Annotated in this window: 48 protein-coding genes, 1 tRNA gene and 2 pseudogenes; 26 read left to right on the forward strand and 25 right to left on the reverse strand. The window is 68.0% G+C overall.

What is annotated here, in order from left to right; all coding sequences use genetic code 11:
- Positions 1-134: 134 nt before the first annotated feature.
- From ACZ54P_RS27215 to ACZ54P_RS27225, 3 genes are read left to right on the forward strand one after another with little or no spacing between them, the layout of a single operon-like run.
- A complete protein-coding gene (locus tag ACZ54P_RS27215) occupies positions 135-1,718 on the forward strand; it encodes a (2,3-dihydroxybenzoyl)adenylate synthase (protein ID WP_465464399.1) in 1,584 nt (527 codons plus the stop codon).
- Positions 1,715-2,884: a cytochrome P450 gene (locus ACZ54P_RS27220; RefSeq protein ID WP_465464400.1), complete on the forward strand. Its 1,170-nt coding sequence runs from the start codon at positions 1,715-1,717 to the stop codon at positions 2,882-2,884. Before ACZ54P_RS27215 ends, ACZ54P_RS27220 begins: the two co-directional genes overlap by 4 nt.
- A gap of 14 nt (positions 2,885-2,898) precedes the next feature.
- Positions 2,899-9,183, forward strand: a complete 6,285-nt coding sequence (locus ACZ54P_RS27225) for an amino acid adenylation domain-containing protein (protein WP_465464401.1) — start codon at positions 2,899-2,901, stop codon at positions 9,181-9,183.
- Between the two features lie 14 nt (positions 9,184-9,197).
- Here the strand turns inward: ACZ54P_RS27225 and ACZ54P_RS27230 are convergent, their stop codons facing one another.
- From ACZ54P_RS27230 to ACZ54P_RS27250, 5 genes are all read right to left on the reverse strand, one after another.
- Complete coding sequence (locus ACZ54P_RS27230) at positions 9,198-10,790, reverse strand: DHA2 family efflux MFS transporter permease subunit (RefSeq protein WP_465464402.1); 1,593 nt, start codon at positions 10,788-10,790, stop codon at positions 9,198-9,200.
- A 179-nt stretch (positions 10,791-10,969) separates the two neighbouring features.
- Positions 10,970-12,340 carry a UDP-glucose dehydrogenase family protein gene (locus ACZ54P_RS27235; protein WP_465464403.1) on the reverse strand — a complete coding sequence of 457 codons (1,371 nt, stop codon included), beginning with the start codon at positions 12,338-12,340 and terminating at the stop codon, positions 10,970-10,972.
- Positions 12,341-12,442: 102 nt separating this feature from the next.
- The gene (locus ACZ54P_RS27240; RefSeq protein WP_465464404.1) at positions 12,443-13,633 is read right to left on the reverse strand and encodes a hypothetical protein; all 1,191 of its coding nucleotides are present in this window, start codon (positions 13,631-13,633) and stop codon (positions 12,443-12,445) included.
- The gene (locus ACZ54P_RS27245) at positions 13,630-14,748 is read right to left on the reverse strand and encodes a Gfo/Idh/MocA family oxidoreductase (RefSeq protein ID WP_465464405.1); all 1,119 of its coding nucleotides are present in this window, start codon (positions 14,746-14,748) and stop codon (positions 13,630-13,632) included. Before ACZ54P_RS27245 ends, ACZ54P_RS27240 begins: the two co-directional genes overlap by 4 nt.
- Position 14,749: 1 nt before the next feature.
- Positions 14,750-16,189, reverse strand: coding sequence for an FAD-binding protein (locus ACZ54P_RS27250; RefSeq protein ID WP_465464406.1), 1,440 nt, complete (start codon positions 16,187-16,189; stop codon positions 14,750-14,752).
- A gap of 602 nt (positions 16,190-16,791) precedes the next feature.
- Between ACZ54P_RS27250 and ACZ54P_RS27255 the strand changes: the two genes are divergently transcribed.
- Both ACZ54P_RS27255 and ACZ54P_RS27260 read left to right on the forward strand, forming a co-directional pair.
- The gene (locus ACZ54P_RS27255; protein WP_465464407.1) at positions 16,792-17,787 is read left to right on the forward strand and encodes a helix-turn-helix domain-containing protein; all 996 of its coding nucleotides are present in this window, start codon (positions 16,792-16,794) and stop codon (positions 17,785-17,787) included.
- A 42-nt stretch (positions 17,788-17,829) separates the two neighbouring features.
- Positions 17,830-18,078: pseudogene (locus tag ACZ54P_RS27260) on the forward strand (phosphopantetheine-binding protein); the annotation flags it as partial.
- On the opposite strand, the gene ACZ54P_RS27265 reads toward ACZ54P_RS27260, so the two are convergent.
- Positions 18,018-18,455, reverse strand: coding sequence for a VOC family protein (locus ACZ54P_RS27265; protein ID WP_465464408.1), 438 nt, complete (start codon positions 18,453-18,455; stop codon positions 18,018-18,020). The pseudogene ACZ54P_RS27260 and the gene ACZ54P_RS27265 sit on opposite strands and share 61 nt — an antisense overlap.
- Before the next feature lie 594 nt (positions 18,456-19,049).
- On the opposite strand from ACZ54P_RS27265, the gene ACZ54P_RS27270 reads away from it, so the two are divergent.
- The 6 genes from ACZ54P_RS27270 to ACZ54P_RS27295 are packed head-to-tail and all read left to right on the forward strand — an operon-like array spanning position 19,050 to position 24,896.
- Positions 19,050-19,790, forward strand: coding sequence for a class I SAM-dependent methyltransferase (locus ACZ54P_RS27270; RefSeq protein ID WP_465464409.1), 741 nt, complete (start codon positions 19,050-19,052; stop codon positions 19,788-19,790).
- Complete coding sequence (locus ACZ54P_RS27275; protein WP_465464410.1) at positions 19,771-20,865, forward strand: FecCD family ABC transporter permease; 1,095 nt, start codon at positions 19,771-19,773, stop codon at positions 20,863-20,865. Before ACZ54P_RS27270 ends, ACZ54P_RS27275 begins: the two co-directional genes overlap by 20 nt.
- The gene (locus ACZ54P_RS27280) at positions 20,865-21,653 is read left to right on the forward strand and encodes an ABC transporter ATP-binding protein (protein ID WP_465464411.1); all 789 of its coding nucleotides are present in this window, start codon (positions 20,865-20,867) and stop codon (positions 21,651-21,653) included. The genes ACZ54P_RS27275 and ACZ54P_RS27280 overlap by 1 nt, the downstream gene beginning before the upstream one ends.
- Positions 21,650-22,633 carry an ABC transporter substrate-binding protein gene (locus ACZ54P_RS27285; RefSeq protein WP_465464412.1) on the forward strand — a complete coding sequence of 328 codons (984 nt, stop codon included), beginning with the start codon at positions 21,650-21,652 and terminating at the stop codon, positions 22,631-22,633. The genes ACZ54P_RS27280 and ACZ54P_RS27285 overlap by 4 nt, the downstream gene beginning before the upstream one ends.
- A gap of 5 nt (positions 22,634-22,638) precedes the next feature.
- Positions 22,639-23,697, forward strand: coding sequence for a cysteine synthase family protein (locus ACZ54P_RS27290; RefSeq protein WP_465464413.1), 1,059 nt, complete (start codon positions 22,639-22,641; stop codon positions 23,695-23,697).
- Positions 23,694-24,896 (forward strand): ATP-grasp domain-containing protein, encoded by a 1,203-nt coding sequence (locus tag ACZ54P_RS27295; protein WP_465464414.1) that lies wholly within the window; start codon positions 23,694-23,696, stop codon positions 24,894-24,896. Before ACZ54P_RS27290 ends, ACZ54P_RS27295 begins: the two co-directional genes overlap by 4 nt.
- 55 nt (positions 24,897-24,951) lie before the next feature.
- On the opposite strand, the gene ACZ54P_RS27300 is transcribed toward ACZ54P_RS27295, so the two are convergent.
- Together ACZ54P_RS27300 and ACZ54P_RS27305 are read right to left on the reverse strand one after the other, a co-directional pair.
- Complete coding sequence (locus ACZ54P_RS27300; RefSeq protein ID WP_465464415.1) at positions 24,952-25,545, reverse strand: hypothetical protein; 594 nt, start codon at positions 25,543-25,545, stop codon at positions 24,952-24,954.
- Between the two features lie 56 nt (positions 25,546-25,601).
- The gene (locus tag ACZ54P_RS27305) at positions 25,602-26,219 is read right to left on the reverse strand and encodes a TetR/AcrR family transcriptional regulator (RefSeq protein ID WP_465464416.1); all 618 of its coding nucleotides are present in this window, start codon (positions 26,217-26,219) and stop codon (positions 25,602-25,604) included.
- Positions 26,220-26,313: 94 nt separating this feature from the next.
- Here ACZ54P_RS27305 and ACZ54P_RS27310 point away from each other — a divergent pair, with 94 nt between their 5' ends.
- A complete protein-coding gene (locus tag ACZ54P_RS27310) occupies positions 26,314-27,021 on the forward strand; it encodes an SDR family NAD(P)-dependent oxidoreductase (protein WP_465464417.1) in 708 nt (235 codons plus the stop codon).
- A gap of 81 nt (positions 27,022-27,102) precedes the next feature.
- On the opposite strand, the gene ACZ54P_RS27315 is transcribed toward ACZ54P_RS27310, so the two are convergent.
- From ACZ54P_RS27315 to ACZ54P_RS27330, 4 genes are all read right to left on the reverse strand, one after another.
- Positions 27,103-27,480 (reverse strand): RidA family protein, encoded by a 378-nt coding sequence (locus ACZ54P_RS27315; protein ID WP_465464418.1) that lies wholly within the window; start codon positions 27,478-27,480, stop codon positions 27,103-27,105.
- Positions 27,481-27,579: 99 nt separating this feature from the next.
- Positions 27,580-28,824, reverse strand: a complete 1,245-nt coding sequence (locus tag ACZ54P_RS27320) for a hypothetical protein (RefSeq protein ID WP_465464419.1) — start codon at positions 28,822-28,824, stop codon at positions 27,580-27,582.
- The gene (locus ACZ54P_RS27325; protein ID WP_465464420.1) at positions 28,821-29,153 is read right to left on the reverse strand and encodes a type VII secretion target; all 333 of its coding nucleotides are present in this window, start codon (positions 29,151-29,153) and stop codon (positions 28,821-28,823) included. The genes ACZ54P_RS27320 and ACZ54P_RS27325 overlap by 4 nt, the downstream gene beginning before the upstream one ends.
- Positions 29,150-29,746: a YbaB/EbfC family nucleoid-associated protein gene (locus ACZ54P_RS27330; RefSeq protein WP_465464421.1), complete on the reverse strand. Its 597-nt coding sequence runs from the start codon at positions 29,744-29,746 to the stop codon at positions 29,150-29,152. Before ACZ54P_RS27330 ends, ACZ54P_RS27325 begins: the two co-directional genes overlap by 4 nt.
- 289 nt (positions 29,747-30,035) lie before the next feature.
- On the opposite strand from ACZ54P_RS27330, the gene ACZ54P_RS27335 reads away from it, so the two are divergent.
- Complete coding sequence (locus ACZ54P_RS27335; RefSeq protein ID WP_465464422.1) at positions 30,036-30,527, forward strand: GNAT family N-acetyltransferase; 492 nt, start codon at positions 30,036-30,038, stop codon at positions 30,525-30,527.
- On the opposite strand, the gene ACZ54P_RS27340 is transcribed toward ACZ54P_RS27335, so the two are convergent.
- The 3 genes from ACZ54P_RS27340 to ACZ54P_RS27350 form a co-directional block, all read right to left on the reverse strand.
- Positions 30,524-31,105, reverse strand: a complete 582-nt coding sequence (locus ACZ54P_RS27340; protein WP_465464423.1) for a P-loop NTPase family protein — start codon at positions 31,103-31,105, stop codon at positions 30,524-30,526. The two genes, ACZ54P_RS27335 and ACZ54P_RS27340, sit on opposite strands and share 4 nt — an antisense overlap.
- A gap of 88 nt (positions 31,106-31,193) precedes the next feature.
- Entirely contained in the window at positions 31,194-31,775 is a 582-nt protein-coding gene (locus ACZ54P_RS27345; protein WP_465464424.1) for a response regulator transcription factor, read from the reverse strand.
- A 69-nt stretch (positions 31,776-31,844) separates the two neighbouring features.
- Positions 31,845-32,264, reverse strand: a complete 420-nt coding sequence (locus tag ACZ54P_RS27350) for a hypothetical protein (RefSeq protein ID WP_465464425.1) — start codon at positions 32,262-32,264, stop codon at positions 31,845-31,847.
- Positions 32,265-32,681: 417 nt separating this feature from the next.
- Here ACZ54P_RS27350 and ACZ54P_RS27355 point away from each other — a divergent pair, with 417 nt between their 5' ends.
- Positions 32,682-33,023: a hypothetical protein gene (locus ACZ54P_RS27355; protein WP_465464426.1), complete on the forward strand. Its 342-nt coding sequence runs from the start codon at positions 32,682-32,684 to the stop codon at positions 33,021-33,023.
- Between the two features lie 416 nt (positions 33,024-33,439).
- Here the strand turns inward: ACZ54P_RS27355 and ACZ54P_RS27360 are convergent, their stop codons facing one another.
- Positions 33,440-34,168 (reverse strand): hypothetical protein, encoded by a 729-nt coding sequence (locus ACZ54P_RS27360; protein WP_465464427.1) that lies wholly within the window; start codon positions 34,166-34,168, stop codon positions 33,440-33,442.
- 889 nt (positions 34,169-35,057) lie between these two features.
- Here ACZ54P_RS27360 and ACZ54P_RS27365 point away from each other — a divergent pair.
- On the forward strand, positions 35,058-35,528 hold the full coding sequence (locus ACZ54P_RS27365) for a hypothetical protein (protein ID WP_465464428.1): 471 nt from the start codon (positions 35,058-35,060) through the stop codon (positions 35,526-35,528).
- 202 nt (positions 35,529-35,730) lie between these two features.
- Here the strand turns inward: ACZ54P_RS27365 and ACZ54P_RS27370 are convergent, their stop codons facing one another.
- The 4 genes from ACZ54P_RS27370 to ACZ54P_RS27385 form a co-directional block, all read right to left on the reverse strand.
- A complete protein-coding gene (locus tag ACZ54P_RS27370) occupies positions 35,731-36,081 on the reverse strand; it encodes a hypothetical protein (protein ID WP_465464429.1) in 351 nt (116 codons plus the stop codon).
- A 316-nt stretch (positions 36,082-36,397) separates the two neighbouring features.
- Positions 36,398-36,751 carry a hypothetical protein gene (locus tag ACZ54P_RS27375; RefSeq protein ID WP_465464430.1) on the reverse strand — a complete coding sequence of 118 codons (354 nt, stop codon included), beginning with the start codon at positions 36,749-36,751 and terminating at the stop codon, positions 36,398-36,400.
- A gap of 298 nt (positions 36,752-37,049) precedes the next feature.
- Positions 37,050-37,298, reverse strand: coding sequence for a hypothetical protein (locus tag ACZ54P_RS27380; RefSeq protein WP_465464431.1), 249 nt, complete (start codon positions 37,296-37,298; stop codon positions 37,050-37,052).
- Between the two features lie 138 nt (positions 37,299-37,436).
- The gene (locus ACZ54P_RS27385) at positions 37,437-38,360 is read right to left on the reverse strand and encodes a hypothetical protein (RefSeq protein ID WP_465464432.1); all 924 of its coding nucleotides are present in this window, start codon (positions 38,358-38,360) and stop codon (positions 37,437-37,439) included.
- Positions 38,361-38,607: 247 nt separating this feature from the next.
- Here ACZ54P_RS27385 and ACZ54P_RS27390 point away from each other — a divergent pair, with 247 nt between their 5' ends.
- On the forward strand, positions 38,608-39,603 hold the full coding sequence (locus ACZ54P_RS27390; protein WP_465464433.1) for a polysaccharide deacetylase family protein: 996 nt from the start codon (positions 38,608-38,610) through the stop codon (positions 39,601-39,603).
- 31 nt (positions 39,604-39,634) lie between these two features.
- Entirely contained in the window at positions 39,635-40,582 is a 948-nt protein-coding gene (locus ACZ54P_RS27395) for a DUF3152 domain-containing protein (protein ID WP_465464434.1), read from the forward strand.
- Positions 40,583-40,713: 131 nt separating this feature from the next.
- Here ACZ54P_RS27395 and ACZ54P_RS27400 read toward each other — a convergent pair whose 3' ends face one another.
- Positions 40,714-41,370, reverse strand: a complete 657-nt coding sequence (locus ACZ54P_RS27400) for an SRPBCC family protein (protein ID WP_465464435.1) — start codon at positions 41,368-41,370, stop codon at positions 40,714-40,716.
- 277 nt (positions 41,371-41,647) lie between these two features.
- Here ACZ54P_RS27400 and ACZ54P_RS27405 point away from each other — a divergent pair.
- Positions 41,648-42,342 (forward strand): annotated as a pseudogene (locus ACZ54P_RS27405) (SDR family oxidoreductase).
- On the opposite strand, the gene ACZ54P_RS27410 reads toward ACZ54P_RS27405, so the two are convergent.
- On the reverse strand, positions 42,336-42,710 hold the full coding sequence (locus ACZ54P_RS27410; protein WP_465464436.1) for a MaoC/PaaZ C-terminal domain-containing protein: 375 nt from the start codon (positions 42,708-42,710) through the stop codon (positions 42,336-42,338). The pseudogene ACZ54P_RS27405 and the gene ACZ54P_RS27410 overlap by 7 nt on opposite strands.
- A gap of 230 nt (positions 42,711-42,940) precedes the next feature.
- Positions 42,941-43,013 (reverse strand) — tRNA-Arg (locus ACZ54P_RS27415).
- 211 nt (positions 43,014-43,224) lie between these two features.
- On the opposite strand from ACZ54P_RS27415, the gene ACZ54P_RS27420 reads away from it, so the two are divergent.
- Positions 43,225-44,349: an epoxide hydrolase family protein gene (locus ACZ54P_RS27420; RefSeq protein ID WP_465464437.1), complete on the forward strand. Its 1,125-nt coding sequence runs from the start codon at positions 43,225-43,227 to the stop codon at positions 44,347-44,349.
- A 151-nt stretch (positions 44,350-44,500) separates the two neighbouring features.
- Positions 44,501-45,418, forward strand: a complete 918-nt coding sequence (locus tag ACZ54P_RS27425; RefSeq protein ID WP_465464438.1) for a cation diffusion facilitator family transporter — start codon at positions 44,501-44,503, stop codon at positions 45,416-45,418.
- Between the two features lie 90 nt (positions 45,419-45,508).
- On the opposite strand, the gene ACZ54P_RS27430 is transcribed toward ACZ54P_RS27425, so the two are convergent.
- Positions 45,509-46,222, reverse strand: coding sequence for a DUF305 domain-containing protein (locus ACZ54P_RS27430; protein ID WP_465464439.1), 714 nt, complete (start codon positions 46,220-46,222; stop codon positions 45,509-45,511).
- A gap of 9 nt (positions 46,223-46,231) precedes the next feature.
- Entirely contained in the window at positions 46,232-47,029 is a 798-nt protein-coding gene (locus tag ACZ54P_RS27435) for a DUF3105 domain-containing protein (RefSeq protein WP_465464455.1), read from the reverse strand.
- Positions 47,030-47,232: 203 nt separating this feature from the next.
- On the opposite strand from ACZ54P_RS27435, the gene argS reads away from it, so the two are divergent.
- From argS to rho, 6 genes are all read left to right on the forward strand, one after another.
- Complete coding sequence (argS, locus tag ACZ54P_RS27440) at positions 47,233-48,888, forward strand: arginine--tRNA ligase (RefSeq protein WP_465464440.1); 1,656 nt, start codon at positions 47,233-47,235, stop codon at positions 48,886-48,888.
- A gap of 5 nt (positions 48,889-48,893) precedes the next feature.
- Positions 48,894-50,327, forward strand: coding sequence for a diaminopimelate decarboxylase (lysA, locus tag ACZ54P_RS27445; RefSeq protein ID WP_465464441.1), 1,434 nt, complete (start codon positions 48,894-48,896; stop codon positions 50,325-50,327).
- 3 nt (positions 50,328-50,330) lie between these two features.
- Positions 50,331-51,641 (forward strand): homoserine dehydrogenase, encoded by a 1,311-nt coding sequence (locus ACZ54P_RS27450; RefSeq protein WP_465464442.1) that lies wholly within the window; start codon positions 50,331-50,333, stop codon positions 51,639-51,641.
- Complete coding sequence (gene thrC, locus ACZ54P_RS27455) at positions 51,638-52,699, forward strand: threonine synthase (RefSeq protein ID WP_465464443.1); 1,062 nt, start codon at positions 51,638-51,640, stop codon at positions 52,697-52,699. The genes ACZ54P_RS27450 and thrC overlap by 4 nt, the downstream gene beginning before the upstream one ends.
- On the forward strand, positions 52,696-53,577 hold the full coding sequence (thrB, locus tag ACZ54P_RS27460) for a homoserine kinase (RefSeq protein WP_465464444.1): 882 nt from the start codon (positions 52,696-52,698) through the stop codon (positions 53,575-53,577). The genes thrC and thrB overlap by 4 nt, the downstream gene beginning before the upstream one ends.
- Positions 53,578-53,995: 418 nt before the next feature.
- Entirely contained in the window at positions 53,996-56,047 is a 2,052-nt protein-coding gene (rho, locus tag ACZ54P_RS27465; protein ID WP_465464445.1) for a transcription termination factor Rho, read from the forward strand.
- The last annotated feature ends 172 nt before the right edge of the window (positions 56,048-56,219 follow it).

Raw genomic sequence — 56,219 nt, forward strand, 5'->3', positions numbered from 1 at the left:
CTGGGGCCCGGGGAGGTGGGGGGGGAGGTTGGGTGGTGGTGCCGGCTGGCCTCCCGCCCACGAATCGCCACTCACGACCACCCCGGCCCACCCGTCACCGCCACCTACCCACCTAACTCTCCGAAGGACCCCACATGGAAGGTTTCACCGGCTGGCCCGCCGAGTTCGCCGACCGCTACCGCGCCAAGGGGTACTGGCAGGGCCGTCCGCTCGGCTCGATCCTGCCCGACGGCGCCGCGAAGTGGCCGGACCGTGTCGCGCTCGTCGACGGCGACCGTAAGTGGACTTATCGACAATTGACCGACTGGTCCGCGCAAGTGGCGGGCGGGCTTTACACCAGGGGCATCGGCCGCGGTGACCGGGTCCTGGTCCACCTGCCGAACTTCGCCGAGTTCGTGGCGTTGGTCTTCGGCCTGTTCCGGGTCGGGGCCGTCCCCGTACTGGCCCTTCCGCCGCATCGGGAAACGGAGATCACCCACCTGGCCGCCCTCTCGGAAGCGGTCGCCTATGTCGCGCCGGACGTCCACGGCGGCTTCGACCATCGCCGGCTCGCGCGGAAACTGACCGGGGTAGAGCACGTGTTCATCGTCGGGGAGCCGCAGGAGTTCACGTCGTTTTCGGAGCTGGCCCATGAGGCCACCGTGGACATGCCCGAGCCGGACCCCGGCGAGGTGGCGGTCCTCCTGCTGTCGGGCGGGACCACCGGACTGCCCAAGCTGATCCCGCGCACCCACGACGACTACCACTACAACCTGCGTGCCAGCGCCGAAGCGGCCGGATTCGACGGTGAGACCCGGTATCTCGCCGCGTTGCCCGCCGCGCACAACTTCGCCTTCGCCTGCCCGGGCGTCCTCGGCACACTCTGGGCGGGCGGCACGGTGGTGCTGACCACGACGGCCGATCCCGAGACGACCTTCGGGTTGATCGAGCGCGCGCAGATCACCGCCACCGCGCTCGTACCGCCGCTGGTGCTGGTCTGGCTGGACGCGGCGGAAGAGAGCGGCGCGGGGCTGACCAGCCTGCGGCTGGTGCAGGCGGGCGGCGCCCGGCTCAAGGACGAGGCCGCTCGCCGGGTCCGCACTGGCCTGGGGTGTGTGCTCCAGCAGGTGTACGGGATGGCCGAGGGACTGCTCAACTACACCGGTCTCGACGATCCCCAAGAGCTGGTCACCGGCACCCAGGGGCGTCCGCTCAGCCCGGACGACGAGGTCCGCGTGGTCGATCGGGACGGGAACCCGGTCGCCGACGGCGAGCTCGGTGAGCTGCTGGTCCGCGGCCCGTACACGATCCGCGGCTACTACCGGGCCGCCGAGCACAACAAGAAGTCGTTCACCGAGGACGGTTTCTACCGGTCCGGTGACCTCGTCCGGCGGCTGCCCGGCGGCGAACTCGTCGTCGAGGGGCGCGTGAAGGACGTGATCAACCGGGGCGGCGACAAGGTCCCGGTCGAAGAGGTCGAGAACCTGCTGTCGACCCACCCCGGCGTGCACGACGTCGCGATCGTCGGCGTCCCCGACGACGTGATGGGCGAACGCACCTGCGCCTTCGTCATCCCCAAGGACACCCCGCCCACCAGGCGCGATCTCGTCGCGCATCTGACCGGACTCGGCGTGGCCGCGTTCAAGATCCCCGACAAGGTCCGCGTCGTCGAGTCCTTCCCGCGCACCGGCCTCGGCAAGGTCGACCGCGGCGCGCTCGGGCAGGAAGTCCACTCATGACGCCGTTCGACTATCCCTTCAACTCCTTCACCGGGCTCGAACTCGCGGACGGCTACACCGACGCGCGCGGACGACCGGGACTGACCAGGGTGAAACTGCCGCTGGGCGAACCTGCCTGGCTGGTGACCCGGTACGAGGAGGCCAAGCAGGTCCTCGCCGACCGTCGCTTCAGCCGGGCGGAAGCCCACCGGCGTGACGCGCCGCGCGCGCTTTCCCGTATCCCCGGCGGGATCGTGACCATGGACCCGCCGGAACTGACGAGGATTCGAGGGCTGGCGGTGAAGACGTTCACCCCGCGGCGCGCCGAACGGCTGCGGCCGCACGTCCGGCGGCTGGCGAACGAACTGATCGACCTGATGGTGGACGTCGGCGCGCCCGCGGATCTGGTCAAGGACTTCTCCCTGCCTATCCCGACTTCGGTGATCTGCGAACTGCTCGGGGTACCGGCGCGCGATCACGAAAGATTCCGGCTGTGGAACGACGCCCTGCTCGCCACCGACCTCCCACCAGAGGAGGTACAACGCAATCTCGACGAGCTGGCGGGTTACTTCACGCGGCTCGTCGTGCGGCGCCGGGAAGAACCGGCCGAGGACCTGATCTCGGCGCTGGTCGAGGCGTGCGACGCCGACGACGAACTGTCCGAAAAGGACCTCATACTGCTCTGTGTCGCGTTGCTCGTCGCCGGATACGAGGCGACGGCGTCGCAGATCCCGAACTTCCTCCACATCCTGCTCCGGAACCCGGAGCAGCTCGCGCGGCTGCGCGCCGATCCGCGGCTGATCCCGGACGCGGTGGAGGAACTGCTCAGGTTCGTCCCGCTGGCATCGAGCGCGATGTTCGCGCATTACCCGTCCGAGGACGTCGAAGTCGGGGAAACGCTGGTACGCCGGGGAGAGCCGGTGCTCGTGTCGATCGGCGCGGCCAATCGGGACGCCGCGCGTTTCGCCGGGCCGGAAGAGCTCGACCTGGACCGGAACGCCCACGGGCATCTGGCCTTCGGCTACGGGATTCACCACTGCGTCGGCGCGCCGCTCGGCCGGATCGAACTGCAGGAAGCCTTGCACGCCTTGCTGACCCGGCTGCCGGGGCTTCGGCAGGCCGGCGAAATCGAATGGAAGACCGCGACGTTCTTCCGCGGGCCGCTGACCATGCCCGTCACCTGGTGAGAAAGGACTTCTCCTTGTCTAACGAAGATCTGCGCGGGCAGGTCGCCGAACTGCTCGAACTGGACGAGATCGGCGCCGACGACAACCTGATCGAGCTGGGGATGGACTCGATCACGATGATGCGGCTGGCCGGCGGCTGGCGGAAGGCCGGGAAGAAGGTCAAGTTCGCCGACCTGGTGACCACGCCGACCCTTTCGGCGTGGGAAAAACTTCTCGCCGACGAGACCTCTGAGCCTGAACCGGCAGCCCGGTCCACTGTGGACGAGTCGGCCGACTTCCCGCTGGCGCTGATGCAGCACGCGTACTGGGTCGGCCGGGAACCGGGCCAGCGGCTCGGCGGTGTCGCGGCGCACTTCTACCACGAGTTCGACGGCGTCGGCGTCGAGCCGGACCGGCTGGAACCGGCGGTGCGTGCCGTGCTCGCGCGGCACGGGATGCTGCGCGTGGTGATCAACGACGACGGCACCCAGCGCATCGCCGAACCGGGTGGCTGGCCGGGTTTGCGGGTCCACGACTTCCGCGAGGCCACCGACCTGTCCGTGCTGGACGAGCTGCGTGATCGGCTTTCCCATCGGCAGCTGGACATCGGCGCGGGCGAGGTCTTCGACGTCCAGTTGTCGCTGCTGCCGGAAGGCCGCACGCGCACGCACGTCAACCTCGACATGGTCGCGGCCGACGCGCTGAGCCTGCGGGTCCTGCTCGCCGACCTCGCCCGTGCCTACCGGGGCGAGCCGTTGCCGCCGCTGGAGTACAGCTACCCGCGTTACCTGGCCGAACGCCGCCGGACGGGAGCCGGGGCGGGATACTGGCAGGACCGGTTGCCGAACCTGCCCGGCGCCCCGCAGTTGCCGGTCGCGGGACAGCTCGGTGAGACCGCCCGGGTGACCCGCCACCACCGGAAGCTCACCGCGGACGATGTCCGGACGCTGGAGAACAGCGCCCGGCGGCACGGTCTGACCACCGCCATGGCATTGGCCGCGGTGTTCGCCGAGACACTGACGGCGTGGAGCGCCGAGCCCCGGTTCCTGCTCAACCTGCCGCTGTTCGACCGCGATCCGCTGCACGCGGACGTCGACGCGCTCGTCGGCGACTTCACCTCGTCGGTCCTGCTGGAATGGGACGGGAGCGTGCCGGGCACCTTCGCCGAACGCGCGCGGCGGCTGCAGGACCGGTTCCACACCGACGTCGCCTACACCGGCTACTCGGGTGTCGAGGTACTGCGCGAGCTTTCGCGGGCGCACGGGGAACAGGTGCTGGCGCCGGTGGTCTACACGAGCGCGCTCGGGCTGGGTGAGTTGTTCTCCCGCGAAGTCCGCGAGTGTTTCGGTGACGCCGTCTGGATCATCTCGCAGGGCCCGCAGGTCTGGCTGGACGCGCAGGTCACCGAACTCGACGGCGGTCTGCTGGTGAACTGGGACGTCCGCGAGGACGCGTTCGTCGCCGGGGTGCCGCAGGCGATGTTCGACGCCTACGGCCGGTTGCTCGACCGGCTGCTGGCCGGTTCCGAAGCCTGGTCGGAGCCGGTACCGCCGCTGTTGCCGTCGTCCCAGACCGAAGTGCGCGCGGTCGCCAACGACACCACGGTCGACCGGCCCGCGCACACGCTGCACGAACCGTTCTTCTCACTCGCGGGGGCGAATCCCGGTGCCCCGGCGTTGCTGTGGGAGACCGACGGAGTCATGAGTTATGGCGAGCTTTCCTCGCGGGCGCTGGAGGTCGCGGGGCAGCTGCGTTCGTGCGGAGTCGAGGCCGGCGACCTCGTGGCGGTGTCGCTGCCCAAGGGGCCGGAGCAGGTCGTCGCGGTGCTCGGGGTGCTCGCCGCCGGCTGCGCGTATGTGCCGATCGGTGTCGACCAGCCGCCCGCGCGCCGTGAACGCATTCTTTCCTCGGCGGGTGTCCGGTTCGTGCTCGATTCGCTCCCGTCGGCCGGGGCACCTTTGGCGAGACCGGAGTCCGGGACCGAACTGGCGTATGTCATCTACACCTCCGGCTCGACCGGGGAGCCGAAGGGCGTCGAAATCTCGCATCGCGCCGCGGTGAACACGATCGACGACCTCAACGCCCGCTTCGAAATCGGTGCGGAGGATCGCACGCTGGCGCTGTCCGCGCTGGAATTCGACCTCTCCGTGTACGACATCTTCGGTCCGCTGTCGGTGGGTGGCGCGGTGATCTGTCCGCGCGACACCGGCCGCCGAGACGCGACCGTCTGGGCTGAGCTGGCGCGGCGGCATCACGCGACGGTGCTCAACTGCGTTCCCGCGCTGCTGGACATGCTGATGCTGGTGACCGACGAAGTGCCGCTGCGAGTGGTGCTGCTCGGCGGCGACCGCGTCACCACGGATCTCCCCGGCAGACTCGCCGCCCGCGCGCCGGGTTGCCGGTTCGCCGGCCTCGGTGGAACGACGGAGACCGCGATCCACTCGACGGTGCTCGAAGTCGAGACCGTCGATCCACAGTGGACCTGCGTTCCGTATGGGACACCGTTGGACAACGTCGTCTGCCGCGTGGTGGACGGCCTCGGCCGGGACCGGCCGGACTGGGTCCCCGGCGAGCTGTGGATCGGCGGCGCCGGCGTCGCGCTCGGCTACCGGGGAGATCCGCACCGCACGGCGGATCGTTTCGCCGAGGTCGACGGCACGCGCTGGTATCGCACGGGCGACCTCGCCCGGTACCTGCCGGACGGCACGCTCGACTTCCTCGGCCGTGCCGATCACCAGGTCAAGCTTCGCGGCCACCGGATCGAGCTGGGTGAGATCGAAGCCGCGGTGACCGAACATGAGGAGGTGTCCCAAGCCGTCGCGGTCGTGACCGAGGACCGGCGACTGGCCGTCGCGGTGATCGGTGCGCCGGATGGGCTCTCGGAGTTCCTCGTGTCCCGGCTGCCCGCGCCGATGCTGCCGGACGTCGTCGTCGCGCTCGACGCTTTTCCCCTCACCGCCAACGGAAAGATCGACCGCTCGGCGTTGCGGCGGATGCTGGCCGAACATCGCGACGAGCGTCCGGTCACGGCGCCGGACGGCGAGATCGAACGACTGGTCGCCGCCGCCTGGGCCGAGATCCTGCCCGTGTCCGAAATCGGCCGCGAACACGATTTCTTCGCGTTGGGCGGAGATTCGCTGTTGGCCACTCGGCTGATCGGCAGACTGCGCTCCGACGGACTGACCGGAGTCTCACTGAGCGCGTTGTTCGCAGCCCCTGTCCTCGCGGACTTCGCGGCGTCGCTCGAACTTGACAAGTCTATTGTGGACAGAGGCGTACTGGTCGCGGACCCGGAGAACCGGCACGAACCGTTCCCGCCGACCCCGGTGCAGCGCGCCTACTGGCTCGGCCGGGACAGCGGGTTCACCCTCGGCGGTATCGGCTGTCATTTCTATCGCGAGTACGACGTCGACGACCTCGACGTCCCCCGGCTGGAGATCGCGCTCGACAAGCTGATCCGGCGGCACGAAATGCTCCGCGCGGTCTTCGACGAGCACGGTGATCAGCGGATCCTGCCGGAAGTGCCGTGGCTGCCCGTGGAAGTCACCGAGGAGCCGCCCGAAGCAGTGCGGGAGTCTTTGTCGCATCAGGTATTCGACCCGTCTTCCTGGCCGCTCTTCACGGTTCGCGGGGTACGGCAAGGTACCCGGACCAGGCTCGCGATCGGCATGGACAACCTGGTTCTCGACGCGTTGAGCATCCTGACCTTCTACACCGAACTCTCCGCCCTGTACGAGAACCCGGACGTCGAGCTGCCGCCTGTCGACATGTCGTTCCGGGACTATGTTCTCTCCACCCCGCCGCCGTCCGAGGCCGCGGAACGCTATTGGCGCGAGCGACTGCCGACCCTGCCGCCCGCGCCACAGTTGCCACTGGCGAAAGAACCGGCCGAGGTCGGCGTTCCGCGCTTCAGCCGTCGCGCCGCCGTCATCGAAGCAAGCCGGTGGACGAGGATCACGGACCAGGCGCGCGAGCACGGCGTGACCCCGTCCGCGGTGCTGCTGAGCGCGTTCTCCGAGGTGGTCGGCAGGTGGAGCGCCCGCGCCGACCTCACCCTGAACCTCACGCTGTTCGACCGCCGCGAGGTGCACCCGGACATCGGCCGGGTGATGGGCGACTTCACGTCGCTCCTGCTCGTCGGCTACCGGCCCGAACGCGGTGACGGCTGGCTGGATCGCGTCCGCCGCGTGCAGGAGGAACTGTGGACGGCGTTGGACCATCGCGACGTCTCGGCGGTGCACCTGCGCCGGGAACTCGCGCGGACCACCGGCGATCCCGAGGTCGTCATGCCGGTGGTGTTCACGAGCGCGCTCGGCTTCGCCACGGCCGATGCCGACGGGCTGTTCGCCGACGAGGTCTGGGGTGTTTCGCAGACGCCGCAGGTCTGGCTCGACCACCAGGTCACCGAGGTCGACGGCGGGATCGCGATCAACTGGGACGCCGTCGACGAACTGTTCCCGCCGGGGCTGCTCGACGCGATGTTCGAGGCATACCTGAAGCTGATCGGCCTGCTGGTGACCGAGGACTGGCGTGCCCCGGCGGCGGATCTGCTGCCCGCCGCGCAGGCGTCGGTGCGGGCGGCGGTCAACGCCACGGAAGGCCCGCTGCCGGATCGTGCCCTGCACGCCGACTTCTACCGGCTGGCCGCCTCGGACCCCGGCCGGGTCGCACTGGTGGGGAGCTTGACGTACGGCGAACTCGCGGAACGCTCTCTGCGCATGGCGTCCGCACTGCTCGCCCAGGGCGCGAAACCCGGCGACCGGATCGCGGTCGTCCTGCCGAAGGGCCCGGAGCAGATCGTCGCCGTGCTCGGTGTGCTCGCCGCGGGCTGCGCGTACGTGCCGATCGGCGTCGACCAGCCGCCCGCGAGGCGCAACCGCATCCTGAAACTGGCGGGTGCCCGGCTGGCGATCACCGACGACACATCCCGGGCGGGTACGGCCGTCGCCGTCGTGCCGACGGCCGCGATGTCCTTCGTGCCGCTCTCCACCCCGGCGAGTCCCGACCCCGACGAGCTGGCGTACGTGATCTTCACGTCGGGCTCGACCGGCGAGCCGAAGGGTGTCGAAATCACCCATCGGGCGGCGTTGAACACCATCGACGACATCAACGCACGCTTCGACGTCGGCCAGGACGACCGGGTGCTCGCGGTATCCGCGCTGGACTTCGACCTGTCGGTGTACGACGTCTTCGGCCTGCTGTCGGCGGGTGGCGCCATCGTCACGATCGACGAGGACGCCCGCCGCGACGCGCGGCGCTGGCACGAGCTGGTGACCGAGCACGGGGTGACGATCTGGAACACCGTGCCCGCGCTACTGGACATGCTGCTGGTCGTGGCGCCTTCGGTGCCTTCGCTACGGCTCGTGCTGGTCTCCGGTGACTGGGTCGGCCTCGATCTGCCCGGCCGGGCGGGCGACCTCAGGTTCGTCGCGTTGGGCGGGGCGACCGAGGCGTCGATCTGGTCGAACTTCACCGAGGTGACCGACGTCGATCCGGACTGGCGATCCGTTCCGTACGGGAAACCGTTGCGCAACCAGGCTTTCCGCGTGGTCGACGACCTCGGCCGCGACTGCCCGGACTGGGTGCCCGGCGAACTGTGGATCGGCGGCGCCGGGGTCGCCCGTGGCTATCGCGGCGCCCCGGACCTGACCGCCGACCGGTTCGTCGAGTTCGGCGGCGCGCGCTGGTACCGGACCGGTGACCTCGGCCGATACTGGCCGGACGGCACCCTGGAGTTCCTGGGACGGCGGGATCAGCAGGTGAAGATCCGCGGCTACCGCATCGAACTGGGCGAGGTCGAGGCCGTGCTGCTCGAAGCCCCCGGCGTCACGCAAGCCGTCGCCGCCGTCCACGGCACGGGCGCGGACCGGCGGCTGGTCGCGGCCATCACCGGCGAGTCCGATGTGGACGGTGTGCTCGCCGACGCCGCCACCCGGTTGCCCGCGCACATGGTCCCGGACCGGCTCGTGGTGGTGGACCGGATCCCGCTGAGTGTCAACGGAAAACTCGATCGGACTGCCGTGGCTTCGCTGGCGGCACCGGCTCCGGTCGAGGCCACGGAGATGCCACAGGGTGAGTGGGAACTGGCCGTGGCCAGGCTGTGGCGGGAGTTGTTGGAGGTGGAGACCGTCGGAAGGCGGCAGAATTTCTTCACGCTCGGTGGGGACAGTCTGCGGGCGACCCGGATGCTGGAGACGGTGCGACAGCGATACGACGTCGTGCTGCCGCTACGGTCGCTGTTCGCGGCACCGACGGTGGAGGGCGTCGCTCGGGAGCTGGCGGCTCTGGTGCCGGAGGAGTCGGAGGAAGGGAGCCTCTGAGTCCGCGGCCGCGTTCAGCGGGCGAACTGCGGTGCGCCGACCACACGGACGACCGATCGGCGCATGACGGCCGAGCACAGCAATCCGAGGAGCAACGCGCCGATCGGGAGCAGGAAGGCGGTCACCACCGCGTCCGTCAGCGCGGCGTGGGTGATCTGCGGGGCGAGCTCCTGTGCCTGAGCGGGCAGGTCCGCCGCGAGCACGGGAGGCTCGCCGCCGAATTCGGCGGCGGCGCCCGCGGCCCCGGCCTCTCCGGTGAAGCCGTCGACGAACCGTTGCCGGAATTCGACGGGCAGCGCGGCCGCCGCCTCGTTCGCCCTCTCCGTCATCGAGGCGCCGGTCCGTGCTTGCAACAGCACGCCGACACCCGCGCTGCCCAGCACCCCGCCGACCTGCCGTGCGGTGTTGAAGATGCCGGACGCACTGCCGATCAGTGGACGCTCGACCGAGTTGATGGTCACGCTGCTCATCGGGGAGAAGATGAATCCGACACCCAGACCGCACAACAGCAACCCGGGGATCAGGGCAGGCGGCGAACTCGCCGGGATGATCACCAGCGAGAGGAGACCGAGGCCGCCGCACAGCGAGAGCAACCCGAACATCAACAGGAACTTGGGGTGCATCCGGTCCGACAACCGGCCGGCGAACGGCGCGAGGGCTCCGGAAGTCAGTGCCAGTGGCGCGGTGAGCAGGCCGGCGTCGGTGGGGGACAGGCCGAGTACCGATTGGACGTAGATGACCAGCAGCAGAAGGGTGCTGGTCATCGCGAACCCGACCAGCACCGCGGTGGTGGCGCCCAGTGAGAAGTCGCGGTTGTGGAAGATCCGCAACGGCAGCAGCGGTTCACGGCGATTGACGCGTTGCCACAGTACGAAACCGCCCAGCAGCAGAAGACCTGCGCCGATGATGTCGAAGACGGAGATTCCCGCGAAGACCGTCCCCCAGGCGTAGTTCTGTCCATTTTGGATACCGAAGACGACGCAGACCAGACCGGTGCCGAAGAGGAGGATGCCGGGAAGATCGAAGCGGTGCGAGTTTTTCGGTTGCCAGTCGGGGACGAGGACGACGGTGAGGGCCAGCGTGATCAGCCCGATCGGAACGTTCGCGAAAAAGATCCACTCCCAGCCGAGCTGGTCGACGAGCACGCCGCCGAGCACCGGGCCGGTGATCATGGCCAGGCCCGCGACACTGCCCCAGGCGCCCATCGCCGGACCGCGTTTGTCCGGCGGGAACAGATGCGTGATGAAGGCCGTCGTCTGCGGGGTCATCAGCGCGGCGCCGAGGCCCTGCACCGCGCGGGCGGCGATCAGCGTCTCCACGGTGCCGGAGAGCCCGCACCACAGTGATGCCCCGGTGAACACCACGAGCCCGGCGACGAAGACGCGTTTCGGCCCGAGCCGGTCACCCAGTCTGCTGGCAGGCAGGATGGGCACCGCGTAGGCGAGCAGGTACACGCTGGTCACCCAGATCACCGCGGTCAATTCGGTGCCGAGTTCGCGCACCATCGAAGGCACCGCGCTGTTCACGATGGTCATGTCCAGCATGACCATGAAGAAACCCAGGCACAGTGCGAAAAGCGCGGACCAGGGCCGGGTTCGTTTCGTCATGGGTCTTCCTTTTCGGGACAAGGCGGCGGAACGCGTGTATCGGTGCGGGTTCGTGGTCCGTGAAGGCCTCCTTCCCTACGCTCAAGGTAGGGAAGGAGGCCTTCACGGACTTTCCTGGCTTGGGGCTCCGGTAATGGCGCTTGACCGTGAATAGCCCGAATCGCCACTCGCGACCCGGGTCAGCCCGCCTGCCCGACCATGTCACCGGTCCGCGACAGGAGCGCCCTCGCCCCGTCCTGTGCCGCCCCCGGCCGACCGATGCCCTGGTACGAAAGACCCGTCCGCGCGACGGTGAGCGGGTCCAGGAGATTCCGGGTGTCGATGACGGACCGGCCGTCGAGCCGGTCGGCGATGCGCGTCCAGTCGAGAGCGCGAAACTCGGGCCACTCGGTGAGCAGCACGATCGCCGCCGCGCCGTTCGCCGCGTGGTAGGCGGTTCCCGTGATCCGTACACCGTCGGTCACGCCCGGCACCGGGCCGTGGACAGTGGGGTCGTAGCCCGCCAGTTCCGCGCCTTCGGCGGCGAGCCGTTCGGCGACCGCCAACGCCGGGGAGTCCCGCAGGTCATCCGTTCCGGCCTTGAACGTCAACCCGAGCAGACCGATCCGCGCGCCTGCCAGGTCACCGCCGACCGCCTTGCGCACCTTGTCGATCACCAGCTCGTACTGCTTCTGGTTGGTTTCGATCGCCGCGCGCAGTACGGCGAAATCGCTACCGGCCGACACCGCGGTGTGCAGCAGCGCGACGGTGTCCTTCGGCAGGCAGGAACCACCCCAGCCCGGGCCGGGACGCAGGAACGAGTTGCCGATCCGTTCGTCGTAGCCCATCCCCCTCGTCACGTCGTCGATACTCGCGTCGAGGTACTCGCACAATTCGGCGACGGTGTTCACAAAGGACAGACGCGTCGCGAGATAGCAGTTGGCCGCGTACTTGATCATCTCCGCGCTCGCGGAATCGGTCACCAGCACGGCCGTGTCGAGCTTTTCGTACAGGTCGGCGACCCGCTGGGCGGAGACCGGGTCACGATCGGCCGAGCCGACCACGATGCGGTCGGGATTCAGGAAGTCGTGGACCGCGGACCCTTCGCGCAGGAATTCCGGATTGGACACGACGGCCACGTCCGCCCGGTCGATCAGACCCGCGACGCGAGCCGCCGTGCCGACCGGGACCGTCGACTTGTTCACCACGACGCATCCGGGCGTCAGCAGGTCGCGCAACTCGGTGACGACGGATTCCAGCATCGTCAGGTCCGCCGCGCCGGTGGCGCTCATCGGCGTCGGCACGCAGAGGATCACGATGCCTGCCTCGGCCACCGCCGCGCTCGCGCCGAGCACGAAGTCCAGCCTGCCGGACGCCAGCCCCTCCACCACCAGCTCGCAGATACCGGGCTCCCTGATGGTCGCCTCCCCCCGGCGTAAGGCATCGACTTTTTCCTGGTCGACATCCGCGCAGACGACCTGATGCCCCAACGACGAGAGGCAAGCGGCCGTGGTCAGCCCGACATAGCCCGCGCCGATGACGGCCACTTTGGCCTCGAACAGTGCACTCATTCCCTCAACCCTCCAGTTTTCGATGGCGCCGGGCAGGGCGAAGTCGCCCTGCCCGGCGCCATCGAGAAATACGGTTTCGTGTGCCGGTGAACCGGTCGTGCGCTACTTGGCGTGCGGAATCGCCCGAATCCCCTGGTACGGGGTTTCCTTGCCGAGGTAGTCCACCGTTTCGAACAGGCCGATCGCGTCCATCGGATACCGGGCGCCCGCCTCCGCCGCGAAGATGCACGGAAGGATCTGCTTGCGCTCCGAGGCGGCGGCTTGATTGCTCTTGCGGATGTGCTTGTGGGTGTGGATCAGGATGGGCATGTAGCCACCACCGAGGAACGAACCCGACTGCAGCACCGCTCCGCCGACACAGTCGATCACGCAGCCCTTGCCGAGAATCGCGTCGCGCCCCTGGTAGTAGTAGGAGGGAGTGGCGAGCGTGCCGTGCTCCACATGGAACACGCCGGCCGCGAGGCCGATGATCGAGCGGCCGCCAGTCCGCAGCACCGAACGGTAGAAGTCGACCAGGATCGGCCGCACGGTCGTGTCCGGAAGCGCGAACTCCCCGCACATCAGCGTGATGCGCATCAATTCCGCCAGCGTGAGATTGGTGCCGTTCTCACCGGGGAACTCCTGGTCCCATGGCACCAGGTAATCCGACGGTGCCACCATGCTCGTCCCGACGTCCTCGAGGATCAGCCGTTCCGCCTCACCGGCAGGCTCCGTCACCTCGACCCCGTTTCCGAGGATCCGTCCGGCGAGCAGGTACCGGCTCTCCAGCGTTTTCGCCCGGCTGGCGGCGATCAGGATGTTGAGCCTGCCGGTCACCGTGTCCGGGATGTCGAAGAGGTGGTCGATGCCGTCGGTGGGGACGCTGATCTTCGCCTGCAGTCCGCGGGTGGGAAGCGGCTCGTAGGAGTCCACGACCTCCTTGAGCGCGGCGGCGAACTCGCCCGTTCCGACCTGGAGGAGTTTCTCCGCGGCCAGCGCCCGGTAGTCGAAGGGGATGGAGGTCGACGTCGACAGCACGACGTCGGCGAGCAGGGCGCGATACCGGTCGTCGTCCAGGGACGCGGCGGCCAGTTCCAGGGACAGGTACGGGGAATCGTCGCCGGGTCCGTGGACCCAGCTCGCGGTGTAGGGAGCCTCGAATCGGCACGCCTGCGCGAACAACGCGCGAGCGGCGTCATCGTTCTTGATCTGACTCGTCACCTGCGTCACGGCGGCTTCGCGGTCCGAGACTTCGGCCAGCATGTCCTTGGCCGGTCGCAGCAGCGTCGAAAGGTCGTCAATGGTTCGCGTCATGCTTCGCTCCCAATTCGTGCGAATTTCTCGTCGTCTACCTGACGGTCGAGGTGATCGGTTTCCGTTTTGCGGGGAAAGGTGCCGGTGAACATGGCCGAACCCAGTGCCGCCAGGAACCGGTGTTCGGCTGGCCGCATCGCCGTGGTGCCCTCGTCAATGCGGTGCAACAGATCGAGCTGGGTCAGAAGTGCCTCCTCGAAATGGTTGACGGTGATCACGAAATGGCGCGCCGATACCGTTTTCCGAAGAGAGACGGCATTTCGGACGTGGACGGCGTGCAGGTTCTTGTAGTCGAGATCCGAGCCGAAGAGCGGCTCGAAGACCAAGGTGACGTGTCGGCCGGAGCCGAGTGCCACGTCCGCGAAGCGATAACGGAACTCGGAGCCGTAAGGGATGGTCGCGGGGGCGATGTAGTCCCTCGACACGTCCGCGGGGAACGCGAAGCCTGCCAGCTCGGGAAAGGCGATGGCGCCGGTCGACGACGTGTAGAGCTCGACCTCCGGCAGTACGGCGGTCGACGTCCGTACGCGCATTTCCGCCGTCACCGACGTCGGTACCGCGCGCAGATAGCTTCGGTACTGATCGGACGGCAGGATCGAGCGCAGGATACTCAACATGTGGAAGCCCTCGTAGCCCGCCTCGCCGTACTGGGTGTCGACGAATCTGCCGTTCGCGACGTCGAATTCCCGGTTCTTGGTGAATTCGATGGTGACCTTTTTGATCGGGTCGAACTCGCCGAGTGTCCGCACGACCGCCGAGAACCGCTGGACGGCTTCGCTGTGGGAGTACACGTCGTTGACGATGATCCGAGCGTGCGGAGCACGCTGGACCGTCCTCAATAGACTTTCGAGCTCGTCCGGGTAGCAGGCCGGTTTCTCGAGCAGGATGCGCGCGTCCGCCTGGTGCCGCAGGATCTCGTCGACCACCGAAAGGTGCGTTGCCGTCGGGGTGGCGACCACCCAGGCGTCGACCTCCGAGGGTGCGGGAACGCGGCTCACTCGGTCCAGGTCGGCGCCGTTCCTGGTGTCCACGGTGGTGATCCGGTGGCCTGCCCGCCGGTAACACGCGGCGTACAGCGACCCGATCTTGCCGAGTCCGACGATCACGATCTTCATTTCATGCAACGACGTTGCCGACACGCGTCTTCCCTCCCCGCGTCCGAAAGGAGTGCGCGGCGGCGGCCGAGCCCGCCGCCCGGCCCAACACGGCACCCGCCATCAGGCCGGTGCCGCCCGGATATCCCTGGTCGTAAAGGCCGCCGACGATCACGCCCGCCGCGTAGAGGCCGTCGATCGGGTCACCGCCGCCGCGCACCTCGGCGTTCGTGGTCACGGACAGCCCGCCGTAGGTGAAGGTCAACCCGCAGACCACCGGTACGAACAGGAACGGAGGCGTGTCGAGGCGCTTCGGCCCCGGGCCGGAGTTCAGCCGCTGGATCTCGGAGGTCAGGTTCACGGCGTCGATACCGAGTCGCCGGGCGCCTTCTTCGATCGAGGAGACGACCACCGACGCCGGGTCGCCGAGGTAACCGTCCGGGAGACTGCCCGCCGCGACGACCTTGTCGTCGAAGATCTGGAAGGCGATCCTCCCCGGCTGCTCCTGGATCTTCTGCCCCAGCGAGACGTAGGTGAGGTTGCTGTAGCCGGATTCGTCGAAGAAGCGACGCCCTTCGCGGTTGACCACGACGCCCAGTGGAAAGGCATACCTGGTCAGGCCATGCGATTTGTGCATCTGCCCCGGCAGCATGTGCTCGGGCAGGTTGATGCCCTGTGGCGTGGTGTGGCACTTTTCCCAGTTCCCCGCGGTGTCGGCGCCGAGCTCGACGGCGGCCGCCAGCGGAACGCCTTCGTTGAACGGAATTCCTCGCAGCTTCACGTCACGCCATTCCTCGCCGAGGTGGCGTTCGCGCAGCCGGGTGTTCGCCTCGAAGCCCGCCGATGCCAGTACCAGCGCGTCGGCAAGCATGGGGAACGCGGATCCCGAGCCATGGAGCAGATACCGGTCGTCGGCGGTCTTTTCGAAGCCGGTGACCGCGCTGTCGTAGCCGACGGTTCCGCCGAGCCGTTCGAACCGGGCGAAGTTCCGGTCCTGCAGGCTCTGGCCGCCGCCGTCGAGGACGATCGGCACATCACCGGGCAGCGGGGTGGGTCTCGGTGCCCAGCGCTGGCCGAAGTCGCGCATCCAGGTGATCGTGTCCTCGGAACGACGGACGATCGAGTCGATGAGCGCGACGTCCACCTGATCGCCGGATACCCGCAGCCAGTCGTCGAGGTACTGCTCGTTCGTGTATTCCGACCGGCCGTCGAGTATCTCTTCGACTCGGTTCTTGTCCGCCTCCCGAAGCAGACTTGCGATGAATGGGCTGCCCTGCCAGGAGAAACGCATGGTCTTGGTCAAGGAACTGTTCCCGCCACGCAGCCGCCTCGGCGCGGATTCGAGGACGGTGACGGAGGTCGCGCCCGCCTGCAGCGCCGCTATCCCGGCACAGAGGCCCGCGTTACCCGCTCCGACGACGACGACCTGTCTTTCGGCCACATCACTTTGCCCGTTAGCCATCAACAACGCTCCCCATAGTCCGGTGTTCGCCATTTCTTGCTTGCCCGAGTTCGACCGGGACAGAGTCGTCGCAGTAGTCGGCAGGCCCGATGAGTAGCGGTGCCCGAGCCGGTACGGTCGTCAGGACACCGTTGTCTGCGAACTGCTGGTAGCTGCCGGGATCGCAGCTTCTTCTCCTCGCGTGTGCTTTCAGACGCGGCGCACGAGGATGCGTCCCCAGGATCAGTCGACAGGCCGTGCCGGCCTGGCTGACCGTTCCCCCCGACACCGGGCGACGACGCGCGTCGCTCGGCTCAGATCAAGATTTCAGCGGATGCCTTCCGAGGTGAACCGGGTGTTTCCGCCGGATTCACCGTCCCCCTTGACGATCAGCCCGCGGGTTCTTCTCGTTTGCTCACTTTCGGTGCCCGGGATTTCCCGGGCCTCCCCCAGCGCGGTCGGTGTGGGACCGACAGACGTCAGCCTGACTTCCTGACCAGCGCGTGGGCAACCTTCGGGTAGTTCGGGCTTGTTCGAAACCGTTCGGGCACGCCCGAACAGCAGTGTCCGACGCTGCTGAATGGCGGTATCGCCGCTCAGATCGCCTCAGTCAATCTAGAGCGATGATCGTTCAAGAGGGGGGCGACGACGGGGAGTCGCCGACAGCAGTTCAACCACCGGACTCAGGTGCTTCACCGGCTGAGTTCACGGCGGCACTGCGCGTATTGAGAACGTGGTCCGGACTGACTTATCGGCAGTTGTCCGGAAGGGCGAACGAACTTGGGGGAGCGCTCCCAGCGAGCACGGTCGCGACCACTCTCGGCCGCACCACTTTGCCCCGCGAGTCGTTCGTCGAAGCGTTCACTCGCGCGTGCGGGCTCGATGACGAACAGGTGCGGCGATGGCTCGACGCCAGGACGAGGATCGCGATGGGAGAACCGCCACGGTCCGAAGAACGGCCCGCCGACGACGAGGAGGTGGAGGTTGTCGCGGCACCGGAACCCACACCGGGGCGCTGGCGAGCGCCGCTGATCGTGGTGGTGATCGTGAGTGTGGCCCTCGTCGGGGCGCTGGGCTATTTGACCCTTCCTTTCGGCGCATCGCCGGAGAACAAGGTCCAGGCCACCGTTCCGGGGCTCGACCTCCGGGAAATCGGCAGCTGGGCACAGATCCGCCCGGCCCGGTCTCCCGAGTTCTGCCTCGCCGAAGGGAAGGACCGGACCCAGCTCTACTCCGGCACCATCGTCGCCCAGCAACCTTGCGGGGAAGCCGCCTCGCCCCGCGTGTTCATCGACCCTGTCGGCGAAGAAAACGCCGTGCAGATCCAGTGGCACCATCCGGAGACCGGCGTCGGCTGCCTCACCGTCGTGAACGAAGGAATGGGGCACGACCTGGTCGAACCCCGGGACGACTGCGGCGACGACAGCGTGGACCAGTTGTTCGTCATCAGCCCGGCCGGTCCGCTGGACGCGGCTCCTTTCGTCATCCGTCCCCTCGGTACGACGCAGTGCCTCGGCCTGCGTGATCTGGATACCACCGCGGGGACCGAGATTGTTCGTGAACGGTGCTCCGACGCGCCTGACCAGAAGTTCTTCATCGATCTGATCCCGCCGCCGTGATCACTCCACGAGAAAGGCAGGAACTCCGGGAACCAGAACTTCTTCACGCTCGGTGGGGACAGTCTGCGGGCGACCCGGATGCTGGAGACGGTGCGACAGCGATACGACGTCGTGCTGCCGCTACGGTCGCTGTTCGCGGCACCGACGGTGGAGGGCGTCGCTCGGGAGCTGGCGGCCTTGGTGCCGGAGGAGTCGGAGGAAAGAGCCTCTGACCCCTCCGGCCTGATCGATCAGTTCTTTTTCAGCTCCTCGGCGAGCATCACGATGATGCCGCTGGGACCGCGGACGTAGGTGAGCTTGTAGACGTCCTCGTAGTTGGCCACGCCGCGAAGCGGATGACATCCGTGTTTCGCGGCTATCTCAAGGGCTTTGTCGATGTCGTCGACCGAGAAGGCGACGCGGTGCATGCCGATCTCGTTGGGGCGAGTGGGCTCCGTCTCGATCGCGTCGGGGTGGATGTACTCGAAGAGCTCAAGGCGGCTGTGCCCATCTGGCGTCTGGAGCATCGCGATGTTGGCGTGGTTGCCGTCAAGACCGACGGCGGTGTCGGTCCACTCGCCGCTGACCGTGTCGCGGCCGACGACCGTGAGCCCGAGGTCGGTGAAAAAGGAGATGGCTGCTTCGAGGTCGTGAACGGTGATGCCGACGTTCTCAAGTTTGATGGGCATGTGTGGCATGTTAGCGAGCAGGGCCGATCGGCCGAATGCCGTTGATGCTGAAGGCAAATCGGCCTCCAGTCGTGTCGTCGACCCAGAGCCGCGCTTGGATTGGTCCCTGCGGGCCCAGGTGGTCTCTGAGCATGGCGAAGGGCCCGTCGCCGGTGTGGCTGATGCGGCGTCAGGCGGCGCCACGACGTAGCCCAGTTATTGAGGGGTAGTCAAAGGTGGCGCGGCCGACGCCCTCGGCAAGGGGGTATTCACGTTACCGGGCGTGGGGAAGGTGGGTCAGGAGCCGATCAGGTCCCCAAGGTCGCATTGGAGACAGTCGCTCGTGTCGCGAAAGCCACTTTGGGGACACCACATGTCCGGAAAGTGGCTTTCGCGACAGGTGGGAACGCCGCTGGCCAGCGTCGAAGCCGGACTTCCAACACTTACAGGGGGCCTTCAGGACACGCCACGTCCCAGCCCACCGACAGTCGTGCACGTAGCGTGGCCAACCCCCCTCCCGTGATCACTCCACGAGAAAGGTAGGAACTCCGGGAACCGAGGACGACTTCTCGACGACTTGTGGGGCTGAATCATGCGGCCGGCGAGCGGAGAGAGATGCACTGGTACGAGGACGACGACCTGTGGATCGGCTTCGCGGACGTGATGTTCCCGCCCCGCCGGGCCGAAGAGGCCGAACGCCTGACGGCCACCTCACCGCTGATCGAAGTCACCGACGGCATGAAGGTGCTCGATCTGGCCTGCGGTCCGGCGATGCACGTCGTGCCGCTGGCGAGGAAGGGTGCCGACGTGACCGGTGTCGACCTCAGCCCGGCCATGCTCGAACGCGCGCGTGAAGCCTGCGAAAGCGCGGGAGTCACCGCGAAGCTGATCCAGGCCGACATGCTGGAGTACGTCGAGCCGGGCGCGTACGACCTGATCATCAACATGTACACGTCGTTCGGCTACTTCACCGAACCCGGCGACAACCTCACGGTGCTGCGCAACGCCTTCACCAGCCTCGCGCCCGGCGGCAGGCTCTTGATCGACGTGCTCGGCAAGGAGGTGCTGGCCGGCTGGGTCGGCCGCCCCCAAGCGGTCGACATCGACGGCGGGACGGTGTTCATGCGCGACACCATTCTCGACGACTGGACCCGCCTCAGGACCGACTGGACGCTGGTCCGGGGCGGCGAAGCCAAGCAGGCGTCGATCCTGTCCTTTCTCTACAGCGCCGCGGAACTGAAGGCGCTGTTCGAGACGGCGGGCTTCACCGGTGTCGAGTGCTTCGGTGACTTCGACGGCTCGGCGTACGACGACCGCGCGCGCCGCCTGATCGTGCGTGGTGAACGTGCGGGCTGAGCCTCTCCGCCTCTTCGCGGAGCCCGACGACGAGACCGTCCGTCCGCTCCGGCTCACCGGACCGGTGATCCTGCTGTCGGCGGCGCTCCTGCTCTCCCTGATCGCGGGCATCGCGCTCGGCCCGACCAACGTCGCCCTTCCGGATGTGCTGCGTTACCTGGGAAAAGCGATCGTTGGCGGCACCATTTCCGGGGACGAGGTCACCGGGTACTCGATCGTCTGGCAGGTCCGTACCCCGCGCGTGCTGCTCGCGGCCGTGGTCGGCGCGGGACTCGCGGTGGTCGGGGTCGCGGTACAGGCGCTGGTGCGCAACGCCCTCGCCGACCCGTTCGTCCTCGGGATCTCCTCCGGCGCTTCGGTCGGTGCCGCCGCGGTCGTGGTGTTCGGCCTGTTCGCCGGGCTCGGCGTGCTGGCGCTGTCGACGGCGGCGTTCCTCGGGGCACTGGGCGCGACAGCGCTGGTCTACCTCGCCGCCCGCGGCAAATTCGGGCTGACGCCGTTGCGTCTCGTGCTCACCGGGGTCGCGCTCACCTACGCCTTCCAGGCGGTGATGAGCGTGCTCGTCTACCTCTCGCCGAACGGTCAGGCCGCGCAGACCGTTCTGTTCTGGCTGCTCGGCAGCCTCGGCTCGGCGACCTGGGCGTCCTTGCCGTTGGCGGCGCTCGGGGTGGCCGTCGCGATCGTGGTCCTGCTGCGCTACGGCACCGCGCTCGACGTCCTCTCCATGGGTGACGAGACCGCGATGAGCCTCGGCACCGACGCGGCCGCGTTGCGCCGCTGGCTCTTCCTGCTCACCGCGATCGTCACCGGGTTGCTGGTGGCGGTGAGCGGCTCGATCGGCTTCGTCGGACTGGTCCTGCCGCATGTGGTGCGGATGGTCGCCGGTTCGGGGCACCGCCGCGTGCTCGCGCTCGCGCCGCTGGTCGGCGCGGTCTTCCTGGTGTGGGTCGATCTGCTGGCCCGCACCCTCGTCGCGCCGGAGGAACTGCCGCTCGGCGTGATCACCGCGCTGATCGGGGTCCCGGTGTTCCTCGTGGTGATGCGGCGCCGCGGCTACGCGTTCGGGGGCCGCTGATGTTGTCGCTGCGTGAACTGTCGGTCGAGGTCGCCGGGTCGAGGTTGATCCGCGCGTTGAACCTGGACGTCGGCGCGGGCGAGGTCGTTGGCCTGCTCGGGCCCAACGGCAGTGGCAAGTCGACCGCGTTGCGCTGTGTCTACCGGGCCTTGACGCCGTCCGGTGGCGCGGTCTTGATCGACGGCGCCGACCTCGCGGAGCAGGGCCTGCGCGACACCGCCCGCCGGATCGCCGCGCTCACCCAGGACAGCCGCGCGGACCTGGACTTCACCGTCGAGGAGGTCGTCGCGCTCGGCCGGTCGCCGCATCAGCGCGGCAATCTCCGGCTCTCGGCCCGCGAACGCGTGTTGTGCCGGGAAGCGTTGCGACGCCTGGACATCACCCACCTCGCCCAGCGCAGCGTGCTGACGCTTTCGGGTGGCGAGCGTCAGCGGGCTTTGGTGGCGAGGGCGCTCGTCCAGGAACCCGAAGTGCTGGTCCTCGACGAGCCGACCAACCATCTCGACGTCCGCCACCAGGTGGAACTGCTGAAGTTCCTGCGTGACTGCGGGCTCACCGTGCTCGTGGCGCTGCACGACCTGAACCTCGCCGCCGCTGTCTGTCACCGGATCGCGTTACTACGCGACGGATCCCTCGCCGCCTGCGGCACCCCGGCCGAAGTGCTCACGCCCGAAACGGTCCGCGCGGTGTTCGGCGTAGAGGTCACCCAGGTGACCCATCCCGTGACCGGTGCGCTCCACCTGCTTTACGACCTTCCCGCCGAAGAAACCGAGGGGATCTCACGATGAAGCCGTCCAGGGTGGCCGTGCTCTTCGCCGCGGCACTGCTTTTGAGCGCCTGCGGTGCCCAGGTCGAAGCCGGACCGGCCGCGTCCGCTCAGACCACGGTGACCAACTGCGGCGCGCAGGTCACCTTCCCGGCGCCGCAGCGTCCGGTGGCCTACGACGTCTCCGGTGCCGAAAAGATGTTCGCGCTCGGGCTGGCCGGCCGGATGCGGGGTTACGTGATGAACTCGCTCGGCGACCCGTCGATCGCCGGATCACCGTGGAAGGACGACTACGGGCGGGTCGAGCGGCTCGGCACCTCGCGGGTCACGCGCGAGATCCTCGTCAATGCCAAGGCGGACTGGGTGATCGCGGGCTGGAATTCGGGGTTCAGCGAGGAGCGCGGGATCACCCCGAAGCTGCTCGACCAGGTCGGCATCCGCAGCTATCTGCACACCGAGACCTGCTGGGAATACCCGACCGCGAAGGCCGAGGTGACTCCGCTGGAGGCGCTCTACACCGATCTGCGCAACCTCGGCGACATCTTCGGTGTCCGCCAGCGGGCCGATGAACTGGTCGCGGAACTCAAGGGACGCTTCGACAAGGTCCGCGCCGGAGCGCCGAAAACGCCGCCCGCCAAGGTATTCGTTTATGACTCCGGTACCGACCAGCCCTTCACCTCCGGGAAACACGCGGCTCCCAACGACATCATCGACGCGGCGGGCGGTACGAACGTCTTCCGCGACCTCGCGGACGGTTGGGGCAGCGTCGGCTGGGAAGCGGTGGTGAAGGCCGAGCCCGAGGTGATCGTCGTGGTGGACTACGCCGACCAGCCGGCACAGGACAAGATCGCGTTCATCAAATCGGCGCCACAGCTGAAGAACACGCCGGCGGTGCGGGACAACCGGTTCCACGTCATTTCCTACGGCGACCTCGTGAGCGGCCCGCGCAACGCGCGAGGCGCCGAGTCGCTGGCCGCCTACCTGCGGTCGATCGGCCGGTGAACGCGATGCCCGTCGAGACGGTCCCGCTGGTCCACGAGCACGTCACGGACGCGATCAAGACCCCGGCGCTGATCCGGCTCAGGCCCAACCTCGTCCTCCTCCGGTTCGAAACCCTCAAGGTCTACGCGGCGCTCGGCGCGGTCCGCTCGCTGCTCGCCGACGGCGTCGTCCGAAAAGGACAGACGCTGATCGACAGTTCGAGCGGGATCTACGCGCTCGCGCTGGCGATGGCCTGTCACCGCCACGGTCTGCGCTGCCACATCGTCGCGTCCACCACCGTCGATCTCACCATGCGTGCGCAGCTGGAGATCCTGGGCGCGACCGTGGACCAGATGCCGCCGTCGGAGGACCTCCGGCTCGACCAGCGCCGCCGCGTCGCGCGCGTGCACGAACTGCTGGAGCGCCATCCGGACATGCACTGGATGCGCCAGTACCACGATCCCGTGCACTACCTGGGCTATGGCGAGGTCGCCGATCTCGTCGCCCGCGCGTTGCCGTCCGGGCCGCTCGCCGTCGTCGGCAGCGTCGGCACCGGCGCCTCGACCGGCGGGATCGCGCGGTCGCTGCGCGAACGCGATCCGGACGTCCGCCTGACCGGGGTCCAGCCGTTCGGCAGCGTCACCTTCGGCAGCGAACGGTTCACCGATCCGGACGCGATCATCGCGGGGATCGGCTCGGCCATCCCGTTCGACAACGTCGATCACGAACTGTACGACCGGGTCCACTGGCTGAACTTCGTGCACGCGATGGCCGCGACCATCGGCCTGATGCGCGAACACGCCGTGTTCGCCGGGCTCTCCACCGGGGCGGCGTATCTCGTCGCGGGCTGGGAGGCCGCCCGGAATCCGGATAGGACCCACGTCGTGATCGGCGCCGACACCGGACATCGTTACACGACAAGGGTCTTCGCCCGGCATCGGGAGGCACTCGACCCGGCGGGGCTCGCGCCGCGCGAAATCGCGTCACTGGACGACCTGGCACCGCCGTGGGCGGCCATGGACTGGCGCCGCCGCCGATTCGGCATACCCACACAACCGCTGTACGGGAAGGAGCGGGCGTCATGAGCGTCGTCCTGTTGGAAGCCCTCACCTTCGGCCTCGGCAGGCTGGCCGACGCGGCGGCGGAAGCCGGGCGGAGGCTGGTGCTGTTCACCGGGAACCGGGACATCTACCGCTACGAACTCGGCACGCTCGCGCCGGGCCGGGTCGAGGTCGTCGACATCGACACCGCCGACATCGCGGCCTGCGAGGCCGCGTTGCGTGCCATCCCGGACCTCGCCGGGATCATCAACTCGACCGACACCTGGGCACTGCCGGGCGCGGAACTCACCGCCCGGCTCGGTTTGCCCGGCCCCGACGCGGCGGCCGTCCGCGTGCTGCGGGACAAGGGCGCGGTGCGCGATCTGCTGTACGAACACGGGCTCACCCGCGGCCGTCCGGTGCCGGTCATGGTCGCCGAAGAACTCGGGTTTCCGTTGGTGGTCAAGGATTCCTCGGGAACATCGTCACGGGGAGTGTGGCTCGTCCGTGACGCGGACGAACTGGAGCGAGCCAGGCTGGAAGCGAAGGACACACCGCTCAAGGGACATCTGATCGCCGAGCCCTATTTCGCCGGGCCGCTGTACAGCGCGGAAACCGTCACCTGGCAAGGACGGACCCGGCTGCTCGGGATCCTGTCCCGTCAGCTGTCGCCGGAACCCGCGCGCCGCGAGGAGGCCGCCGCTTTCCCGGTGGCCTTCCCGGACACCGAGCAGGCCGAACTGGCCGACTGGATCGGCCAGGTGCTCAAGGCCACCGGACACGAACAGGGCTTCGCGCACACCGAATTCGTCCTCACCGCCGACGGGCCGGAGGTCGTCGAGATCAACATCCGGATCGGCGGGGCGATGCTCGGTGAGGCGCTGTGCCGATCCTTGGGCACCAACGTCTATTCCGCGATGATCTCCATGGCGCTGGGCGAGGAACCCGCGTTGCTCACCCAGGAAGTCGGTGGGGGACCCGGGATCGGATTCGTACTGGCCTATCCGGCCGTGGAAGGGGTGCTGAAGGGTTGGTCTGGGCTCGACAGGCTGCCCGGCCTCCCGGGCGCGCCGGAGTGGTATCCGACGGCGAGCCCCGGCGACGAGATCCGGTACCTCACGGATCAGCGGTCCTGCACCGGGATCGTGCTGGCCGAGGGGCCGACGGCGGAACTCGCGCTGCATCGCGCGCTCGCCGCGGCGGGCGGGATCACGCCGGAGATCGATCCTCGAGCGGTCCGCTGAACATCCATGGCGGACTGGATGCCGGGCGGCCGATGGTGATGCCGCCCGGCGGAGTTCAGGCGGGAACGCACTTCTTGGCGGCCGCGGCGGCCGCCGCCAGTTCCGGTGTCTCGAGTTTGAGCGTGGGCAGCAGTTCCAGGCTTTCCGAGAGCGGCTTCTGGGTGGCGTCCATCGCCTGGATCGCCGCGTCCATGGCCGCTTGGCCGCCGGACTTCTCCAGCCGCTGCTTCCCGGCGGCCGCCGCGTCCCTCGCCGCGGTGTATCGGTCCACAAGGGACTTTCTCACCGCGTCGCCGTCGGGAATCGGCGACGGGGGCAGCGCGGCCAGATCGTCGACAGCCTTGCCCGCGAATCCCGCGCGGATCCCGAGTTCTTCCTTTAGCGACCCGCGGGTCACCTCGGTGCCCGACCGCTGTTTGGTCGCGTAGTCGTTGCTGGTCTTCAGATAGCCGTATACCGCGCCGCACACTCCATCGAGCCACGCGACGGTCTTGGTGTCCGGGGCGCCTGGCGAAGCCGGTACCGATACCGCGGCCGAGGACGGCGGCGTGACGGTGACCGTCGCGGGTGCCGGTGGCGGCTCCCCGGCACAGGCCGCCGTCGCGAACAGGGCTCCCACCAGGGAAACAAGCAGCAGTTTCGTCTTCATCGAATCTCCCCTCTCGCGTGAACACGTCACGGAGGGGCTGGAGGTTGCCAGGCTTTTCAGTCGCAGTTCCCCATGAGCCGCGCCAGCTCTTCCCGGCCCAGCGCCGGCTCCGGCAACGGGCTCGCGGCGGAAGCACGCATCCCGTCGAACAGCAGGGCGAGATGGCGGCGCCAGACCTCCGGCCGGACGCCCGCGGTCGCTTCCACGGTGCGCGCGATGCCCCAGGTCACGAAGGCCATGTCTTCAAGGGTGAAGTCGGCGCGCAAAGCCCCGCTCTCCTTGGCGCGCTCGACGACGCGGGTCATCAGTTCGTACCCGCGTTCGTGCTCGCCGGTCTGCGGCGGCCGGGTCGAGGCGAGTTCGTTGTAGCCGCGATCGGCGGCCTGCAGTTCGCAGATCCGTTCCACGAAAGACGTCAACCCGGCCCACGCGTCGTCGAGGCCGAGCGCGTGTTCGGCGATGCTCACGACGGTCTCGGTCCGGTCAGCGAACACCGCGCTCACCAGATCCGCGCGCTGGGGGAAGTGGTTGTACAACGTGCCGATGCTGACGCCGGCGGTCTTGGCGATCTCGTCGAGCGCGACATCGAGGCCGCGCACCGCGTAGAGCCCCCTGGCGGCGTCGACCAGCAGGTCCCGGTTGCGCTGGGCGTCCTTCCGCAGGGGTTTGGGCATGTGGGCATCCTAGTCAACTTGAAGGCAGCCTCAAGTTGTGTGTACCCTCGAAGAAGTTGAGGGCACTCTCAACTTAATCCTTCTGGGAGGACCCATGACCAAAACGCTCGCGATCTTCGGCGCCGGACCGGTGCTGGGGCTGTCGCTCGCCCGCCGCTTCGGCCGCGAGGGCTTCCGCGTCGCCCTCGTCGCGCGGACCACCGAAAACCTCGACGCACTCGTCGCGGAACTCGACGCCGACGGCATCGAAGCGAGCGGGTTCGTCGCCGACGTCTACGAACCCGCTCAGATCGCGACCGCCGTCGCCGCCATCGGCCGGATCGACGCGGTCGCCTTCAACCCCGGCGGCGGGACCATGGGCGAGGGCATCGCGCCGGTGCTCGACGTCGATCCCGGCAACCTGCGGCTGATCCTCGACCGGTTCGTGGTGTCCGCGGTGGCGCTGGTGCGAGCCGTACTGCCGGCCATGACCGAGCGCGGCGACGGCGCGATCCTGTTCACCGCGGGGCAATCCGGGCTTCATCCCGCGCCGTTCCTCGGCAACGCGGGAATGGCACAAGCCGCGCTGCGGAACTACTTCCACAACCTCAACTCGGTGCTCGCCGAGAAGGGCGTCTATGTGGGAGCCGTCAATGTCGGCGCGCTGATCGAGGGCAGCGTTCCACATCGGACACTGACGGCGGGCCCGCTGGATTTCGAACCCGAGGTGATCCACCCGAACGTGTTCGCCGACGCTTTCTGGAAGCTCTACGCGACTCGCGAGGCTCCCGAAGCGCTGGTCGGTTCGTTCGGGAAATATTGAGGGGTGAAGCGAACGTGGCGTGTCGCGTTCGCTTCACCCCTCGATACTCGGCCAGCACGGGAACACTGGGCCGAGGATGGGTTACCGCTCGATGGCGTAGGCCTCGATCTCGACCTTCATCTTCGGGTCGAGCAACGCCGAGACTTCGACCATCGTGGCCGCGGGCAGCACGTCGCCGAAGGCCTCGCGGTGGGCGCGCGCCACCAGTTGGGCGTCCTTGATGTCGGTCACGTAAGTGACTGTCCGCACCACGGCGGCGAGGCTCGAATCGGCCTCCCGCAAAGCGGTCTCGATGATCGAAAGCACGGCCGCCGCTTGCTCGTAGGCGTCACCCGACCGGAACGGCTCGCGCGCCGTCGTCCCGGACACATGGATGTGCTCGCCGACGCGCACCGCACGGCTGTAGCCGAAAACCTGCTCGAAGTCCCCGCCGGAGGAGATGTTCACCCGCTCAGTCATGATCCGAACGAAAGCACAGTGGCGGCCGGAAAGGAACCGGGATTCGGGTCACCGCCGATCTGCCGCGTCAGATAGTGCCTCGACTCTCGACCTATCGGGTCACTCTTCGCCCTCCGGCGGTTTCTCGTTCACGGCCGGAGGGATGTTCTTCGTCAGCTCGACGATGGTCTTCCCGGCCATGCCCGACGCGCCGTAAGTCGGGTCACTGAGCACCTTGACGGTCTTCTCGAGAGCGTCCGCGACCTTGGGGTACTTCTTGTGCAGGTCGCCGATCGGGAAGGCGTTCCAGTAGTCGAATTTCTTCAGAACGGCATCTCGGTCTTCTTTGGACAGTTTCTCCAGCGACTTCGTCAGCTTCTCGCGAACAACCCTGAGGGGCATGTCGCTGAGCTTCTCCGGCTTGCCGCCCGGGGGGACCTCGGGCTTCCCGCCGTCCGGTTTGCCGGGCGGCCCTTCGATCGGCTTCTTGCCGCCGGGCATCGGGTGCGCGCCGGGCTTGGGTTTCGGCTGGGGCAGCTTGACCTTGCCGCCACCGAGCGTCAGCTTGACGACGTCGTCGGCCGCCCCGCGCGTCTTGGCGAGAATCTTGATCATCTCGCCGAGCTTCTTGGCGCAGTCGGCGATGGCCTTGGCGATCTTGGCGATCGCCACGCCGACCGTGGTCATGATGGAGGCGATCGCCGCGATGATCGAACCGCCGAAGGTGACGGGCGCGAGCGCCACCGCCACGATCGCGGCCTTGAGGATGCCGGCCAAGGTCATCGCGATGATGTCACGGACGATGCCGCGGACGGCACCGATGACGGCACCGGCGATCCCCATTTGCTTGCCGGCGAGATTCAGGTACTCCGACAGCGCGTCGATCTGTGCGGTGACGCCCTCCATGTCGGAGCGGAAGCGGTCGGCGGCCTCGCCGTCCCACTTCTCCATGAACGTCTTGGTGGCGGCCGCGTGGTCGTCCGACCACTCCTTCACGGCCTTGCCCTCGTTGTAGATCGCCGTCTTGGCCGCCTCGATGCCCTTCGGGTCACCCAGCAGGAAGTCCAGCGGCCAGCGGAAGATGACGATGTGCTCGATCAGCCAGCCGATCCCGGCGGTGAGCAACGACCCGATCGGATCGACGACCATGCCGAGGATTTCGATCGCCATCCCGGCCGAGGCCAGGCCGACGCTGAGTTGGTCGCCGGAGTCGACGGCTTTCTTCAGCGCGAACGCCGAATCGAAGAAGCCGGCCCCCGCGGTGTCGCCACTGCCCGCGAGGAAGTTGTTCTTCTCGTCCTTGAAGTCCTCGGCCTTGGTGCCGCTGCCGTTCCCGAAGTCGCCCCTGTGGTACTCGTCGCTCACTTGACCTTCACCTCCTCGATGCCGTCGCCCGCCGCGTTGATCAGCTTCTCCGTTTCCGCTTCGTTGGCGTCGTACTTCTTCGCGGCCTCGCGCACCCTGTCGGAGAGCTCCTGCACGTTTTCCGAATACTTGTTCAGGTGGTCCCGCGCCTTCCCGCAGTGCATGCTCGCGCCGGCGCCGTAGATCTGGCCGCCGAAGATGCCGAAGATGCCGGGGTCCGCCACGCAGCTGCCCACCATGTCGGCGCTCTTCCGCAGCGCGTCCTCGAGCTTGTCGAGGTGACTGGCGAACTCCGTCATGGCCTCTGTGTCGACACCGAATCCGCTCACCAGGGGCTCATCTCATCGTCGTCGGGGGTGGCGGGCCGCCGCGGCCGGGGCGCCGGGGGGTGCGGCGGCTGCGCGGGACGGCCCGGGTGCGGTGGCGGCGGGAAGCCCGACGGCGGCGGGGGCCGGTACCCGGCCGGTGGGGGCGGCGTCCGGTACCCAGCCTGCGAACGTGGGACCTCTTCGTGTGCCTCCGGGGCCCATTTGTCCTGTTCGGGGTTTTCCCGGGCGCCTTCTTCTTCCGCCACCTTCGGCAGGAAGGTGCGGACCAACTGAGCGGCTTCGTCCTCGCCGTTGATCTCGGTGTAAGACTCCGTGACCTTCTCGACGGTCTGGCGCTGCGCCTGCCGCACGGTCTCCATGACGAGCGAGGAGAGTCGGGCCGGTCCCAGTGCGGTCGCCCGGTTGCCGAACTCGATGGCGCTCAGCGAGCCGTTGGCCTCGACAGTCACCTTCACCGAGCCGTCGGGGGATTGCACCGTGGACGCCGAGGCGGTGAACGCCGCGGTCAGGGCCTTGGCTTTCTCTTCGAGTTTCTTGGCCTCTCGCTCCAGAAGGAGAGCGAAGTCCTCACCTGCGTCGAAATTGGGTTGCATGCATCGCCTTGGCTCGGTTCGGATCGGGCACGAAGGGTGGGAGTTCGTGAGCGGCCGGCACTTGCTTGCCGAAGCCGCCGCGGAACACCCCAGCTTCCACTTCGGGAAGGTAGACCAGACGGTTCCGGTCCGCAGCGAACCCCTGCGAAACTTTCGCGATCGGCCGCAAGCTGGTTCGCTTGGTATCGGTACCACCGTAGGGGGACCCGGACAACCCCGGTGATCAGGGACTGCCCGAAAGGGCCGCCGGGAACGGCCGATCAGGCCAAGGCGCGGGAAAGGCGGTGTGATGGGAACCGGACCGGTCGTGCGGAACGCCCGGCGCGACGACGTCATGGCCATCTGCCGTTTCGGAGAGGAGCACGTCCGGGCCCATTACACGCCGTTGATCGGCGCGGAAGCCGCGGACAAGCAGGTCCGGATGTGGTGGCACGAGACGAACGTCGGCGGGGCTGTGGCCCGTGGTTCGGTCGTGGTCGCCGAGGACGGCGGGCGGCTGGTCGGCGTCGGGCAGCGCGGACGCGACGGCGACGACCACGTGATCTACAAGCTCTACGTGCACCCTGAGCATCGTGGTGGCGGGTTGGGTCCGCGGCTGCTCGACACTCTCATCGGACAGCTGCCCCCGGACGCCGAGCGGCTGTACATCGAGCATTTCACGGCCAACGAGCGCGCAGGTGCCTTCTACGAGCGTGAGGGCTTCACGGTGGAGCGGATCGAGCCGAGTTCCACCGGAGACCCCGGTCTCGGCGTGGTCTGGCGGGCCCGGAATCTCCGCTAGCGGAGATTCCGGGCGAGGGCCCCGTCGAGCCAGCGATCGACCTGACGCTGGCCGCGCAGGCGGACGATGACGAGGTTCGGAAAACGGTTCTCCCTGATGACCTTGTGCACGCGAGCCCGGATGACGGGGTGATAACGCCAGGCGAGTTTGACGATGTGGTCGGGGTCGGTGAAGAACGTGCGCAACGGACCCTCGACATTGCCGCCGGCGATCGCCGAACCCCGTCCGACACGACGTTTCAGCGTCCGGCCGATGACGCGGGTCATTGTCATGATCCGCGGGTGATCGAGCCAGATCAGCGCGTCCAGCCGTTCGGTCATCCGCTCCCTGACCTCTTCGCCTTGCCATTCGATGGCCCACTCGTCACCGTCGAGGTACTCGAGGACGTCGGTCTGCCAGGTCTCCCGCACCGTCCAATTCGGACCGTGGAAGAAGGATTCGAACTCGACGAACGGCAACCCCATGCGCTCGCACAGGGTTCGCGCCAGTGTCGACTTCCCCGATCCGGCCGGACCCGCCACCGCGACCCGGCGGAGCCGCCGACCGGGAAGGGCGTCGTCCGGCCCGATGATCTCCATGCCGGGAGACTAGCGGGGGCCGTGACCGGGCCCTACCGGTTTTCGGGTCTTCGGCTTCGGGCAGCGCAGTGGCGAGGGGACAGAAGCATCAGTCGATGAGGTTCTTGCGCAACCCTTGGACGACCGCATGCGCTCGGTCATTCGCGGAAAGCTTGCGGAACAACCGCTGAGCATGCGTTTTCACGGTGTCCTCGGACAGTCGTAGTTCGCCGCCGATCTCGCCGTTGGTCTTTCCGAGGCTCATGCCACGCAACACCTCCAGTTCCCGTTTGGACAAGGTGAAATCCGCGTCAGACGCGGATCGCGGCCCTGGAAGTGGAATGGAGTTCGACCCGTGGCCGAAACCGAGCACACTCGCTTCAAACGAAAGGAATCCGACGGCGCCTTCCTTGATCGCGGTGGCGACGATTCTTTCGGACTCCGGTGGGCCGTACACCACTACCCTTGTGTCGTGGTGGAAACGCACCAGTGTCCGGATCGTCTCCACCAGTACCTCCGGCGGCATGCGAACGCTCAGAAAGACCACGTCCGCGGGGAGGAGGCGAAGTTTCCCCGCCAGGTCGGAACTGGACGCGGCAGCACCGACACGCCGCACGCCTGGCGTGGTGACGAGCAGACGGACCATGCGTTCGCGCGGTTCACGCCGACTGTCCAGAACCAGAATATTCATCGCGGTGTCCCCCGATGGCCGAAGTGATGGGTCGCCATGGACACGGATACCTCAAACACCCGAGACCCGTTATGCGACCACAGAATACTTGTTTCCGGTCGACCGCTGGCACGTCGTGGACGCGACACTGAGAAAGCAATCCTGAAGAGTGAGGGCGATGCAGGTAATGGAGAGGAGGGTGGTCTCGTTAGGTGTAACCGATCGACGGCTCTTTCCCTGAGCGCGGTCTCTCTTGCGGCGCCGGTAGTCGCAGCTTTCGCTTTCGTGCCACAAGGTCGAGACGGCTTGTTCGAGGTCGCCACGATTCTCGACGGAGTCGCCGGACCTGCACGGCGTGAGCCGAGGGGCGGCCGCGGCGGCATTGAGCACGGCGCGATCACCCGCCCGGCCGGTGCCGGTGCACACCCGATAGATGACTTCGCGTAACGCGCCGGTCTGCCGGAGCCCCGCGTCTTCGACCGCGACTTCGTCGGCGAGAAAGGTGAACACGTCACGATGGTGACCGGGGGCGTTCGTTCGCCGGACGAATCTAGTCCATCAGGGTGGACAGCGTAAGGCGGGCGTCCCCGCCCAGGGGGTTACGGAAAGTGGCATTTCGACGGCTTGCATCGGGGGCAGCCTCACTCGATCGTGTCGTTTTTCGGCGGGCTACACAGGGTATACATCAGGTTTCGTCGCGCTGAAAAAAACACTCGTTAGGATGGATTGGTGCTCGCGTCGCGAACTCCGGTGCGCCCGGGGTTCACCGCGCCACCTTTTTTCCCTAAGGTGGGCACCGGTTCAAACCAGAGCCGCGGAAGTGCGGGATGTGGACGCGGTCCCGTCATCCCGGCCTGCCTTCCGCGTTCGAGCAGTGACACATTCGCCGGAAGGAACATGGCCCACGTCTGTGGAGCCGGGGGAACCGTGAACGACCAACTCGTGGCCGCACCCGTGGGTGCGGCTTTCACCTCGCGCCTGGTCTGCCTGACTGGCGACCGTCTCATTCACCCGGCGGACAGCCGCAACGACCTCGCGCGCATCGTCGTCCGCTGGGCTCGAAGATGGGTTCCCGAGACGTGGCCCGCCCGGCAGTACTTCGAGGCGCTCGGTCTCGGCGACGTCGAAAACCCCTGCTACGCCGACGATGACGTCACCGGTTGGCTCCTCCTCGAACCCCGGCCGGAGTCGCTCGCGTGGCGAGTGCGTTCGGGAGAGATCGAGATCGCGACGGCTTTGACCGCGGAGGCCGAAGCCTGGCCCGACTGACGGCCGACGTGTGACGGCCCTGCGTCTTCAACCGGCGCAGGGCCGTTCGCCGTGCCCGGTTTTCCGTGCCGCGTGAACGAGAGTGATCGTCGACGGATCGCCGAGTGCGTGTGGGGCACTAAAGGCCACTAACTCGATCGAGTCATTCGTTGCGTGCTCACGGGTCCGTAGTGCCTACACGATGGTGGAACGACGTGGAAAGGCGGTGGCCTCGTCAGTACGTTTTCCCGGACACAGGACGGAAACTTGGTCGCCGTCCTGTGTCCGAACCGCTCGCTCAGGGGAGCGGTCTGATGTCCCCAATGGCACATTGGGGACATCAGACCGTCCCCAATGGCACATTGGGGACATGCCCGGTTCCCGGTCATCGACAAGGCGACGTGGGCCGGACCGCGACGGCGGTCCGGCCCACGGGTTCATCGGCGGTCGCGCCAGTGGTGGTGATGGTGGTGGTGGTCTCCGGACCAGTCGGTCGCGTCGGCCACCGCGCTCACCTCATGGGTGACCGCGCCGTTCTCGTCAGCGGCGGTGTACCACTTGTCATAGCTCGCGTACTGCGGAACGGCCACGGCCTTCACGCCCTCGGACGCCGCACCGTCGTGGCCGGCGTAGAGATCGCTGGACTCGTACACGGCGTGGTCGTCGTCGGCGTGGCTGACGACATGCGACGACGTCGCCCCGTCCACGTCCGCCGTCTTGGTGGACTCGGCGTAGGTGACGTGCGAGGGGCGGGTGTCCCGGATCGGGTGGGTCTTCGCGGGGCGGTGCTTGGAGGTCGACACGTAGTCGTCGGTGTGTGTGACCGGCTGCTTCCCGTGATGGTACGTCGGGCGACCGGGCTTGTGTTCGACGAGCCAGTCGTCGTCGTCCGTGTCGATGTCGGATTCTTCGGTGTGCAGAACCGCGGCGCCCGTCGGTCCGGCCAGCACGGCGTCCTCCTCGGACCACTGGTTCCCGTGGTGATCGACACCCCAGGTGCTTTCGATCGTCCCGGCGCCGGCGATACCGGCGTAGGTCACGGAAGTCTCGGAGATGCCGGCCGAGTCGGGGTCGTAGTCCGCGTCGGCCGCCGCGACTCCGGCGAACCCGAGAGACAGCGGAACGACGGCCGCCGCCGCGAGCGCCCACTGGCGCAATGCAGTCATGATTGTTGTGATCCTTTCGAGCTGGGGTTACCTGACACGAATTGAGTCACGAGAATCGACTCCGGGCGTGAAGTCCGCCCGCTCAATGACATTACCCGGCTCGGCGTCGAGGAAAAGATCGGCCGCGTCATCACACCCGTTCGGTACTATCGGCGTCCGAGTTTTCCAGGACGGCGCAACCCCATTGCGGTACAACGCGTCACGGCTGAAGGTGTCGATCGATGAATGCGCGCGAAACGGCTCTTCCGTCATGTCGTCCTTCGGAAGAATATCGCTCGGGGCGTTGGCGACAACGAGAGCGTGGCCGGAAATCGGTGTTCTACGGCCGGCTCCTCGCGCCATTCATAGGAAACGTCCCGGCACTCTTCGCGCCGGGACGTTTCCTCTTGGCGATGCCCTCCGGCAGGCGCTTTCGTGTTACTTCCCAGCGCCGGGAAGTCGGGGTCATCGGCAAGGTCCAGATTAGTGCCACGTTTCCGGTGTGGACAGACTGTTCGATCGATCCCATTCTTAAGAGTGTCTTCCAGTGCCATGCCTAAACAGGGCGGTTACCCGGCTCGACCACCAGTCAAACAGTACGGGTGGGGTGAATCCGGTTCCGCGATTTTGGGCTTCCGGAGCTGCACCTTGCGTCAGAAGGATCGGCAACTTCCCGCTGAACGGTGACGTCGGACGCACCAATCGGGTGTCCTCGATACGCACCGTGTTCACTGGCGGCAGGGCGGGCTTCCGGCATTCACGCGAACTTCATGTTTGTTTACGCGGAATCGGCGCTTCGTGTACTGAGTGGAATTGCGCACCGCCTGCCGGGTCGGCTGTGGGCTGGCTTTATTCGCGGCGTGCGTTCACGATGATCGAAGTAGGCGGTAGGAATCCAAAGGAGTGCTACATGAGAAGCCAACTGGCACGAGCGTTAACGATTTTCGTCACCGCCGCATCGGTGACACTGGCCGGTACCGGTATGGCGACGGCGGGCGGGCCCGGTGGTAGTGGCGCGTCCAGTACGACCAGCGCGGCGGCGGTGGTCCAAGCCAAGCATGACGCGTTGATCGCACGTGCGGACAGCGGAGACCTCGCGGGCACGCAGGCGACGCTCGGCGAACTCGCCCCGGTGCTCACCGATCTGGCGCAAGGCAAGCGGTACATGATCCAGGCGCAGGCGAAGGATTCCGCGGCCACGGCGCGGCAGGAGAACATCGAAGCGCAAAAGGGCGTCGACGATCTCGCCGCGCAAGTGGAAGACCGTGCCGGCCTGCCGCCGGTGAGCACTCTGCTCAACGCGCTGCTCCAGCGATTGCTGGTCAGCTTGTCGTCGCTGGTGAACGATCTCCTTGGCGGGCTGCCCGTGCCGGTCGGTTAGTCCGACCGGACCCCGGACGGGTGCCCGGTGAAGGCCCGGCGCGGAATCTCCCTTCCGCGCCGGGCCTTCGTCGTGGACGAGCACTGATCGGCCGGGCGGGGAACGCCGCCGGGCAGCCCGGCTCGCCCGTCTCCGCCTCGTCGCACACGAAAAAGCCGCCACGCGGAGGGGCGTCCGCGCGGCGGCTTTTCAGCGAGATCGCTCAGTTCTCCTGTGCGGTCCCGCCGTCTTCGATGCCGCCGCCGGCGCAGTTGTCCGGGGTGGCGCCTTCGGCCTCGGTCTCGCCGGGGGACAGGACCGGAACGGCGATGCCTTCGGCGACGTCGCGGACCGGGACCTGGACGCCGAGGACGTTGACATTGTTGTCGCACACGCCGCCGATGACGTTGGCGTTGTGGATCGCGTCCAGGTTCTGCACGTTGGCGAGCCCGATCTGGTCGTTGTGGTCGACCGGGTGTCCCGCGATGGTGACGCCCGCCGCGGAGGCGGTTCCGCCGGCGATCGCCATACCGGCGGCGAGGGCGGTGGCGACGAATCCGAGCTGCTTGATCACTGAAAAGACTCCTAGGAATACCTCACCGGACACTCCGGCGGGCGAAGGTTCCGGGCGGGCGGCACATCGGCTCGCCGCTCCTCTTGATGTCGGTTATGGCGCGTTCGCGCCGGGTGGGGCCGGTCCACTCCTGGGCAGGAAGACCCGGCCCCACCCGATCCGGCGTCGCTACGCGTCGCTGGGTGCCCGGAACACGGATCCGGAGTGTGCAGCTCTCTCCGTGTTCCGGGCGCGCCTCATGACATCGACGCGAGTCGCCGGACCCCGCGCCTCGGTCGGCTTCCGCACACCCTTGCGGGCGACCTCGACGGGAGACTCAGTTGCCTTGCGACGTGCCACCGTCGGTGATGCCACCGGCGGCGCAGTTGTACGGGGACTCGCCGGAGGCTTCGTGCTCACCCGGCGACAGGATCGGCACGCCGATGCCGTTGAGCGAGTCACGGATCGGCACCTGCACGCCGAGCACGTTCACGTCGTTGCCGCAGATGCCGAGCGTGCCGTTCACGTTGTGCAGCGCGTCGATGTTGTTCAGGTTGACCAGGCCCAGCTGGCCGTTGTGGTCGTAGCCGTGGTGGTGGTCGCCGTCCGGAATGTCGGCGGAAGCGACACCTCCGCCGATGAAGGCACCGGCGGCCATGGCGGCCGCGACAAAGCCGATCTTCTTCAACATGCGTTCTCCTTGGATTGACGATTGCGTCGAGCAGGACGGCGCGAGAGGGTGTATCCGTCCGGTGCTTGCGAAACGTACTGACGATCGCCCGCGATTTCCACGACCGATCCACCATCGTGTGGGGGTGCGGACCGCTGACCGCGCAGGGGGTGGCCCGATCGGGTTACGAGAACTTCTTTGCTGGCAAGCAGTCGATGTTTCGCTGCCGATCGTAACGCTTGTGTGAAAAGGAATCCCGCGCATGACAAGTGGCCCTGCCCCGTCATGAATGAGGAGCAGGGCCGCCGTCCGGCCTTGGTCAGCCGGGCCAGGCCTGGGCTTGCGCCGTGAGCGCGGTCGCCACGTCGATCTCTCCCGAGCGAACCCGCCAGGCGAGCGAAGCGGACCGGGGCTGGATGAGTAGCCAGCCCACGACGTCATCGTCGGTGTAGCAAGGACTTTCGTCGTCATCGATGCCCAGCGCGCTGAAGTATCGGCGTGCGGGCAAGGTCTCGGGCATCCACCCGTGAGCCCAGCGCACGACGATCCGGGCAAGATCGTTGTTCACTTCTTTCCGGGCCCACCGTGATGGGCGATGTTCCGCCGATGAACCGACGGACATCGTAGGGAAGCCGCCGATGGCGCGGAAACCGGGGTCAGGCAAGAAAAAGAGCGGGACGGCTCGCGGTGGTGTTTCCGCGGTCGTCTATTCGTAAAGAACGTAAGACGGTGTCGGTGTGAGCGCGAGAACCTCGGCAGGGGTCATCAGAGCCGCCTCGCGGCGCGTGTCCTCGTCGAAGAAGAGTTTGAACCCTGCCCGCACGTGGGCGGGCTTGGTGGGCATGAGCGTTCGCCACGTCGACTTCTTGGCCGCGGCCGATCCGATGCCGTCCACCACCTTCACCGGCGAGACGCCGGGATGGGGGAGAAGGAGTTCTTCGTCGCTGACCACGGAGGACGTCACCTGGTGGTAGACCATGACCTTCGCTGGCAAGTGATGCGTCCGCGCCAGGTCGCCGAGATAGGCGGCCACCCCGTCCAGTTCGGTTCCGCTGGTGCGGCCGAATTTCTTGCCGGGGACGGCGCCCGGTTCGACCGCCCACTCCGGGTCGAGCGCGACGCCGACGTCGGGTTCGGTCAGCCAGCGTTCATAGGCTTGGACCTCGGGCAGGAAATCCGCGCGACCGGGCTGGATATCCAGCAACAGCAAGCCTTTCAGGGCTCGTGCCGCGTCGAGGTACTCCTGCACCGTCTTGTCGGAGCACCGGCTTCGGTACATGCCGTCCGCGCCCGCCGACCGGTGTGCCGTGGTGGCGATCAGTTCCACGACGGGGGTGATCGGCCGTCCCGGCGGGAAAGCCGCGATCTGTTCGCGGAGCAGGCGGCTCGCGGCCGCTAGGTCGCCCGTCATCCGGCCGAGCGCCTTCGCGCCGGGTGCGCCACAAAAACCGACCAGCAGGTGCTCGGCAAGGGGATCGGCCGGGGGTGCCGCCACCGGTGGTGCCGCCGTCGCGGCGGGAGCGATCGCCGCCGCGACCTGCGACCTGCCCCGTGGGGACGCGCCGCAAGCGCTCGCTGCGAGTCCCGCGAGCCCGGCGGTGAGAACGAGGCGACGACTGAGGTCGGGCATGCGGTCTCCTTGAGTACTTCGCGGCGTGGCCGAAATCCACGCTTATGTTGGCAGAGGTTAGAATTACCCGCATTGATCTTGCATAAACCCGATTTTCGACGATCACCGGATCGTGATGTCGCCGGTTTCGGCTTCCTCGCACCTAGCTGCGAAAACACCGATTTTCCGCCGAATGCCAGGGAAGCCACACTCACCCGGCTCGGTGGTAACGCGCGACCGCGTCCAGGGCCGGCCGCACACTGCTCGCATGTCTCTTCTTCGCCGACTCGGTGCGGGCTTCGCGATCCTCCTCGTCGCGGCCTGCGGCGGCCCCGCGCCCGTGACCCCGGCGGCGCCGGAACCGGCGCCGGTGCTGGCGGCGCCCGCCCGGGTCACCGCGGACTTCGCGCGTCAAGTGGGTGCCGATGAATTGGGCCGTATCCCGATCCTGATGTATCACCGTATCGTCGCGAAGCCGAAGTCGGTTTACGACCGCACTCCCGCCGAGTTCGCCGCGGAATTGGAACGGCTCGCCGCCGAGGACTACGTCCCCGTGACGACCGCGGACCTGGTGGCCGGGAAGCTCGATCTCCCCGCCGGCGCGCACCCCGTCGTGCTGACCTTCGACGACGGCGACCCGAGCGTGTTCGCCCTGACGCCCGAGGGGGAGCCGGCCCCGGGGACCGCGGTCCGGATCCTGCTGGACGTCGCGGCCGCACATCCCCGGTTCCGGCCGGTCGCCAGTCTGTACGTCAACGAGCATCCCTTCGGGGGCGACGGACGTGCTCTGCGCTGGCTCGCCGACCACCATTTCGAGATCGGCAACCACACGGCCCGGCACACGAATCTTCGCCGGGCCACGGAAACGGCGGCGACGACGGCCATCGCCGAAGGGGACGCCCTGATCAGACAGGCGCTCCCCGGCTATCGGCCCAGCACGCTCGCCTTGCCGTACGGCGCCCAGCCCCGGCGTGAAGAACTGGCACTGCGGGGGCAGGGCTACTCCTACCAAGGCGCGCTGCTCGTGGGCGCCGGTCCGGCGCCTTCGCCTTGCTCACCCGCCTTCGAACCGGCAGCGATTCCGCGGATCCGGTCACAGGGTTCCGGAGCGGAAGCAGAGTACGGATCCGCCCACTGGCTGGACGAACTCGGTTCCCCGGCCGGTCGCCGATACACCTCGGACGGTGACTCGTCGACGGTGTCGTATCCGCGATCCGCGGGCGAACCCGCACCGAACTGCGCGAGCGTGAGCCTTGCCTACTGAACCTCGACATGTCCGCCGCGACGGCACCCTCGTGGACTGGCTTCCGCAGCCGCGCAGGCCGTTTCCGCCGAAAATCCCGACGGCACGCAAGCCGTCGCACCGGAAGCCGCCGCCACCACCGGACACGACGTCCGCCGAAGAGCCGCGACGAGAACGGAGGGCATTACCCGCCGACCGGGCATGGTGGCCGTTCATCGTCATTTTCGTCGCGCTGGCGCTTTCGGCGGCGCTTTTCCTCGCACCGTTCGCCATCGAGACCTCCGTGAGGCCGGCCTCCGTCCCTCCCCAGCCCCCACCGCGGCCGGCGGTGGAGGAGCCGGCCACCCGCGTACCGGAATCCGCGGCGCTCCCGGAAGGCGATCCGGTCACTCCGATCGGAATGGGGACCTGGCGGGCGATGGGCGGTGCGGGGGGACGCACGGACGGCACCGGCGCGCGGGTTTTGACCTATACCGTCGAAATCGAAGACGGGGTCGAGCACCCGTCGTTCACCGCGGAGGTCGAGTCGATCCTGGCGGACCCGCGCGGCTGGATCGGCCTCGGCGAGGTGTCGTTCCGGCGGGTCGACGGCACGGACGCCTTGCCTGTCTTCCGGATCAGTCTCACCAGCCCCGGCACGAGCCGCCGCCCTGACCTCTGCGGGTTCGCGATCCCCTACGACTCGTCTTGTTACCTGACCCGCGAGCACCGGGTCGTCGTCAATCTCGCTCGCTGGGTGCGTGGTGCGCATTCGTACCAGGGCGATCTCCGGGGCTACCACCGCTATGCCATCAATCACGAGGTAGGTCACGCGCTCGGGCGACCTCATGTCGGCTGCCCTGCCTCCGGAGCGCCGGCTCCGGTGATGATGCAGCAGACCTTTGGCCTCTCCAACGACTACGTCGCGGAACTGAACCGCGCCGAATCACAGGCGGCGGCGAAAGTCTCCCCGGACGGCGCGGTGTGCCGGCCCAATCCGTGGGTCACCGCTGTGCGATGAACGCGGTCGTTCCGGTCCACAGGCTCGGGAAAGCCGAGTCGAAGTCGGCGCTCGCGCAGGACATCAGACCGCGGAGCAAGTAGGAAAAGGTCGTGGCGCACGAGCCCGTGGTCTCCGCCGTGCGGTGAAAGTCAGCGGCACGGATCGGCTTCGGCCGCGGTCTTGAGGTCCTTCAGCCAGATTTCGAGGCCTTCGCCGAGCATCTCGGTGGAGTTGGGTACGTCCTTGTCCACCTGCGGGCCGGTGTGGCTCTCCTCGGTGCGGACGATGACCCCGCCGGGAACCTTGACGAAGTTCCAGACGTGCACGCCGTCGATATGCGTTCCACCGGGGCCGTCGAGCGGGCCGGTCCAGCGGATGCATTTGCCGGGCTGAAGCTGCCGCACGGTGGAGACGATGACGACGTCGCCGGGCGGATAGGGGGTGCCGGGCGGAACGGGAATGGTCCATTGGAACCGGGAGTGTTCGCGCAGCGGGCCGTGGTCCAGGCGTTTCATGGTGATGGGGATGACCGGGTTCTGCCAGGACGGCCACGCTTCCACGTCGGTCTGCAGATTCCAGATGGTGCGTAGCGGCGCCTTGACGAACGTTTCGGTCCGATAGTGCACCTTGGCGGCGGGGTCGATGCCTTTGCCTTGGCAGGTAAGCGAAGCCGGCCTGCTGTCGGGAGCGGGGACGGCCTGCGCGGACGCAGTGGTACCGAGAACGCCGGCGAGGGCCAGCGGTACCGCGAGCAGCGCGGCACGGGTGCCGGTCCGGCGACGGGAGGTTGAGCGGCTGCGGGCCATGGGTCTTCTCCTTGACTCCGTTAATGGGTATTTCGATAGTTAGAAGCTATAGCTAAACGAGGATAAGTGTCAATAGAGCGAGACCGAACCTGGAGGACCAGTCGCTCCGCTTCGACCGAACCTTCCCGCGGTCCGGCCACGACATCGGGCCGCGGGTGATTGACCGCCGAAGGGCTGTTGGTGACACTCGCCCGTACCAGGGAGAAATCCGGCGACGTCCGGCCATAGTGGACGGTAGCGGCGGAGCGGGCGCGGTCCGCGGTGAAGGGAGCGGGTCATGGGCCGGTCGGTTCTGGTCACCGGCGGAAATGGGGTATCGGGTTGGCGATCGCCCGCGATCTCACGGAGCAGGGCCGTCGGGTGATCGTCACCCATCGCGGTTCGGGGGTGCCGGACGGCCTGTCCGGCGTCAAGGCGGACGTCACCGACTCCGCGCAGATCGACCAGGCCTTCACGCTCGTGGAAAAGCTCCAAGGTCCGGTCGAGGTCCTCGTGTCGAACGCGGCCTGACCGACGACACGCTGCCGGTGCGGATGAGCGAGGACCAGTTCGAGCGGGTCGTCGACGCGAACCTCACCGGCGCCTATCGGGGCGCCAAACGCACGCCAGGGGCATGCTGCGGGGCAAATGGGGACGGTTCGTGTTCATCTCTTCGGTCGTCGCGCTCCGCGGGGCGGCCGGCCAGGCGAACTACGCCGCCGGCAAGGCCGGGCTGATCGGCTTCTCGCGTTCGTTGGCGCGGGAGCTGGGCTCGCGTGCCATCACGTCGAACGTCGTCACGCCGGGCTGCGTCCAGACCGACATGATCGAAGAACTCGGCGAGGAACGAAACAGCGGCTACTCGCCGAGATCCCGGCCGGTCGCTACGCGGATCCGGCTGAGATCGCCGCCGCAATGCGCTTCCTCGCCTCGGAGGACGCTTCCTACGTCAATGGCGCGGTACTGGCCGTCGACGGTGGCCACGGTCACTGAGCACCTGACGGCGCCGCCGGGGGAAAGGCCACCACGGCCTCGCCGCGGACCGCGGTGGTGCCGTCCACCTTCACCGTTAGTGCGAGCCTGACCAGGCGTTCCCCGTCGCCGTCGGTCACCTTGAGCACGCGTCCGGCGCAGGTCGGCACGGAGCCGAGCGGGATGGGCGCGACGAACCTCGCCTGCAGTGAACGGATCCGATCTCGGGAGGCCCAGTCACCGACGAGCCGGCCGAGGTAGGCCATCGCGAGCATTCTGTGCGCGATGACGTGCTCGTGTCCCGCCGCGATCGCGACCGCCGGGTCGAGATGGATCGGGTTGTCGTCGCCGGAGGTCGCCGCGAACTCGGCGAGCTTCTCCTCGCTCATTCCCCGCTGAAGAGCCGCTACGTGACGGCGGTCCTTATGCTGGCCGCGGAGCAGCTGGGGGTGAGCGTGCGCGCGGTCGAAAAGCACCTGACGAACACCTATCGCAAGCTCGGGCTGCGCGAATCGCGCGGGAGACCGTGACGTGTGGCGACTCGTTGGCGTTCGATGGGATCGAGGCGGTCAAGTCCTGACCGACATGGACGTGTCGGCGAATGCGCGATCGATCTGTGTGCCCTCGGCAGGATTCGAACCTGCGACACCTGCCTCCGGAGGGCAGTGCTCTATCCCCTGAGCTACGAGGGCGTTGCCGCCTGGGCGACTTCGAAAGCTTAGCGCACCCCGCCTCGGCCTCCTCACGCGAGGTGGTCGTTAACCGGCGTGGTGCTCCACGAGGTGGGCCAGCATGGCGTGAGGAAGACGTCCTGTGTGTCGCTGACCAGGTCTTCCAGGTGCTGGCCTTGGTGTGCATCGGAGATGCGTAGCGTTGGTGTCACCAACGAACCGGGAGGACGTCGTGATCGAACCGTTCGAGGTGCGGATCCCCGAGGTCGCCATCGCCGACCTGCGAACGAGGCTGCGCGCCACCTGCTGGCCCGAGCCCGCGACCGTGTCCGATTGGGAGCAGGGTGTTCCCCTGGAGTTCGCGCGGGAGCTGTGCCGGTACTGGGCCGAGGATTACGACTTCGGTTTGGCGAGCCGGGTCAACGCTTTCCCGGGTTTCAAGACCACTGTGGACGGTCTCGGGATCCACTTCCTGCACGTCCGTTCGCCGGAGCCGGACGCGACACCGCTCGTGCTCACGCACGGCTGGCCGGGTTCGGTGATCGAGTTCCTCGACGTGCTCGGGCCGCTGACGGACCCTGTCGCGCACGGCGGTGATCCGGCGGACGCGTTCCACGTCGTGGCGCCGTCGCTGCCCGGCTTCGGCTGGAGCGACAAGCCGTCGTCGACGGGCTGGAACGTCGGGCGCATCGCCCGGGCGTGGGACGAGTTGATGGGGCGGCTCGGTTACGAGCGTTACGCCGCCCAGGGTGGAGACTGGGGTGCCGGGGTGACGAACATGCTCGCCAAGCTCGTCCCCGAACGGCTGCTCGCGGTCCACGTGAACATGGTGGGCGTCGCCTACGACGAGACCGTGCTCGGCGAGCCGACGGCGGCCGAAAAGAAGTCGATCGACGATCTGGCGCGGTTCCGCGCGGTCGGGTCCGCGTACGCGCAGCAGCAGGCCACGCGTCCGCAGACGCTCGGTTACGGGCTCACCGACTCGCCCGCGGCGCAGGCGGCGTGGATCGCCGAGAAGTTCCGGGAGTGGACCGACAACGACGGCTCGCCGGAGACCGCGCTGTCCTGGCGGCAGATGCTCGACGCGATCTCCGTCTACTGGTTCACCGCGACGGCGACCTCGTCGGCGCGCATCTACTGGGAGAGCAGGGAACGGGACCTCTCCGCGGTTGAAGTTCCTTCGGGTATCTCGATCTTCCCGCGCGAGATCCTTCGGCCGTCCCGGCGCTGGGCGGAGCTGCGCTACACCGATCTTCGCTGGTACGAGGAGCTGGACAAGGGCGGTCACTTCGCCGCGTTCGAGCAGCCTGAGGTCTTCGTCGGCCAGCTGAGGGGATTCTTCCGGTCGCTTCGGTAGCGGTGCGTGTCGGTTCCAGGTTTCGGGAAGGCCCTCCTGGGGGATGGCTTCCTTGTGTGGCTTAAGACATGGTGAACTTAGGCTCACCTGTATTGCACATATGCGCATGTGACAATATATTCGGCCTGTCGACTTCACGAGAGGCGGGGCAATGGGTCACGGGCACGGGCATGGGACGGTCTCGCCGTCGAGCGCGTCAGGCCGCTACCTCAAGAGCCTGACGATCGCCCTGTTCATCGGCGCCGGCTTCATGGTCATGGAGTTCATCGTCGGGTTCGCCGCCGGCTCGCTCGCCTTGATCTCCGACGCCGCGCACATGTTCACCGACGTCCTCGGGGTCGGCATGGCGCTCGCGGCGATCATGCTGGCCCGGCGCAGCGGCCCGACCCACACTCGCACGTTCGGGTTCTACCGGGCCGAGGTGCTCGCGGCACTGGCCAACGCCATCCTGCTGTTCGGCGTCGCGGGATACGTCCTGTTCGAGGCCGTCGGCCGGATGAGCGACCCGCCCGCCGTGCCCGGCCTGCCCGTGCTGCTCGCGGCCGCCGCGGGTCTCGTCGCGAACATCGTGTCCTTCCTGATCCTGCGCAAGGGCGCGGAGGAGAGCATCAACGTCCGAGGCGCGTACCTCGAGGTCCTCGCCGACCTGATCGGCTCCGTCGGCGTGCTGCTGAGCGGGGCGATCACGTTGCTGACCGGCTGGCGCTACGCCGACCCGATCATCGGTGTCGCGATCGGGCTGTTCGTCCTGCCCCGCACCTACGCCCTCGCCCGCCGCGCGCTGCGGATCCTGTTCCAGCACGCGCCGAAGGGGGTCGACGTCGCCGGGATCCAGACCGAACTGGGGGCGTTGAAGGGTGTCGAGGACGTCCACGATCTGCACGTCTGGACGTTGACTTCGGGGATGGAGGTCGCTTCGGCGCACCTCACCATCGCGCCGACCGTCGAGCAGGCCGCGGTGCTGACCGAGGCGCAGAACCTCCTGGCGAACCGCTACTCGATCGAGCACGCGACGCTGCAGATAGAAGTGCCCCAATGCGCTAAACGCTGCCAGGAACTCTCCTGGTAGCTCTCCCCACAACGCATTTCGTCCTCTAAACGCGGTAGTTGGCAACGCGAACTACCGCATTTAGAGGACGAAATGCGCGAGGGGAGGGACTCAGTCGGGCAGGGGGGCGGCGCCGCGCTCCTGAAGCAGACCCTTCATCAGGGTGACTTCGGCACCCTGCGAGACGAGCATGCTCCGCGTCAGCGACTTCACGTCCGGCACGGAGGTGTGGTCGTGGCCGTACTGCGCCATCGCCGTCCCGCCCAGGTGGTGCCGAAGCATCAGCTGCAGGAAGAAGACGTCCATCTCCTTGCCGGTCAGCGACCGCAGTTTGGCCAATTCGGCCGACGTCGCCATCCCCGGCATCGGTGCGCCGTTCGACGGCTTCATCCCAGCGCCCCCGTGTCCGGCGTGGCCGGACATCGGTTCGGTCATCCAGGTCATGTAGGCGCCGGTCGCCTGCTCCGGCTGGCCCCACAGGCCCAGCCAGCCTTTCATCCGGCCGACCTGGCCGGTCTGCGTGCGCTCGATGTCGAACGCGAGGGTCTTGATCGCCGGATCGGTCGTGTGGTCCCGCGCCCAGCCCGCCATGGTGACGGCCTGGAGGTGGTGCACCGACATGTCCTGTGCGAAGCCGACCTCGACCGAGCCCGCCCCCGGGGTGGTGGGAGCGGGGTCGGCGTCGATCAGCCTGGTCGTCAGGGCCCCGAGGCCGAAGCCCAGGATCAGCATGACGACCAGGGCGGCCCCGATCACCAGCCATCGGCTCTTGGTCGACCGCGAAGTGTCGTCCGGTTCGTCGATGTACTGAGGAGCGGGGTCCATCTGGCTCACTTACTTGCTCGCGGGCGCCGACGGCTGGGTGGCCGGAGGCTGCGACGGCTGTCCGGCGCCGGGCTGGCCGTCCTGCTGCGTTCCCGCGGTGCCCTTGTAGTCCATCGGCTTCGCGTCCGGCCCCGGCGGGGTCGGGTCGAAGTCGCCCGGCTCGATCTGCGCGTCGCAGGTGGCGTCACGCTCGGGGTACGCGCCGTACGGGTTGGTGCGCAGCGCGGCGATGAACTGGTCGATCCGCTCGTCGGAGGCGGAATCCAGCTTCAGCTGGTGACCCCAGGACTGCACGGAGATCGGCTTGTCCAAGTTCGGGTACGGCGACATCACCGTGTACGGCTTGCCCTCGACGCGCACCTTCAGCAGGTCCAGCGCCTCGCCGGTGATCTGCTGCGGGTTGTAGGCGATCCAGACCGCGCCGTGCTCGAGACCGTGGACCATGTTCTCGTTGCGGACGGCCTTTTCGTAGACGACGCCGTTGCACGCGGCCCAGGCCTGGTCGTGCGGGCCGCCGTAGGGCGGGGTCTTGTCGTAGGCGACGCGCTCGGCGGCCGTGACGTGCACGGAGCCCTCGTACGTCGTGGTGGTCACGCCGTTGATCCGCTTGGAGGGATCCGGGTCCTGCTGCGAAGGCGCGAAGGCGGCCGCGGCCTCTTCACGGGTCTTCTGCTCGCGCTTCGGCGCCGAGGCGACCATGTAGTAAGTGACCACCGAAGCCGCCAGGGCGACGATCGCGACGACCGCGATGATCGTGCCCCAGGGCGTGCCCTTCTTGGACACGACGGAACTACGGGCGGCCTTCATGGCGTTCTTCGACGACGCGCCCTTTTTTCTGGTTGTCCCGTTAGCCATGGCTCCTGCGTTCTCCAAAGGGGGTGGTCCCTGCGCGGGCCAGTGTAGAGACCACGCGTCTGATCACCGTTAACAGCCAGAAGATCACCGGCTTGGCTCACACCTTCCGGCGGTCGCTGCGAGGCCCGGACCTGCTGACACCTAGAATTCCGCGAGTGACTCCCGCAGCTCTCGCCGAACTGGTCCGTAACTCCGCCGTGCAGGTTCTCACCGCGCGCGGTCTCGACGATTCCGTGCTGCCGGAGAAGGTGACGATCGAGCGTCCCCGCAACCCCGAGCACGGCGATTACGCGACCAACCTGGCGCTGCAGGTGGCCAAGAAGGCGGGCATGAAGCCCCGCGACTTCGCCGACGCGCTGGCCGAGGTGCTCGCGGCCGCCGACGGTATCGACTCGGCCGAGGTCGCCGGGCCGGGCTTCCTCAACCTTCGGCTCGCCGCCGACGCGCAGGGCCAGATCGTCCAGCAGGTCCTCGACGCCGGGGAGAAGTACGGCCTCGGTGACACGATGGCCGGGGTCAAGATCAACCTCGAGTTCGTCTCGGCGAACCCGACCGGTCCGATCCACCTCGGCGGCACCCGCTGGGCCGCGGTCGGCGACGCGCTGGGCCGCGTGCTGTCCGCGCAGGGCGCCCTGGTCACCCGCGAGTACTACTTCAACGACCACGGCGCGCAGATCGACCGCTTCGTCCGTTCCCTGATCGCGGCCGCGAAGGGCGAGCCCGCCCCGGAGGACGGCTACGCGGGCGGCTACATCAACGACATCGCCGCCGAGGTCATCCGCCAGGAGCCGAGCGCGCTGTCGCTGCCGGACGACGAACGCGCCGAGACGTTCCGCCGGGTCGGCATCGAGCTGATGTTCACCGAGATCAAGCAGAGCCTGCACGATTTCGGCACCGATTTCGACGTCTACTTCCACGAGAACTCGCTGCACGAGTCCGGCGCGGTCTCGTCGTCGGTCCAGCAGCTGAAGGATTCCGGGAACCTCTACTTCGAAGACGGAGCCTGGTGGCTCAAGTCCAAGGAGCACGGCGACGACAAGGACCGCGTCGTCATCAAGAAGGACGGCAACCCGGCCTACATCGCCGGTGACCTCGCCTACTTCCAGGACAAGCGCAAACGCGGCTTCGACCTCTGCATCTACATGCTCGGCGCGGACCACCACGGCTACATCGCCCGGCTCAAGGCCGCCGCGGCCGCCTTCGGTGACGACCCGGCCGTGGTGGAGGTCCTGATCGGCCAGATGGTCAACCTGGTCTCCGACGGCAAGCCGGTCCGGATGAGCAAACGCGCGGGCACCGTGATCACCATGGAGGACCTGGTCGGCACGGTCGGTGTCGACGCGGCCCGCTACGAGCTGATCCGGTATTCGGTGGATTCCGCTTTGGACATCGACCTCGACCTGCTGCGCAAGCATTCGAACGACAACCCGGTCTACTACGTCCAATACGCCCACGCGCGGCTGGCCTCCTTGCAGCGCAACGCCGCCGACCTCGGCATCAAATTCGACGGCGACGTCGATCTCGGTCTGCTCACGCTGCCCGCCGAGGGCGAGCTGATCCGCACGCTCGGCGAATTCCCGACCGTCCTCCGCCGGGCGGCGCAGCTGCGCGAACCGCACCGCGTCGCCCGGTACCTCGAAGAACTCGCCGGCGCCTATCACAAGTGGAACGCCGTCGGCCGGGTTCTCCCGAAGGGCGACGAGGAGACCACCCCCCTCACGTTCTCCCGGCTCGCGCTCTGTGAAGCGACCCGCCAGGTGCTGGCGAACGGCCTCACCGTGCTCGGTGTCTCTGCTCCGGAACGGATGTAAAGCAAATGGCTCACCCCGCCGGCCCCCGCCACGCCGACGTCTACCCCCACGCCGACGCCTCGGGTTTCCCGCCGTCGACTCCGGCTGAACTCGACAGGCTGTACCCGAAAGTATGGCCCCGCAACACTTTCCGCGGTGGAGACGGTGTCGTGCGCATCGCGGGCGTCGACGTCCGCGAACTCGCCGAGCAGTACGGCACGCCGCTGTTCGTCGTCGACGAGGCCGACTTCAAGTCCCGTTGCGCCGACTACGCCGAGGCCTTCGACGACCCGGCGCTCGTGCATTACGCGTCCAAGGCGTTCCTGTCCATCGAGATCGCCCGCTGGGTGGCGGAGCAGGGACTGAGCCTGGACGTCTGCAGCGGCGGCGAACTCGCCGTGGCGCAGCGCGCGAACTTCCCGGCCGAGCGGATCACCTTCCACGGCAACAACAAATCGGTCGCCGAACTCGAAGCCGCCGTCGAGGCGGGTGTCGGCACGGTCGTGGTCGACTCCTACTACGAGATCGCGCGGCTCGCCGATGTCGCCGCGAGGCACGACATCGTGCAGAACGTGCTGATCCGGGTCACGGTCGGCGTCGAAGCGCACACCCACGAATTCATCGCGACCGCGCACGAGGACCAGAAGTTCGGTTTCTCGCTGGCTTCCGGCGACGCGGCCGAGGCTGTGCGCCGGGTGCTCAACGCGCCGTCGCTCAAGCTGATCGGCCTGCACAGCCACATCGGTTCGCAGATCTTCGACGCCGACGGTTTCGAGGTCGCGGCCCGCCGCGTGGTCGGCCTGCTGGCCGAACTCGCCAAGGAGCACGGCACCGATCTGCTCGACCAGCTGGCGATCGTCGACCTCGGTGGCGGTTTCGGTATCGCCTACACCGACAAGGACAACCCGCCGCCGCCCGCGCAGATGATCACGCAGATCCGCGAGATCGTCCGCAAGGAATGCGAGTACGCGGGTCTTCCGGTGCCGAAGATCGCCGGGGAACCGGGCCGCGCCATCGCCGGTCCCGGCACGATCACGCTGTACGAGGTCGGCACCATCAAGGACGTCTCGCTCGGTGACAAGGCCTCCCGGCGTTATGTCAGTGTCGACGGCGGGATGAGCGACAACATCCGCACCGCCCTCTACGACGCGGTGTACGACTGCCGTCTCGTTTCCCGCTCCGCCGACGACGACGGGGACGGCCAGGCCGCCGCCGCGCTGTCCCGGGTCGTGGGAAAACACTGTGAGTCCGGCGACATCGTCGTCCGGGACTGCTGGCTCCCCGACACTCTTGCTCCCGGCGACCTGCTCGCCGTGGCGGCCACGGGGGCGTACTGCTACTCGATGGCCAGCGGGTACAACCGGCAGCCGCGGCCCGCGGTGGTGGCCGTGCGCAACGGCAGCGCCCGGGTGCTGCTGCGGCGGGAGACGACGGACGACATGCTGCGCCTGGAGGTCTAGCAAGTGTCTACTGTGGACGGACGTGTGATCAAGGTCGCCCTGCTCGGTTGTGGGACGGTCGGTGGCGAGGTCGTCCGGTTGCTCACCGATGAAGCCGAGGAACTCGCCGCCAGGGCGGGCGCCAGGGTGGAGCTGGTGGGCATCGCGGTGCGGCGCCCCGACAAGCACCCGGAGCTGCCGCCGGAACTGGTCACCTCCGACGTGACGAAGCTCGTCACCTCCGACGACGTCGACGTGGTCGTCGAACTGGTCGGCGGGATCGAGCCGGTGCGGCAGTGGCTGCTCGACGCGCTCAAGGCCGGGAAATCCGTTGTCACGGCGAACAAAGCGCTGATGGCCGAACATTCCGCGGAATTGTTCGAGGCCGCCGACGCCTCCGGCGTGGACCTGTACTTCGAAGCGGCGGTCGCCGGGGCGATCCCGCTGCTGCGCCCGCTGCGCGAATCGCTGGCCGGTGACCGCATCACCCGCGTGATGGGCATCGTCAACGGCACCACCAACTTCATCCTCTCCGCGATGGACTCCACCGGCGCGGGCTACGCGGAGACGCTGGAAGAGGCCAGCAGGCTCGGATACGCCGAGGCGGATCCGACGGCCGACGTCGATGGCTACGACGCCGCCTCCAAGGCCGCGATCCTCGCCTCGCTCGCGTTCCACACCCGCGTCACCGCCTCCGACGTGCACCGCGAGGGCATCGCCGACGTCACCGCGTCGGACCTCGCCGCGGCGAAGGTGCTGGGCCGCACGGTGAAACTGCTCGCCATCTGCGAGCGCGTCACCTCCGACGACGGCACCGAATCCGTTTCGGCGCGCGTGCATCCGGTGATGATCCCGCGCAACCACCAGCTCGCCGGGGTCGGCGGCGCGTACAACGCCGTCTACGTCGAGGCCGACGCCGCCGGTGAGCTGATGTTCTACGGTCAGGGCGCCGGTGGCGCGCCGACCGCGAGTGCCGTGCTCGGCGACCTCGTCGCGGTGGCTCGAAACCGGGTCGTCGGCGGCCGTGGCCCGCGCGAATCCGCGCACGCCGCGCTCCCGGTCAGGCCGATGGGCCAGACGCCGACGCGGTACCACGTCAGTCTCGACGTGGCCGATCGAGCGGGCGTCCTCGCCCAGGTGGCCCAGGCGTTCGCCGGGCACGGTGTCAGCATCGCCGCCGTGCGGCAGCGCGACGCCAACGACACGGCCAGCCTGGTCGTGGTCACCCACCTGGCGCCGGACGCGGCACTGCGGTCCACTGTGGACGACATTGCCGAACTCGATGTGGTGAACCAGGTCGTCAGTGTGATGCGGGTGGAAGGCGAAGACCAGTGATTGCCCAACCATGGCCAGGGATCATCCAGGCCTACCCGGACCGGATCCCGGTCCCGTCCGGCGCGAAGGTGATCACCCTCGGCGAGGGCAACACGCCGTTGCTGCCCGCGCCGCACCTTTCGGAACTCACCGGCTGCGAGGTCTTCCTCAAGGTCGAAGGGGTGAACCCGACCGGGTCGTTCAAGGACCGCGGGATGACCGTCGCCATCACGCACGCGCTCGCCAGCGGGCTGCAGGCGGTCATCTGCGCCTCCACCGGCAACACCTCGGCGTCGGCCGCGGCCTATGCGGCGCGAGCCGGGCTCACCTGCGCGGTGCTGGTCCCGCAGGGCAAGATCGCGATGGGCAAACTCGCCCAGGCGGTGGTGCACGGCGCGCGGATCCTGCAGGTGGACGGCAACTTCGACGACTGCCTCGAACTCGCCCGCAAGACCGCGGTCGACTATCCGGTGACGCTGGTCAACTCGGTCAACCCGGTACGCATCGCGGGGCAGAAGTCGGCCGCGTTCGAGATTTGCGACGCCCTCGGCCGGGCGCCCGACATCCACTGCCTCCCGGTCGGTAACGCGGGGAACATCACCGCTTACTGGGCGGGATATTCCGAGTACGCCGGGGACGGTGTGGTGAAGAACACCCCGCGGATGTTCGGTTTCCAGGCGGCCGGTGCCGCGCCGCTCGTGCACGGCGAACCGGTGGCCGATCCGGACACCATCGCGACCGCGATCCGCATCGGCAGCCCCGCGTCGTGGGACGCCGCGGTGAAGGCGAAAAACGCCTCCGCCGGGCTGTTCGAGGCCGTCACCGACGAGAAGATCCTGGAGGCGTACCGGCTGCTCGCCCGCAAGGAAGGCGTGTTCGTCGAGCCTGCCTCGGCGACCAGCGTCGCGGGCCTGCTCGCCACGGCCGCCGACGGCCGCCTGCCGAAGGGCTCGGTCGTCGTGTGCACCGTGACCGGACACGGCCTCAAGGACCCGGCCACGGCGCTGGAGGGCAACGTCGAGGTCGAGCCGCTCGCCGTCGACCCGACCGCCGTCGCCGCCGCGCTGGACCTGCGATGACGCTGATCGAGGTCAAGGTCCCGGCGTCGTCGGCGAACCTCGGCCCGGGATTCGACACGCTGGGCCTGGCGCTGGCGCGGTACGACCGGGTCGAACTCCGGATCACCGACGCCGGGCTCAAGATCGAAGTGATCGACGACGGCGCCGGCGACGTGGAAGACGTCCCGACCGACGAAACGCATCTGGTCGTGCGGGCCTTCCGGCGTGGCTGCGAACATCTCGGGCTCCGGCCGCCCGGCCTGCACCTGAGGTGCTTCAACGCCATCCCGCACGCCCGCGGCCTCGGTTCGTCGGCCGCCGCCGTCGTCACCGGGGTCGCGGCCGCGTACGCGCTGGCCGAGAAGGCCTTGGACGACGACGCGCTGCAGCTGGCGGCCGAGTTCGAGGGGCACGCCGACAACGCCGCGGCGAGCCTGCTGGGCGGCTTCGTGGTCGCTTGGCAGGAGGGCGGGCGGTTCCGCGCCGAACGGCTCCAGCCGCATCACGACATCCGGCCGGTGGTGGCGATCCCGGCGTCGCGCTCCTCGACGGACGCGACGCGCGGACTGCTGCCCGACCAGGTCCCGCACGCCGACGCGGCGTTCACGGCGGGCCGCGCGGCACTCGCTGTGCACGCGCTCACCGCACGCCCGGACCTGTTGCTCTCCGCGACCGAAGATCGGCTCCACCAGCATTACCGCGCGTCCGCGTACCCGGCGAGCAGTGAACTAGTGCGCGCGCTGCGGGCCGAGGGGGTGGCCGCGGCCATTTCCGGCGCTGGTCCGACCGTGCTCGCGCTGACCGCCGACGGAATACTCCCCGCCGGTGTCGACGTTACATCTTTCGACGTCACCGAGCTGCCGATCGATCCGGGCGGCGTTCAGGTTGCGGCTCAGTAAAGCCTCGGTCACGTGCAGGAGCGCCATCCCGCCACGCGGGGGGTGGTTGTTGCACCCGGCGGTGGCGCGGTCTACCCTCGGGGGCGTTCGATCACCGTGCGTTTCCGCACCCGGTGCCGGTCCAGGTGACCAATGACATCCCTGGCCCGCATCCTTCGTTGATCCGCCAGTTCCGTACTCCGTCTGGCAAGCGGGAGTGGCGGATGGACGCAGGCGGGTTCCCGGTTCCGGCGGTGCCGAATTCCGCTTCCTCCGTTTGGAGGACGCAAACCCCTGTGCTGGAGGCCTTCTAGCTGTGTTCAACACGGCCGAGGAGCTGATCGCCCGTATTGGGGGCCAGATACGCCGTTTCGCAATCGGACGCGAACGGCGGTCCGCTGATCCACCTGGAGGCGTGGATCGGTCAGGAAGGACATTTGTGAGCAACACCGATCTTTTGAGCGACGTCGAAGGTGGCGCCGCCGAGTCGAACGGCGTCGTCGCTCCCAAGCGCACGGTCGGCGGATTGACCGGCAAGACCGTCGCCGAACTGCGCTCGATCGCTGGGGACCTTGGCATCGGCGAGACCACGGGTATGCGTAAGGGCGACCTGATCGCGGCCATCCGCGAGCGTCAGGGCAAGACCAAGCGCAAGTCCCCCGCCGCGGCGAGCGAAACGCTTCCGCTCGAGGGGATCGATGCACCACGAAAGGCTCCGAAGGCCGAAGCGCCCAAGGCGGCCCCGAAGCAGGAGACCCCCAAGGCCGAAGCGCCGAAGGCGGAAGCCGCCCCGGCCGAGGCCCCGCGCGTCGAGAAGGCGGAGAAGGCCGCGGAGAACGGCTCCCCGTCGGCCGCCGAGCGGCCCGCGCAGCAGGAGACCGGCCAGCAGGACGGCCAGCCGCAGCAGGAAGAGGGCGGCCGTAGCCGCCGTCGTCGCGGCTCCAACCGCGCCGCGGGTTCGCCCGAGCAGGGTGGTCAGCCGCGTGAACGCGGTGAACAGCGTGAGCGTGGCGAGCAGCGTGAGCGGGGTGACCGCAACGAGCGCGGTGACCGGGGCGAGCGTGGCGACCGCGGTGAGCAGGGCGGCAACCGTCAGGGCAACCGGGACGGCGGCCGCGACGGGAACCGTCAGGGCAGCCGGGACGGCAACCGGGAGAACCGGGGCCAGGACAACCGGGGCCAGCGCAACCAGCAGGGTGGCCAGGACAACAGCCAGGGCCAGGCCCAGCAGAGCGACGACGACGAGGAAGGCGGCCGTCGCGGCCGTCGCTTCCGCGACCGTCGCCGCCGGGGTGCCGGCGGTGGCCGGGAACAGGGCGGCTCGCCCGACACCGAGATCCGCGAGGACGACGTCCTGCTGCCCGTCGCGGGCATCCTGGACGTGCTCGACAACTACGCCTTCGTGCGTACCTCGGGCTACCTCGCCGGGCCGAACGACGTGTACGTCTCGCTTTCGCTGGTCCGCAAGTACGGCCTGCGCCGCGGTGACGCCATCACCGGTGTCGTGCGCCAGCCGCGTGACGGCGAGCAGCAGCGGCAGAAGTTCAACCCGCTGGTGCGCGTCGACTCGATCAACGGACTGGAGCCGGACGAGGCCAAGCGCCGCCCCGACTTCACCAAGCTGACCCCGCTGTACCCGAACGAGCGGCTGCGCCTCGAGACCGAGTCGCACAAGCTCACCACCCGCGTCATCGACCTGGTGATGCCGGTCGGCAAGGGGCAGCGCGCGTTGATCGTGTCACCGCCGAAGGCCGGTAAGACCACGATCATGCAGGACATCGCGAACGCGATCTCCACGAACAACCCCGAGTGCCACCTGATGGTCGTCCTCGTCGACGAGCGTCCGGAAGAGGTCACCGACATGCAGCGGTCGGTGAAGGGAGAGGTCATCGCCTCGACCTTCGACCGTCCGCCGTCCGACCACACGTCGGTCGCGGAGCTGTCGATCGAACGGGCGAAGCGCCTGGTCGAGATGGGCCACGACGTCGTCGTGCTGCTCGACTCGATCACCCGCCTCGGCCGTGCGTACAACCTCGCGGCCCCGGCTTCCGGCCGGATCCTCTCCGGTGGTGTCGACTCGACCGCGCTCTTCCCGCCGAAGCGTTTCCTCGGCGCGGCGCGCAACATCGAGAACGGCGGCTCGCTCACGATCTTCGCCACGGCGATGGTCGAGACCGGGTCCACCGGTGACACGGTCATCTTCGAGGAGTTCAAGGGCACCGGTAACGCGGAGCTCAAGCTCGACCGGAAGATCGCCGAGCGCCGGGTGTTCCCCGCGGTGGACGTCAACCCGTCCGGTACCCGCAAGGAAGACCTGTTGCTCTCGCCGGACGAGCTCGCGGTCACCCACAAGCTGCACCGGGTGCTGCACGCGCTGGACTCGCAGCAGGCCATAGACCTGCTCATCTCGCGACTGCGCAAGACGAAGACCAACCTCGAGTTCCTCATGCAGGTCTCGAAGACGGCCCTCGGCTCGAACGACGACGACTGATCTTCCCGGTCGCCTTCGGCACTGTCTGGAGTACATGAAGGCCCCCTTCCTTGCGTCTAGCGCAAGGAAGGGGGCCTTCATGTACCCGGGGAGGGGCAAAGGGGCCAGAATCGTAGTGGTCGGGGTGGTCGTGAGTGGCGATTCGGAGGGGGAAAAGGAGAGGGCACCGCCA

Source organism: Amycolatopsis sp. NPDC034160, assembly GCF_055575355.1.

What these genes read in the sequence shown, in the direction of transcription:
- ACZ54P_RS27240 (WP_465464404.1), bottom strand. Translation starts at nt 13,633, where the DNA reads ATGACGCGAACCATTGACGACCTTTCGACGCTGCTGCGACCGGCCAAG.
- ACZ54P_RS27280 (WP_465464411.1), top strand. Translation starts at nt 20,865, where the DNA reads ATGTTGTCGCTGCGTGAACTGTCGGTCGAGGTCGCCGGGTCGAGGTTG.
- lysA (WP_465464441.1), top strand. Translation starts at nt 48,894, where the DNA reads ATGGCTCACCCCGCCGGCCCCCGCCACGCCGACGTCTACCCCCACGCC.
- ACZ54P_RS27270 (WP_465464409.1), top strand. Translation starts at nt 19,050, where the DNA reads ATGCACTGGTACGAGGACGACGACCTGTGGATCGGCTTCGCGGACGTG.
- ACZ54P_RS27425 (WP_465464438.1), top strand. Translation starts at nt 44,501, where the DNA reads ATGGGTCACGGGCACGGGCATGGGACGGTCTCGCCGTCGAGCGCGTCA.
- ACZ54P_RS27265 (WP_465464408.1), bottom strand. Translation starts at nt 18,455, where the DNA reads ATGCCCATCAAACTTGAGAACGTCGGCATCACCGTTCACGACCTCGAA.
- ACZ54P_RS27410 (WP_465464436.1), bottom strand. Translation starts at nt 42,710, where the DNA reads ATGAGCGAGGAGAAGCTCGCCGAGTTCGCGGCGACCTCCGGCGACGAC.
- ACZ54P_RS27305 (WP_465464416.1), bottom strand. Translation starts at nt 26,219, where the DNA reads ATGCCCAAACCCCTGCGGAAGGACGCCCAGCGCAACCGGGACCTGCTG.
- ACZ54P_RS27430 (WP_465464439.1), bottom strand. Translation starts at nt 46,222, where the DNA reads ATGGACCCCGCTCCTCAGTACATCGACGAACCGGACGACACTTCGCGG.
- ACZ54P_RS27390 (WP_465464433.1), top strand. Translation starts at nt 38,608, where the DNA reads ATGTCTCTTCTTCGCCGACTCGGTGCGGGCTTCGCGATCCTCCTCGTC.
- ACZ54P_RS27220 (WP_465464400.1), top strand. Translation starts at nt 1,715, where the DNA reads ATGACGCCGTTCGACTATCCCTTCAACTCCTTCACCGGGCTCGAACTC.
- ACZ54P_RS27310 (WP_465464417.1), top strand. Translation starts at nt 26,314, where the DNA reads ATGACCAAAACGCTCGCGATCTTCGGCGCCGGACCGGTGCTGGGGCTG.
- ACZ54P_RS27255 (WP_465464407.1), top strand. Translation starts at nt 16,792, where the DNA reads ATGATCGTTCAAGAGGGGGGCGACGACGGGGAGTCGCCGACAGCAGTT.
- ACZ54P_RS27400 (WP_465464435.1), bottom strand. Translation starts at nt 41,370, where the DNA reads ATGGCCCGCAGCCGCTCAACCTCCCGTCGCCGGACCGGCACCCGTGCC.
- ACZ54P_RS27335 (WP_465464422.1), top strand. Translation starts at nt 30,036, where the DNA reads ATGGGAACCGGACCGGTCGTGCGGAACGCCCGGCGCGACGACGTCATG.
- ACZ54P_RS27230 (WP_465464402.1), bottom strand. Translation starts at nt 10,790, where the DNA reads ATGACGAAACGAACCCGGCCCTGGTCCGCGCTTTTCGCACTGTGCCTG.
- ACZ54P_RS27340 (WP_465464423.1), bottom strand. Translation starts at nt 31,105, where the DNA reads ATGGAGATCATCGGGCCGGACGACGCCCTTCCCGGTCGGCGGCTCCGC.
- ACZ54P_RS27290 (WP_465464413.1), top strand. Translation starts at nt 22,639, where the DNA reads ATGCCCGTCGAGACGGTCCCGCTGGTCCACGAGCACGTCACGGACGCG.
- ACZ54P_RS27295 (WP_465464414.1), top strand. Translation starts at nt 23,694, where the DNA reads ATGAGCGTCGTCCTGTTGGAAGCCCTCACCTTCGGCCTCGGCAGGCTG.
- ACZ54P_RS27215 (WP_465464399.1), top strand. Translation starts at nt 135, where the DNA reads ATGGAAGGTTTCACCGGCTGGCCCGCCGAGTTCGCCGACCGCTACCGC.
- ACZ54P_RS27365 (WP_465464428.1), top strand. Translation starts at nt 35,058, where the DNA reads ATGAGAAGCCAACTGGCACGAGCGTTAACGATTTTCGTCACCGCCGCA.
- ACZ54P_RS27330 (WP_465464421.1), bottom strand. Translation starts at nt 29,746, where the DNA reads ATGCAACCCAATTTCGACGCAGGTGAGGACTTCGCTCTCCTTCTGGAG.
- ACZ54P_RS27300 (WP_465464415.1), bottom strand. Translation starts at nt 25,545, where the DNA reads ATGAAGACGAAACTGCTGCTTGTTTCCCTGGTGGGAGCCCTGTTCGCG.
- ACZ54P_RS27235 (WP_465464403.1), bottom strand. Translation starts at nt 12,340, where the DNA reads ATGAGTGCACTGTTCGAGGCCAAAGTGGCCGTCATCGGCGCGGGCTAT.
- thrB (WP_465464444.1), top strand. Translation starts at nt 52,696, where the DNA reads ATGACGCTGATCGAGGTCAAGGTCCCGGCGTCGTCGGCGAACCTCGGC.
- ACZ54P_RS27435 (WP_465464455.1), bottom strand. Translation starts at nt 47,029, where the DNA reads ATGAAGGCCGCCCGTAGTTCCGTCGTGTCCAAGAAGGGCACGCCCTGG.
- ACZ54P_RS27315 (WP_465464418.1), bottom strand. Translation starts at nt 27,480, where the DNA reads ATGACTGAGCGGGTGAACATCTCCTCCGGCGGGGACTTCGAGCAGGTT.
- ACZ54P_RS27285 (WP_465464412.1), top strand. Translation starts at nt 21,650, where the DNA reads ATGAAGCCGTCCAGGGTGGCCGTGCTCTTCGCCGCGGCACTGCTTTTG.
- ACZ54P_RS27345 (WP_465464424.1), bottom strand. Translation starts at nt 31,775, where the DNA reads ATGAATATTCTGGTTCTGGACAGTCGGCGTGAACCGCGCGAACGCATG.
- ACZ54P_RS27245 (WP_465464405.1), bottom strand. Translation starts at nt 14,748, where the DNA reads ATGAAGATCGTGATCGTCGGACTCGGCAAGATCGGGTCGCTGTACGCC.
- ACZ54P_RS27375 (WP_465464430.1), bottom strand. Translation starts at nt 36,751, where the DNA reads ATGTTGAAGAAGATCGGCTTTGTCGCGGCCGCCATGGCCGCCGGTGCC.
- ACZ54P_RS27250 (WP_465464406.1), bottom strand. Translation starts at nt 16,189, where the DNA reads ATGGCTAACGGGCAAAGTGATGTGGCCGAAAGACAGGTCGTCGTCGTC.
- ACZ54P_RS27360 (WP_465464427.1), bottom strand. Translation starts at nt 34,168, where the DNA reads ATGACTGCATTGCGCCAGTGGGCGCTCGCGGCGGCGGCCGTCGTTCCG.
- ACZ54P_RS27385 (WP_465464432.1), bottom strand. Translation starts at nt 38,360, where the DNA reads ATGCCCGACCTCAGTCGTCGCCTCGTTCTCACCGCCGGGCTCGCGGGA.